This window comes from Nostoc sp. (assembly GCF_036917755.1).
Classification (GTDB): domain Bacteria; phylum Cyanobacteriota; class Cyanobacteriia; order Cyanobacteriales; family Nostocaceae; genus Nostoc.
Window position 1 is genome coordinate 1 of sequence record NZ_JBALFC010000056.1, and the last position, 57,671, is coordinate 57,671.

Annotated in this window: 48 protein-coding genes (1 of these 48 running past the window's edge); 20 read left to right on the forward strand and 28 right to left on the reverse strand. The window is 44.3% G+C overall.

The annotated features are described in order from the left end of the window. Positions 1 to 400: 400 nt before the first annotated feature. The 4 genes from V7L05_RS13770 to V7L05_RS13785 all read right to left on the reverse strand — a co-directional run bounded on the left by V7L05_RS13770 (position 401) and on the right by V7L05_RS13785 (position 3,572). Complete coding sequence (locus tag V7L05_RS13770) at positions 401 to 2,461, reverse strand: ribonuclease catalytic domain-containing protein (RefSeq protein WP_335164691.1); 2,061 nt, start codon at positions 2,459 to 2,461, stop codon at positions 401 to 403. 97 nt (positions 2,462 to 2,558) lie between these two features. Beyond that, a complete protein-coding gene (rpsR, locus tag V7L05_RS13775; RefSeq protein ID WP_012411240.1) occupies positions 2,559 to 2,774 on the reverse strand; it encodes a 30S ribosomal protein S18 in 216 nt (71 codons plus the stop codon). Between the two features lie 2 nt (positions 2,775 to 2,776). Beyond that, positions 2,777 to 2,971: a 50S ribosomal protein L33 gene (gene rpmG / locus V7L05_RS13780; RefSeq protein ID WP_196524501.1), complete on the reverse strand. Its 195-nt coding sequence runs from the start codon at positions 2,969 to 2,971 to the stop codon at positions 2,777 to 2,779. Between the two features lie 43 nt (positions 2,972 to 3,014). Then, positions 3,015 to 3,572: an RDD family protein gene (locus V7L05_RS13785; protein ID WP_335164692.1), complete on the reverse strand. Its 558-nt coding sequence runs from the start codon at positions 3,570 to 3,572 to the stop codon at positions 3,015 to 3,017. A gap of 503 nt (positions 3,573 to 4,075) precedes the next feature. Here V7L05_RS13785 and V7L05_RS13790 point away from each other — a divergent pair. From V7L05_RS13790 to tmk, 6 genes are all read left to right on the forward strand, one after another. Continuing rightward, positions 4,076 to 6,538 carry a diguanylate cyclase gene (locus V7L05_RS13790; protein WP_335164693.1) on the forward strand — a complete coding sequence of 821 codons (2,463 nt, stop codon included), beginning with the start codon at positions 4,076 to 4,078 and terminating at the stop codon, positions 6,536 to 6,538. 279 nt (positions 6,539 to 6,817) lie between these two features. Further along, positions 6,818 to 7,435, forward strand: a complete 618-nt coding sequence (locus V7L05_RS13795; protein WP_335164694.1) for a PEP-CTERM sorting domain-containing protein — start codon at positions 6,818 to 6,820, stop codon at positions 7,433 to 7,435. A 9-nt stretch (positions 7,436 to 7,444) separates the two neighbouring features. Continuing rightward, entirely contained in the window at positions 7,445 to 7,765 is a 321-nt protein-coding gene (locus V7L05_RS13800; RefSeq protein ID WP_335164695.1) for a hypothetical protein, read from the forward strand. A gap of 167 nt (positions 7,766 to 7,932) precedes the next feature. Further along, positions 7,933 to 9,210 (forward strand): molybdopterin molybdotransferase MoeA, encoded by a 1,278-nt coding sequence (locus V7L05_RS13805; RefSeq protein WP_335164696.1) that lies wholly within the window; start codon positions 7,933 to 7,935, stop codon positions 9,208 to 9,210. A 1,090-nt stretch (positions 9,211 to 10,300) separates the two neighbouring features. After that, the gene (locus V7L05_RS13810; protein WP_335164697.1) at positions 10,301 to 11,635 is read left to right on the forward strand and encodes a GTPase family protein; all 1,335 of its coding nucleotides are present in this window, start codon (positions 10,301 to 10,303) and stop codon (positions 11,633 to 11,635) included. 72 nt (positions 11,636 to 11,707) lie between these two features. Beyond that, positions 11,708 to 12,445: a dTMP kinase gene (gene tmk, locus V7L05_RS13815; RefSeq protein ID WP_335164698.1), complete on the forward strand. Its 738-nt coding sequence runs from the start codon at positions 11,708 to 11,710 to the stop codon at positions 12,443 to 12,445. Here the strand turns inward: tmk and V7L05_RS13820 are convergent. Beyond that, positions 12,374 to 12,799 carry a GxxExxY protein gene (locus V7L05_RS13820; RefSeq protein WP_335164699.1) on the reverse strand — a complete coding sequence of 142 codons (426 nt, stop codon included), beginning with the start codon at positions 12,797 to 12,799 and terminating at the stop codon, positions 12,374 to 12,376. The two genes, tmk and V7L05_RS13820, sit on opposite strands and share 72 nt — an antisense overlap. Before the next feature lie 58 nt (positions 12,800 to 12,857). On the opposite strand from V7L05_RS13820, the gene V7L05_RS13825 reads away from it, so the two are divergent. From V7L05_RS13825 to cysC, 3 genes are all read left to right on the forward strand, one after another. Next, positions 12,858 to 15,839, forward strand: a complete 2,982-nt coding sequence (locus V7L05_RS13825; protein ID WP_335164700.1) for a valine--tRNA ligase — start codon at positions 12,858 to 12,860, stop codon at positions 15,837 to 15,839. A 145-nt stretch (positions 15,840 to 15,984) separates the two neighbouring features. Next, positions 15,985 to 16,419 (forward strand): hypothetical protein, encoded by a 435-nt coding sequence (locus tag V7L05_RS13830; protein WP_334832148.1) that lies wholly within the window; start codon positions 15,985 to 15,987, stop codon positions 16,417 to 16,419. Between the two features lie 309 nt (positions 16,420 to 16,728). Continuing rightward, positions 16,729 to 17,289 (forward strand): adenylyl-sulfate kinase, encoded by a 561-nt coding sequence (gene cysC, locus V7L05_RS13835; RefSeq protein ID WP_335164701.1) that lies wholly within the window; start codon positions 16,729 to 16,731, stop codon positions 17,287 to 17,289. A gap of 563 nt (positions 17,290 to 17,852) precedes the next feature. Here cysC and V7L05_RS13840 read toward each other — a convergent pair. Further along, entirely contained in the window at positions 17,853 to 19,844 is a 1,992-nt protein-coding gene (locus tag V7L05_RS13840) for an ABC1 kinase family protein (protein WP_335164702.1), read from the reverse strand. Between the two features lie 57 nt (positions 19,845 to 19,901). Here V7L05_RS13840 and V7L05_RS13845 point away from each other — a divergent pair, with 57 nt between their 5' ends. Then, the gene (locus V7L05_RS13845) at positions 19,902 to 20,060 is read left to right on the forward strand and encodes a hypothetical protein (protein ID WP_335164703.1); all 159 of its coding nucleotides are present in this window, start codon (positions 19,902 to 19,904) and stop codon (positions 20,058 to 20,060) included. Positions 20,061 to 20,187: 127 nt separating this feature from the next. After that, on the forward strand, positions 20,188 to 21,936 hold the full coding sequence (recN, locus tag V7L05_RS13850; RefSeq protein ID WP_335164913.1) for a DNA repair protein RecN: 1,749 nt from the start codon (positions 20,188 to 20,190) through the stop codon (positions 21,934 to 21,936). A gap of 447 nt (positions 21,937 to 22,383) precedes the next feature. Here the strand turns inward: recN and V7L05_RS13855 are convergent, their stop codons facing one another. Further along, positions 22,384 to 23,058: a VOC family protein gene (locus tag V7L05_RS13855; RefSeq protein ID WP_335164704.1), complete on the reverse strand. Its 675-nt coding sequence runs from the start codon at positions 23,056 to 23,058 to the stop codon at positions 22,384 to 22,386. A gap of 205 nt (positions 23,059 to 23,263) precedes the next feature. On the opposite strand from V7L05_RS13855, the gene V7L05_RS13860 reads away from it, so the two are divergent. Continuing rightward, on the forward strand, positions 23,264 to 23,416 hold the full coding sequence (locus tag V7L05_RS13860) for a hypothetical protein (RefSeq protein WP_335164705.1): 153 nt from the start codon (positions 23,264 to 23,266) through the stop codon (positions 23,414 to 23,416). 1 nt (position 23,417) lies between these two features. On the opposite strand, the gene V7L05_RS13865 is transcribed toward V7L05_RS13860, so the two are convergent. From V7L05_RS13865 to V7L05_RS13895, 7 genes are all read right to left on the reverse strand, one after another. Then, the gene (locus V7L05_RS13865; protein WP_335164706.1) at positions 23,418 to 24,668 is read right to left on the reverse strand and encodes a family 3 adenylate cyclase; all 1,251 of its coding nucleotides are present in this window, start codon (positions 24,666 to 24,668) and stop codon (positions 23,418 to 23,420) included. Positions 24,669 to 24,721: 53 nt separating this feature from the next. Then, positions 24,722 to 25,981, reverse strand: a complete 1,260-nt coding sequence (gene efeB, locus V7L05_RS13870; RefSeq protein ID WP_335164707.1) for an iron uptake transporter deferrochelatase/peroxidase subunit — start codon at positions 25,979 to 25,981, stop codon at positions 24,722 to 24,724. Between the two features lie 29 nt (positions 25,982 to 26,010). Then, entirely contained in the window at positions 26,011 to 27,201 is a 1,191-nt protein-coding gene (gene efeO, locus V7L05_RS13875) for an iron uptake system protein EfeO (RefSeq protein WP_335164708.1), read from the reverse strand. Positions 27,202 to 27,232: 31 nt separating this feature from the next. After that, a complete protein-coding gene (efeU, locus tag V7L05_RS13880) occupies positions 27,233 to 28,066 on the reverse strand; it encodes an iron uptake transporter permease EfeU (RefSeq protein WP_335164709.1) in 834 nt (277 codons plus the stop codon). Between the two features lie 308 nt (positions 28,067 to 28,374). Continuing rightward, positions 28,375 to 28,566, reverse strand: a complete 192-nt coding sequence (locus V7L05_RS13885) for a hypothetical protein (RefSeq protein ID WP_335164711.1) — start codon at positions 28,564 to 28,566, stop codon at positions 28,375 to 28,377. A gap of 49 nt (positions 28,567 to 28,615) precedes the next feature. After that, positions 28,616 to 29,524: an alpha/beta fold hydrolase gene (locus V7L05_RS13890; protein ID WP_335164712.1), complete on the reverse strand. Its 909-nt coding sequence runs from the start codon at positions 29,522 to 29,524 to the stop codon at positions 28,616 to 28,618. A gap of 234 nt (positions 29,525 to 29,758) precedes the next feature. Further along, positions 29,759 to 30,268, reverse strand: coding sequence for a HugZ family pyridoxamine 5'-phosphate oxidase (locus V7L05_RS13895; RefSeq protein ID WP_334950050.1), 510 nt, complete (start codon positions 30,266 to 30,268; stop codon positions 29,759 to 29,761). Positions 30,269 to 30,518: 250 nt separating this feature from the next. Here V7L05_RS13895 and V7L05_RS13900 point away from each other — a divergent pair, with 250 nt between their 5' ends. Further along, on the forward strand, positions 30,519 to 32,003 hold the full coding sequence (locus tag V7L05_RS13900; protein ID WP_335164715.1) for a CIA30 family protein: 1,485 nt from the start codon (positions 30,519 to 30,521) through the stop codon (positions 32,001 to 32,003). Positions 32,004 to 32,197: 194 nt separating this feature from the next. Further along, complete coding sequence (locus tag V7L05_RS13905) at positions 32,198 to 32,545, forward strand: hypothetical protein (RefSeq protein ID WP_335164717.1); 348 nt, start codon at positions 32,198 to 32,200, stop codon at positions 32,543 to 32,545. A gap of 205 nt (positions 32,546 to 32,750) precedes the next feature. Here V7L05_RS13905 and V7L05_RS13910 read toward each other — a convergent pair whose 3' ends face one another. The 3 genes from V7L05_RS13910 to V7L05_RS13920 all read right to left on the reverse strand — a co-directional run bounded on the left by V7L05_RS13910 (position 32,751) and on the right by V7L05_RS13920 (position 38,772). Beyond that, positions 32,751 to 35,318, reverse strand: coding sequence for an S-layer family protein (locus V7L05_RS13910; RefSeq protein WP_335164719.1), 2,568 nt, complete (start codon positions 35,316 to 35,318; stop codon positions 32,751 to 32,753). Positions 35,319 to 35,402: 84 nt separating this feature from the next. After that, positions 35,403 to 38,024, reverse strand: a complete 2,622-nt coding sequence (locus V7L05_RS13915) for an S-layer family protein (protein WP_335164721.1) — start codon at positions 38,022 to 38,024, stop codon at positions 35,403 to 35,405. A 130-nt stretch (positions 38,025 to 38,154) separates the two neighbouring features. Continuing rightward, positions 38,155 to 38,772, reverse strand: coding sequence for a Uma2 family endonuclease (locus V7L05_RS13920; RefSeq protein ID WP_335164915.1), 618 nt, complete (start codon positions 38,770 to 38,772; stop codon positions 38,155 to 38,157). A gap of 332 nt (positions 38,773 to 39,104) precedes the next feature. Between V7L05_RS13920 and V7L05_RS13925 the strand changes: the two genes are divergently transcribed. The 5 genes from V7L05_RS13925 to V7L05_RS13945 all read left to right on the forward strand — a co-directional run bounded on the left by V7L05_RS13925 (position 39,105) and on the right by V7L05_RS13945 (position 47,557). Next, positions 39,105 to 41,657 carry a CHAT domain-containing protein gene (locus V7L05_RS13925; RefSeq protein ID WP_335164722.1) on the forward strand — a complete coding sequence of 851 codons (2,553 nt, stop codon included), beginning with the start codon at positions 39,105 to 39,107 and terminating at the stop codon, positions 41,655 to 41,657. 191 nt (positions 41,658 to 41,848) lie between these two features. Further along, complete coding sequence (locus V7L05_RS13930; protein ID WP_335164723.1) at positions 41,849 to 42,766, forward strand: DUF928 domain-containing protein; 918 nt, start codon at positions 41,849 to 41,851, stop codon at positions 42,764 to 42,766. 40 nt (positions 42,767 to 42,806) lie between these two features. After that, positions 42,807 to 45,662, forward strand: a complete 2,856-nt coding sequence (locus V7L05_RS13935; protein ID WP_335164725.1) for a CHASE2 domain-containing protein — start codon at positions 42,807 to 42,809, stop codon at positions 45,660 to 45,662. Beyond that, a complete protein-coding gene (locus tag V7L05_RS13940) occupies positions 45,659 to 46,960 on the forward strand; it encodes a hybrid sensor histidine kinase/response regulator (RefSeq protein WP_335164727.1) in 1,302 nt (433 codons plus the stop codon). Before V7L05_RS13935 ends, V7L05_RS13940 begins: the two co-directional genes overlap by 4 nt. Before the next feature lie 336 nt (positions 46,961 to 47,296). After that, positions 47,297 to 47,557: a MoaD/ThiS family protein gene (locus tag V7L05_RS13945; RefSeq protein WP_229483813.1), complete on the forward strand. Its 261-nt coding sequence runs from the start codon at positions 47,297 to 47,299 to the stop codon at positions 47,555 to 47,557. 66 nt (positions 47,558 to 47,623) lie between these two features. Here the strand turns inward: V7L05_RS13945 and V7L05_RS13950 are convergent, their stop codons facing one another. Beyond that, positions 47,624 to 48,472 carry a lysophospholipid acyltransferase family protein gene (locus V7L05_RS13950; RefSeq protein ID WP_335164729.1) on the reverse strand — a complete coding sequence of 283 codons (849 nt, stop codon included), beginning with the start codon at positions 48,470 to 48,472 and terminating at the stop codon, positions 47,624 to 47,626. Between the two features lie 76 nt (positions 48,473 to 48,548). Here V7L05_RS13950 and V7L05_RS13955 point away from each other — a divergent pair, with 76 nt between their 5' ends. Then, positions 48,549 to 48,788 carry a hypothetical protein gene (locus V7L05_RS13955; protein ID WP_335164730.1) on the forward strand — a complete coding sequence of 80 codons (240 nt, stop codon included), beginning with the start codon at positions 48,549 to 48,551 and terminating at the stop codon, positions 48,786 to 48,788. 108 nt (positions 48,789 to 48,896) lie between these two features. Here V7L05_RS13955 and V7L05_RS13960 read toward each other — a convergent pair whose 3' ends face one another. The 10 genes from V7L05_RS13960 to trxA form a co-directional block, all read right to left on the reverse strand. Continuing rightward, positions 48,897 to 50,093, reverse strand: coding sequence for an MFS transporter (locus tag V7L05_RS13960; protein ID WP_335164732.1), 1,197 nt, complete (start codon positions 50,091 to 50,093; stop codon positions 48,897 to 48,899). Positions 50,094 to 50,261: 168 nt separating this feature from the next. Then, on the reverse strand, positions 50,262 to 50,960 hold the full coding sequence (locus V7L05_RS13965) for a glutathione binding-like protein (RefSeq protein ID WP_335164734.1): 699 nt from the start codon (positions 50,958 to 50,960) through the stop codon (positions 50,262 to 50,264). Positions 50,961 to 51,030: 70 nt separating this feature from the next. Next, a complete protein-coding gene (locus V7L05_RS13970; RefSeq protein ID WP_335164736.1) occupies positions 51,031 to 51,807 on the reverse strand; it encodes a class I SAM-dependent methyltransferase in 777 nt (258 codons plus the stop codon). Between the two features lie 34 nt (positions 51,808 to 51,841). Then, a complete protein-coding gene (locus tag V7L05_RS13975; RefSeq protein ID WP_335164738.1) occupies positions 51,842 to 52,531 on the reverse strand; it encodes an SDR family NAD(P)-dependent oxidoreductase in 690 nt (229 codons plus the stop codon). A gap of 259 nt (positions 52,532 to 52,790) precedes the next feature. After that, positions 52,791 to 54,089 carry an MFS transporter gene (locus tag V7L05_RS13980; RefSeq protein ID WP_335164740.1) on the reverse strand — a complete coding sequence of 433 codons (1,299 nt, stop codon included), beginning with the start codon at positions 54,087 to 54,089 and terminating at the stop codon, positions 52,791 to 52,793. An 87-nt stretch (positions 54,090 to 54,176) separates the two neighbouring features. Beyond that, on the reverse strand, positions 54,177 to 54,500 hold the full coding sequence (locus tag V7L05_RS13985; protein WP_335164742.1) for a hypothetical protein: 324 nt from the start codon (positions 54,498 to 54,500) through the stop codon (positions 54,177 to 54,179). A gap of 52 nt (positions 54,501 to 54,552) precedes the next feature. After that, positions 54,553 to 55,218 carry a nitroreductase family protein gene (locus tag V7L05_RS13990; protein WP_335164744.1) on the reverse strand — a complete coding sequence of 222 codons (666 nt, stop codon included), beginning with the start codon at positions 55,216 to 55,218 and terminating at the stop codon, positions 54,553 to 54,555. Positions 55,219 to 55,274: 56 nt separating this feature from the next. After that, positions 55,275 to 56,387, reverse strand: a complete 1,113-nt coding sequence (locus V7L05_RS13995; RefSeq protein WP_335164917.1) for an alkene reductase — start codon at positions 56,385 to 56,387, stop codon at positions 55,275 to 55,277. A 326-nt stretch (positions 56,388 to 56,713) separates the two neighbouring features. After that, positions 56,714 to 57,508 (reverse strand): SDR family NAD(P)-dependent oxidoreductase, encoded by a 795-nt coding sequence (locus V7L05_RS14000; RefSeq protein WP_335164746.1) that lies wholly within the window; start codon positions 57,506 to 57,508, stop codon positions 56,714 to 56,716. A 118-nt stretch (positions 57,509 to 57,626) separates the two neighbouring features. Further along, a protein-coding gene (gene trxA / locus V7L05_RS14005) for a thioredoxin (protein ID WP_292829099.1) crosses the window boundary here: on the reverse strand, positions 57,627 to 57,671 show its end. 279 nt of this gene lie beyond the right edge of the window; only the last 45 of its 324 coding nucleotides appear in the window; its start codon lies off the right edge, out of view; it ends in the stop codon at positions 57,627 to 57,629.

The window sequence follows — 57,671 nt, forward strand, 5'->3', positions numbered from 1 at the left end:
CAGTATTTTTAACTAATTGAATTGATTACTATATTAAAGCTTTTCCCTAAAAGCGATCGCTAGCAACACAAAGATGAAGCACAAATAGTAGGTTAGTTCCCGGTGCGAAACTAAATTTCCAAAAAATAAGGATACGGATTTAAGATGTTTCCAGGAACTAAAACCTTGGTTTTTAGGCTTTATAGAATGAGCCTTCTGAGTTTCGCACCGGGAACTAGTCTATATGCTAACCGAAAGAGGTTGCTGACTTTTCAAGTCATCTGGAAAAGCCCATAAAAAACCTAACCCGTTTCCCGACACTCTCAGGGGGAAAATTCAAAAACTCTGACACCACATACTTCAACAGTTATCAGTTATCTAATCACAAATGACAAATTACGAATGACAAATGACAAATTAGTTAATTCGCCGCTGTTTGGGCTTCTTGATAAATTATTTCTTGAAACTGGATCATATCTTTTTGCGGATCGGCGTGGCTAACTTTCACCAATATCTGTTCGCCCAAGTTCACAGAACGTTTGAAAACCATTGGTAACTGCAAGCCCAAATCTTCTAACAAAATTAAGGCCAAGTTGCTGTCTTCCCGCAGCCACATCAATACTGTCACATCCCAAGTTTCCTCTGGATGACGGCGTAAATACTCTAGAGCATAATATCTATTAGTTTGTCGTTCCACCATTGTCACCTCTTGGGTGATGCTGGTGACAGTTATCATCACTTCTTTAAGTTGTTCTGCGGAAAATGGTAAAACTTCACCCCGCAAATGGGCTTTTAACTGGAAGTGAGTAAGCAAGTCACTGTAGCGGCGGATGGGAGAGGTTGCTTGGGTATAAGTATCCAAACCTAAACCAGCATGACGCAAAGGCGTAATACTCATTTCACTCTTGGGCATACAACGACGCATGGCGCAAGCGCGAACGAATCCAGCCGGAAGTAGGAGCAATTCTTCATCTGGAGGTAATTCCGGTTGTGGTTGACCGCGAAAGGGCAAAGGTATGTTATGAGCTTTACCATAACGAGCGGCAACTTCACCGGCAAGAATCATCATTTCTGCTACCACTTGCCGCGATGGGGAATCGTCCAAAATGTCAATGTTGATCTCATCATCTTTGACTTTGATCATCGCTTCGGGCATAGTGATGCTAATTGCCCCTTGATCATAACGCCAAGCTTTGCGCTTCTTTGCCCAAGTAGCGATCGCGGCAATTTCCGGTTCTGCTTGTACGCGTAATTGCAGCATTTCATCTACATCTTCGTAGGTGAGGCGATAAGTCGGCTTAATCAAGCTGGTATGAATACTGTAATCTTCTACTACCCCGGTTGTACCTAAAACAATCCCGAAACTGAGGGCGCAACAAACCCTTCCCTGGATCAGACTCATTGGCCCAGTTGCCAATACTTCTGGAAACATGGGAATCATCCCCGTAGGTAAATAGACTGTGCTACCCCGCTTTCTGGCTTCCAAATCTAACTCATCTTCCGGCACTAACCATCTAGTGGGATCGGCGATATGCACCCATAGGCGTTCCCGTCCATCGGCGAGTACTTCCCAACTTAGACCATCGTCGATCTCTGTGGTAGTTTCATCATCAATGGTGTAGACCTTCAGGTGAGTCAGATCCAGGCGGTTGGTATCTGAGTCAATCGGCGGGAAATCCAAACGCTGTTGCGCCACTTCTAATACCTTATGAGGAAATTGAATTGGAATTGAAGAACGACGCAGGAACAAGTTTTCATAAGGACTCCAGCAACCCAAATCCACCAACAGTTGAAAGGCTCCTTGGGGTGTTGTGGGTCGTCCCAGCATGGTCATAGTTTCTAATACTGGGGCGCTTGGCGGATAAGCGCGAGCCAAGGAGTCATAATTGACCCCTGTCCGCACGGTGTCAGCGATCAGCGCTGCGTATTTTTCTAGTCCTTCTAGGCGTTGGCGATCGTGGCGCCCCCACTCTATTACTTCACCTTTGAGCGCCTGCTCTACGCGAGTTAAAAATTCCTGCTGTCCCTTCGCTTTTAGTGCCTCTACATCGAGTTGGTGCTGGCGTTCTGCCACTTGAGCAGCAGTTCGCGGCTCGTAAGCGTCTCCTTTTTGCTTGAAATAGAGTTTGTCGTCTGACAACAAGCAATAGGCGGCGTAACAATGAGGCGCGGCTGATTCCGAAAATAGCAGATTCGCCATCTGGTCTGGGGTGACTGTTTCCCCATCTTCAACCAGTAATTCCCAAGCTACTTCCAAGCTAGATGGATCTAAATAAGGCTTGACCTGCTCCAAAAAGCTGGCAATCTCAGAGGGCTTGTAAGTCTGTCCGTTAACTGTATAAGTTATTTGTCTAGGCGCGAGGCTGTGGGATTGACCACGTTCGTCTACCACAAACCAGCGGGTTTTACCGTCTGGACGTTCTACGATGCCCAGACGGCGATCGCCTTGAACCCTAAATTCAACTAGCGTCCCCTTCTCCACAACTCTCGCACTTTAATTTGGTGAACAGTTTAAATTAGTTAGGAGTGAGGAGTGAGGAGTTAATTGATAACTCATAACTTCTAACTCATCACTATTTTTAGCCTTCCGCGTTGATGAATGGCAACAAAGCCACGATCCGCGAACGTTTAATTGCTAATGTCAACTCTCGCTGTTGCTGAGATGTCAGGCCAGTTATCCGACGTGGTAGTATCTTACCCCGCTCGGTGACAAACTTACGCAATAAATCAACATCTTTATAATCGATTGGTTCTCCGGGCTTGATCGGAGAAAGGCGACGACGGAAATAACTCATCTTTACTTAATTTCCTTGTGAACGGTATGTTTATTGCAGTGGGTGCAGAACTTTTTCAGTTCTAGCCGGTTAGTCGTGTTGCGGCGATTCTTGGTACTGGTATAACGTGAAACACCAGCAGAACGCTTATTTGAATTTGTCCGACACTCGGTACACTCTAGTGTCACAATTATGCGGGCACCTTTACTCTTAGCCATAATCTTACAAACAGTGAAGCCTGAAGAGAATTAACACAAATCACTATCTTCTCACATTCCGCCGCATATTTTCAACTAATCTTTTAATTTTTATATCGAGCGAGTAGCCACGACGTGAGGAAACGATGAAAGTTCCACAATAGCGATCGTGTAAAGCCTGCCGCATCTGGACATCAGAGAAGGCAGTCCCACAATCAATTGCTAGGGGAAGTATTAGCAGTATAGCAGTGGGATTGGCTGTAATATTGCTCAGGGCAATTGACACGAAAAGGGCACCCAAGCCGACGATCGCCTCTCGCTTCACCAGTGAGAGCAAATCTGGAATTCTGCCCATTACTTGCCCATCTTCGACTTCTAACACCTTTAAATCGAACGCCCAACGCCCTAAACTTTGCCCTTGATTGTTATATGGCACCAGCACCCGCAAAACTAGCCAAAGTATTACGAAAACTAAGATTTCAACAAATTGAATCCCGATATTGCTGCTTCCCAATAGGGAACTGACTAACCAGACACCAAGGAAATCAAGCCCCAATGCCATACCTCGCCGCCCAATCTCAGCCTTGGGATAGTGTTTTTGGGGAACTCTTTCGATAGTCATACAAAGTAGGTATTTTGATTTAGGGGTTGGGGAATAATGATTGCTCCTGTTTTTAATATTAAGGTGAAGATTGAGCTAACTTTTCAAGAGATGTGGAAAAGTAACCATCTGGCTTGTTGTGCATCAGCAAGAAAGATTAGTGGTGATAGTGGTTTTTCCAAAGCTGCCCTTTCGCTTTAGGACGGCGATAACTGTTGGTATTTAACGACTTTGGCATTTTGAGTATTGCGATCGCTACCAGTGATTTTGGTGGTATTTCCGAAAGCATTCCCAAATGTCATAAATTGAATGCTTCAAAATGCCTGAAATCTCTTTTTTCTATCTTTGTGAGCAATCGAGGAATACCACATGTTAAAGTTACTGCAAAGCTTCAAAAATTTAGTCATATTTAATTGAGTATTCGAGTATCTTGGAATTAATTAGTTAAATTGCTAATTTTAAATATTTTTTTTATTATAAAAAATTATTTAACTAGTATTGTTTGTTGAGATTCTCATACTGCCATGTCCTTCAATCGTCTATCGTGTGCTGAAATTAGTTTAGAGCAAATCCTTCATCAAATTAGAAAGCTGACTGTGCAAATTAATCAGTCATTTGAATTGATTGAAATTCTCCACATCATCGTCACAGAAGTCAGGAAAACTTTAGAGAGCGATCGGGCTGTTATTTATCGCTTCCTACCTAATGGAGATGGAGTAGTAGCTGAAGAATCTGTCAGCCCAGAATGGATGCCGATTCAGGGGCAATTAATTTACGATCCCTGCTTTAATGCCCAATGGTTAGAGCAATATCAACAGGGAAGAGTTGGTGTGATTGAAGATATTGATACTAAACTACTTGATCCCTGTTACAAAGAGCTATTAACTAAGTTGCAGATTCGAGCTAATTTAGTAGTACCAATTTTAGTAAATAATCATGAGATGTATGGAATTTCTAGTTCATCTCCTCAATTGTGGGGTTTACTAATTACTCACCAGTGCGATAGTCCCCGCCAATGGAGTTATTTAGAAATTGAGTTTCTACAACTGGTAGCAACACAACTTGGAATCGTTCTTCAGCAATCTGCTCTCAAAGAACGCCAGCGTGCGGAAGACGAGTTGCGCTGGCAACAAGCTTTGCTGCGCTCCATGACATACACTTCTTTGTTGGGATTCTATGTTGTTGACAACCGTACAGACAAAATTCTTTATTTTAATGATCGCTTCTGTGAAATTTGGGGTATTGAACACTTGAAAACCCAGATGCGAATTGGTGAACTGAAAAACAATGATATCATTCCTGATTGTCTACCATTAATTGCAGATTTAACAGCATTTGCTGAATCTTGTAAACCGTTGCAGTCTGAAGAGAATCGTTCCACAGTTGAGGATGAAATTCTATTTGTAGATGGGCGCACAATTCGGCGTTTCTCCAGCCAGATTCGGGATAGTCGAGATCAGTACTTTGGCAGGTTATATATTTTTGAAGACATCAGCAATCGCTTACGTACAGAAATTGCACTCAGAGAAAGCGAAGAACGTTATCGTTCTGTCATTACAGCAATGGCAGAAGGTATCGTACTGCAACAAGCTGATGGACGCATTACCGCCTGTAACGAAAGTGCAGAAAAAATTTTAGGGCTAAATACTGAGCAAATGATGGGGCGAACTTCCATCGATCCGCTATGGAAAGCCATTCATGAAGATGGTACTCCTTTTCCAGGAGAAACCCATCCCGCCATCGTCACTTTACGCACCGAACAACCAAAATTTAATGTCGTCATGGGGGTTTACAAACCTGATGGCAGCTTAACTTGGATTTCCATTAATTCTCAACCATTGTTTCGACTCAATGAATCAAAACCCTATGCAGTCGTTGCCTCATTTACAGATATCACAGCACGTAAACAGATAGAACTTGCACTCCAAAACCAGACAAAACGAGAATGTATGGTTTTTGCGATCGCTCAACACATCCGCCAGTCGTTAGATTTAGATGAAATTTTGAATACAACTGTTGCCGAGGTGCGACATTTTTTGCAAACCGATCGCGTGATTATTTACCGCATGAATGCCGATTGGAGTGGTATCGTTGTCACGGAGTCTGTGGCAGAAGGCTGGAAGACAATCCTGAATATGGAAATTACAGACACCTACTTTGTGGAGACGCAGGGACGACAATCTTATCAACAGGGTATGATCAAAGTTACTCCAGACATCTACACCGCCGGATTAACTGCTTGTCATCTAGAGTTATTGAAACAGTTGCAAGTGAGAGCCAAGCTGATTGTACCAATTTTACAAGGCGATGGTCTTTGGGGTTTGTTAATTGCACATCATTGCCGCACTCCTCGTGAGTGGCAACTTTGGGAAAGTGAACTACTTAAGCAATTAGCAACACAAGTGGCGATCGCTATCCAGCAATCACAACTTTGTGAACAGTTACAGCTTGCCAATCAGCAGTTGGAAAATCTTGCAATGGTTGATCAATTAACTCAGATTGGCAATCGACGAGTTTTCGATATCAATCTGAATCACATCTGGCACGATCTCCTACGGAAAAAATGTTTTCTCTCATTACTCCTATGTGATATTGATTATTTCAAACAATATAACGATACTTATGGTCATACTGCTGGAGATACTTGTTTAACTCTCGTTGCCCAAACTATCAAACGAACTGTTAAACGTTCGACAGATTTGGTTGCTCGTTACGGAGGAGAAGAATTTGCTGTTATCTTACCAGATACTGACAGGGATGGAGCTATTAATATTGCCCAACAAATTCATGAAGCTATCCAACAGATGAATATTTCGCATACTGCATCGACTGTAAAGCAATGTATCACGCTGAGTATAGGAATTGCGACAGTAATACCTGTTACTGATTTGGTTACTCTTGATCTAATCAAAGCAGCCGATCAAGCTCTCTACCAAGCAAAAGCACAAGGGCGTAATCGTTCATTTGTGAATAGCTTTTCCTTTTAAGATTTAAGATTGAGTGCCAAAGAAAGTTAATCTTTACTTGCTATTATTGAATGAATCATTTGTCAAGCTTTTATTAACATTTAGTTATATACTGAAAAATTTACTCGTCGACTTACTTAGTACAGTCCACCAGAAATGAGGTAAGGAATTCACTTTTTGAATGAAACGTGTCTAGATAGGATCGCAGTTTTTATTTTCGATCCTTTTTCGCGGTAACGTGTACTAAGAAAAGGTAAAACTTTTGTCTGGACTATTTTAATTAATTTGGAAGTTGTATCTATGACACATCTGTTTACGAAAACACCTATTAGTCTGGTAACGACTACTGCTTTAGCCTTGGCGATCGCTATAACCACCAACAACCTAGCTGATGCTGCGGAGTTCAACTTTAGCTGGAAAGGAAACACTGGTTATTCAGCTAAAGGTTCATTTAACTACGATACAACGACTGCTCCAAGCGTCATTTCTGAAACAGGTTTGGGAGCTACGAAGAACTTGCAGTCTCTCTCAATTTCCTTCTTTGATCCCTTGAGTAATCTCATCAATAGTTTTACTCCTGTACTTAGTGGGGTATCTAACTACAGCTTTTTCAGATTCAACTTTGATAGCACTAAAGAGCAAATTTTTGGCCCCTTTGATCTAGGCAAGGATGATGAGCTTCCTGCTGACACATGGCTTAATAATAATCTCGCACTCATAGATGAAGGTTTTAGTGACGAGGTTCTACCTAAAGAATTTGGTTTTAACAACAGAAATGTAGCAGGCACAAAGCAAATACTAGATTTAAGTAACAATTCAGTTCAGGTATCCAAAGTCCCCGAAGGAAGCATAATTATAGGTTTGCTAGCAGTATGTAGTTTGGGATTTACCCTCAAACAGAAAAAGTTTAACTCTTAAGAAGTTTCTATGAAAAAAATAATTCATCCTATTAAATACCGAATTATCGAACGTAAAATTACCCCCGAAAAATCTTATTGGCATTTTATTAGAGGTAAAACCTTTTATAACCCACTGAATCTGCCAAATGAGGGTGATATAGAATTCATGTTCGGTACAACTAAAAAGAAAGTTGTTGTTGAATTATTTCGGATTAATGGTGGGAAGATAGGATACTATTTGGTAAACTTACTAGAGAAAAAATACTACTACTGTGGTCAAGACTGGGCAAGTGTCAAAGCCAAGCTAAGAGAATTAGGTATTGGTAGAGATGATCCAAGTTACTCTTGACGTAAGCGTTTAGGGGGTATAAATAAGACAAAAAAACAACCTCCAAAATCAAGCAATAAAATTAAGCAGCTTTCAACAACTCAGAATCATTAGAACAAAATGCTCTCTTGATTGAGTGGTCAGTGTTACTTTACAGGAATAAATGTAAAAAGTCGGAGGCGATCGCTATGTTATCAGTCAGCGATGCAGAAGCAATTATTTTAAATTTGGTGCAGCCGTTGGATGATCAACGGGATACAGAAGTTGTCGATTTATTGGCAGCCGATAGTCGCATTTTGGCAACCTCTGTCACCAGTTCGCTAGATTTTCCCCATTGGGATAATTCGGCAATGGATGGTTACGCAGTTCGCTATCAAGATGTACAGCACTCTAGCACCGAACAACCAGCCGTTTTAGAAATTATTGAAGAAATTCCGGCTGGTTATCAGCCAAAGTCTACGATTCAGCCAGGACAAGCAGCAAGGATTTTCACAGGTGCGGTGATGCCAGCAGGTGCAGATACTATAGTTATGCAAGAGAAGACACATCGGCAAGAAAACCGCGTATTTATCCTGGATGCGCCAAAACCACAAGAATTTGTCAGACATAAAGCATCTTTTTATCAAGCTGGAACACAATTATTACCAGCAGGAATTAAGTTAAATGCCCCAGAAATTGCCGTATTGTCAGCAGCACAATGTCCGCAATTAAGTGTTTATCGTCATCCGCGTGTGGCAATTTTTTCTACTGGTGATGAGTTGGTATCAGTTGATCAACCGTTGCAATCAGGGCAAATTGTGGATTCTAATCAGTATGCGATCGCAGCTTTAGTAAGACAAAGTGGGGCAGAACCGTTAATTTTAGGTATTGTAAAGGATGATCCAGTTGCTCTAGAGAAAGTCATTACCCACGCCGTTGCGATCGCTGATATAGTTCTCTCTTCTGGTGGTGTCTCAGTGGGAGATTATGATTATGTTGACAAAATTTTAGAGTCATTAAGAGCAAAAATCCACATTCGTGCTGTACAGATAAAGCCAGGAAAACCCCTCACTGTCGCCACCTTCCCCACTCCCCACTCCCCACTCTACTTTGGTTTACCAGGAAACCCTGGTGCTGTTTTAGTAACTTTTTGGCGGTTTGTGCTACCAGCAATCAAGAAACTTTCGGGAATTACTGAAGGTTGGGAACCAGTATTTTTGAAAGTGCGATCGCATGATGAATTGCGATCGGACGGCAAGCATGAAACTTACCTTTGGGGTAAATTGCATTTAATTGATGGAGGTTACGAATTTCATAAAGCTGGTGGTAGTCACAGTTCCGGCAATTTAATTAATTTAGCTCAAACCAATGCCTTAGCTGTTCTCCCGATAGGTAAAACATTAATTTCCCCACAAGAAGAGGTGCAAGTTTTGCAGCTTGTTAACCAGACTTTTCACGTCATGTGGAAAAATCATCGAGTGACCTAACCCCCTAGCCCACTTCCCTGCTAGGGAAGGGGGAAAATTCCAGGGCAAACGCATCTAATTTTATTTGACAAATAACCAATTTTATGAGTTGTAATTTCCAGATGTATTTGCCGATTTATCAAACTGTAAAGTTGTGTATTTACGGCAACATCTTCATAAAAAAATTGTTTAGTCAACCTAAAACTACCATTTATAGCTAAATTTTTGACGTGAGAGAAGACTTAAATGGCTGCAATAACTTGAAGTAGGTAGTTGTTATCTAAACCTGCGCGATATCTTTTCATCGCAACACTTCCACGCACCGTTTTATCTCTATCTAAAAGATTCAAATATCTACCAATTGATGTTGTTTAGTACGCTCAATTCTGGGATCTTCTAGGTTACAAAAGTACTTGAGGATAGTATCGTCAAAGTTCGCACTCATAATTTATCGATGTTGCGATCGCTTGAAATAAGTAGATATGCACAAATCAACCTAATTATGTAACAAAATATAAAAAGCTCACAACCCTTGTAATTGCTTCACTTCACTTCTCTAGGAGACGCTACCACTACCGCTACCTTTGCAATGACATAGTTATAACTTTGATTTTATTGCTGGTGCGATTACCACTGCTGGCTCAGGCTTTGGAACAAAGACGATCATTCCAACAAAGGAAAGCACAAACGCGGACAGATAAACCTCAGAGCTTTTACGCCGAGTGCGTTTTTCTCCACGAAGCACCAGTTTTGGGTTAATTAGTCCAACCCCAAAGGGAATAAGCGAAGTGATCTTAATTAGGAAAAGCAAGCCGAACATAGGATAACATCTCACTCAAAGTTGGTGATCTGTGATAACAGATACTTCGGAGTCAGCGTGTGATTTAAAACATGGAGACATAGTGAGGAGCCAGTGTCTCCTTAAAGAAGCAAGACGGTAAAGGTAATTAAAAAACGCGATCGCCCAACTTTATAACACTACTAACGGTACTAGTTATCCCTTTGAGAATCGCTATAAGATGAGTAAAAGGGTTTTCTATGTCAACAATTTCAATCTTAAACACCATGAAGTGTCCTAAATTAAAGACAGCTATCTACCGTTTGGATGGAAATGACTGAGCAACGCGATGCTGACTCACCGTCAACTGATTCTCAGCAATTGAGTGAACCGACCGATGGAGCAACTACCAAGTCGGTCGATAATTCCTGGACAAACCGCATTGGTGGTGTCTGGAATAATGCAACAACACGTCTAACGCAACTCCTACCCGTAGAACAACTGGCACAGACAGTTGTTGAATGGTTTAGTGTGAGCGAGGCTCAGGTTGCAGACATTTTAGAGAAAATCCGAGCCGAACTACCAACTACAGAAGCGCTGCTAATTGGTAAACCCCAAGCCGGAAAAAGTTCTATTGTCAGGGGATTGACGGGAGTTTCTGCCGAAATTGTCGGTCAGGGATTTCGCCCCCACACGCAACATACCCAGCGCTATGCCTATCCTTCCAATGACCTGCCGTTACTGATTTTTACTGATACGGTGGGGCTGGGTGATGTTAAACAAGATACTTACGTCATCATTCAGGAATTAGCTGGCGATTTACAAAAAGAGACTCGTTCCGCCAGAATCCTGCTTCTGACAGTTAAAATCAATGATTTTGCAACTGAGACGCTACGACAAATTGCTAAACAGTTGCGTCAGCAATATCCAGACATTCCCTGTCTCTTGGTAGTTACCTGCTTGCATGAGGTTTATCCTGCCGATATCATCGATCATCCCGCCTATCCGCCAGATTATCAGGAAGTCAACCGCGCATTTGCCGCAATGCAACAAGCCTTCGTCGGCATAACTAACCACTCTGTACTCATTGACTTTACCTTAGAAGAAGATGGCTACACTCCGGTATTTTATGGCTTAGAAGCACTGCGAGATTCCTTAGCAGAACTACTCCCACAAGCAGAAGCGCAGGCGATTTATCAGCTTTTAGATCAAGAAGAAGCTGGGAAGAAAATTGGCAACCTTTACCGAGATGCTGCACGCCGTTATATTTTGCCATTTGCGATTATGTCTGCCACCCTCGCGGCTGTACCTCTGCCGTTTGCCACAATGCCGGTACTCACTGCTTTGCAAGTATCAATGGTGGGTCTGTTGGGTAAATTATATGGGCAGACAATTACGCCATCTCAGGCAGGAGGCGTTGTCAGTGCGATCGCAGGTGGTTTTTTAGCACAGGCTATTGCACGAGAGTTAATTAAATTTATACCAGGTTTTGGCAGTGCGATCGCAGCTTCTTGGGCAGCCGCCTATACTTGGGCACTAGGGGAAGCAGCCTGCGTTTACTTTGGTGATTTAATGGGAGGTAAGAAACCCGATCCCCAGAAAATTCAATTGGTAATGCAAGAAGCATTTCAAGTGGCACAAGAACGGTTTAAGGGAATCAAACATTAAAACTCAAGAATCTCGTACAGAATTCATTCTGACTCCTGACTCCTGAGTTCTGAATTCTTCTGATAAAAAAGCATGAGTGGCAAATTAATTGTATTTGAAGGGGTAGAAGGCTGTGGTAAAACCAGCCAAATGCAGCTTTGTGCTGAGTGGTTGGAAAGTCTGGGTGTTTCTGTGGTTGTAACTCGTGAACCAGGAGGAACAGAGTTAGGCTTACATCTTCGCCGCTTGCTACTAGAAAAGGCAGAAGATAAACCAGTTGCAGAAGTAACAGAACTTTTGTTGTATGCTGCTGACCGATCGCAACACGTTGAACAAGAACTCAAACCAAATCTTGCAGCCGGGAAATATATTTTATGCGATCGCTACACTGACTCTACCATTGCTTACCAAGGATATGGTCGGGGTCTTAACATGAGTTTAATCAATCAGCTTAACTATATTGCTACTGGTGGCTTAGAAAGTGACCTAACTATTTGGTTAGATGTTGATGTGGAAGTGGGACTTTCTCGCAAACTCTTAGGCAAAGTCGGACTAGACCGGATTGAACAGGAGACAATCGCTTTTCATCGGCGCGTTCAAGAAGGATATGCACATTTAGCAACATCCTATCCTTCACGAATTGTTCGGGTAGATGGCAGCTTAAGTAAAGAAGTTGTACAAGAGGTAATTCAAGGAATTTTGTGCGTACACCTGCATTTGGGGAACGAACCGCAGAGGCGCAGAGGACACAGAGAGGAGTTAAGAAGAGAAGATAATACGTTTGATGCCGTCTTTAAGGAAGGGGACGTTAAAGTTGATGAGCAGAGCTAGGGGGTAATGAGTCATTTTAAGATATGAGAGGACTTGAGCTTCGTGGATTGGGGCTAAATTTTGAACAGCTTTCAATTCCAAAATTAGACGATTGGCAACTAGAAAATCTAATCTACCTTTACCTACTTCATGTCCTTTGTAATTCACTGTTACCGACTTCTCAAACTCATGAGGTATCCCACGCCTTAAAAATTCTATAATCAGCGCTTCCTTATACACCTCCTCCAAAAACCCTGCCCCCAACACTCTATGCACCTCAATTGCCGCCCCAATCACCTCTCCCGTAAGCCGATTCATCTCCTCTCCCAACTCTCTTCGCTCCGCGTTCTCTGCGCCTCTGCGGTTCGTTTCCATCAATCCCTCTCCAACCCTGTGGCAAAATTTATTAAAGTCCTTCCTTAGTTTGCCCCGCATGACCGCAACCATTCCCAATCTCCCCAGTCTCTACGACCCCTTTTCCACTGAAGCCAAGTGGCAAAAATTCTGGGAAGACAACCAAGTTTACAAAGCTGACCCCAACAAAGGCGGCGAACCCTACTGCATCGTCATTCCACCGCCGAATGTCACCGGCAGCTTGCACATGGGTCACGCTTTTGAAAGTGCGTTGATTGATACCCTCGTGCGCTACCACCGGATGCAGGGGCGCAATACCCTGTGGCTACCCGGAACTGACCACGCCAGCATTGCTGTGCATACTATGCTGGAAAGGCAACTCAAAACAGAGGGTAAGACTCGCTACGAGTTGGGACGCGAACAATTCCTAGAACGCGCTTGGCAATGGAAGGCGGAGTCTGAGGGAACGATTCTGAATCAGCTACGACGCTTGGGTGTCTCGGTGGACTGGTCACGGGAAAGGTTTACCCTGGATGAGGGTTTATCTAAAGCTGTTGTCGAGGCGTTTACTCGTCTTTACGAGGAAGGGTTAATTTATCGTGGTGAATATTTAGTTAACTGGTGTCCAGCTTCGCAGTCGGCTGTGTCTGACGTGGAAGTAGAAAATCAAGAGGTGAATGGGAATCTCTGGCACTTCCGCTATCCCCTCACCGATGGTTCTGGTTTTGTAGAGGTGGCGACAACTAGACCAGAAACGATGCTGGGTGATACGGCAGTAGCAGTTAATCCCAATGACGATCGCTACAAACATCTCATTGGCAAAACTTTAACTCTGCCGATTCTACAACGAGAAATTCCGATCATTGGCGATGAATTTGTTGATCCCACTTTCGGTACGGGTTGCGTGAAAGTGACTCCCGCCCATGACCCGAACGATTTTGATATGGGTAAGCGTCACAATCTGCCGTTGATCAATATTATGAATAAAGACGGCACTCTCAACGCCAATGCCGGGGAGTTTCAAGGACAAGACCGCTTTGTTGCTAGAAAGAATGTGGTTTCTCGCCTGGAAACAGATGGCTTTCTGGTGAAGATAGAAGATTATAAGCATACCGTTCCCTACAGCGATCGCGGTAAAGTACCTATTGAACCCCTCCTCTCGACTCAGTGGTTTGTCAAAATTCGCCCCCTCGCTGACAACACTCTCGAATTCCTCGACCAGCAAACTTCCCCAGAGTTTGTCCCCCAACGCTGGACAAAGGTCTATCGTGATTGGCTAGTAAAACTCAAAGATTGGTGTATTTCTCGTCAATTATGGTGGGGACACCAAATTCCGGCTTGGTACGCTGTCAGTGAAACGGCTGGGCAAATTACCGATAACACGCCGTTTGTGGTGGCGAAATCGGAAACTGAAGCTTGGGAAAAAGCTAAAGCGCAATTTGGTGAAAATGTCAACTTAGAACAAGACCCAGATGTGTTAGATACCTGGTTTTCTTCTGGACTCTGGCCATTTTCGACTTTGGGCTGGCCAGAACAAACTCAGGATTTAGCAACTTATTACCCGACTACCACTTTGGTGACAGGCTTTGACATCATCTTTTTCTGGGTAGCCAGAATGACAATGATGGCTGGGCATTTGACGGGAGAAATGCCTTTCCAAACGGTTTACATCCACGGCTTGGTGCTGGATGAAAAAGGTCAGAAGATGTCTAAGACCAAAGGTAATGGTATTGACCCATTGTTATTAATTGACAAATATGGTACTGATGCTCTACGGTATACCCTAATTAGGGAAGTGGCTGGTGCGGGTCAAGATATCAGATTGGAATACGATCGCAAAAAGGATGAATCGGCATCTGTAGAAGCGTCTCGCAACTTTACTAATAAGTTGTGGAATGCTGCCCGGTTTGTGATGATGAATTTGGATGGACAAACGCCGCAACAATTGGGAAACCCAGTAGCTATAGAATTGAGCGATCGCTGGATTCTCTCGCGGTATCATCAAGTTGTCAAACAAACCACCAATTACATCGATAATTACGGTTTAGGGGAAGCAGCAAAAGGACTCTACGAGTTTATTTGGGGTGATTTCTGCGATCAGTATATTGAACTGGTGAAATCTCGCCTTCAGCCAGATGCAGATCCCGCATCGCGGCGGGTAGCACAGCAAACTCTTGGCTACGTGCTGGAAGGGATTTTGAAATTACTTCATCCCTTCATGCCGCATATTACCGAGGAAATTTGGCAGACTCTCACCCAACAACCAACGGTACCGCAAACTTTACCGTTACAAATCTATCCCCAGGTGGATGCAAACCTAATTGATTCAGCATTAGAAGAACAGTTTGAATTGTTGATTGCTACTATCCGCACAATTCGGAATTTGCGTGCAGAGGCGGATATTAAACCAGGGGTAAAAGTGACAGCGAATTTGCAAACTGAAAGCGAGAAGGAGCGAGAAATCCTCATTGCTGGACAGGGTTATATTAAAGATTTGGCGAAAGTTGAGACTTTAACTATTACTGACAAGCCAGAAAACCAAACTGTTGCTGCTAAAAAACCTCAAAGAGCTTTGAAGACAATTGGTTTAATTATTGTGGCGATTGTTTTTGGTAAATTGGGTTTAGCTGTGGGAAATGCCATTGATGAGACTCCCATTGTCGGAACTTTCTTTGAACTAGTTGGTTTTGGTTATACAGCTTGGTTTGTCAGCCAAAATTTACTAACTGCTCAATCTAGACAAAGGTTATGGAGCCGATTTTTCCCGCAGACAGAATTAGAACAACCACAAGAATCAGAAAATGCGATCGCTGGTGTGATTGGTACAATACAAGTGCTAATTCCTCTGAGCGGGGTAGTAGATACTGAAGTTGTGCGTGCCAAACTAGAGAAAAGCCTGAGTAAAGCTGATGCAGAAGTTCAATCCCTGAGTGCCAGATTAAACAATCCTAGTTTTGTGGATAGAGCTAGAGCCGACGTGGTGCAAGGGGCGCGGGATGCCTTAGCGGAAGCACAGAAGCAAACAGAAATTTTGCGCGATCGCCTGCGTGGTTTAGGATAACTGTAATGGGTAGTGGGAGTCTTAATAACTCCCAATTACCCATTACGAATTAACAAGATCCAAATATCAATTCTGGCACTTATTTTTTTATTAAATTTTTTTTAATTTTTAATTTTTAATTTTTAATTGGAGCGAAGCGACCCTCATGCGATATCTAGCTCAGGTGCGTAAAAACGATTTTTTAGACCAGCACCAGTTACGCTTGTTGGCGCGTCAAGAAGCTGATAACTTGTGGGCGATAATTCCCGAAGAAGCTTTTATTCTGTTGGGAAAGGGAAAGATTATGAGTGAGAACTTGCTTATTCTAGTGGAACTTTCCTCTACAGGCGACATTGAAAGAATAGAAGACGCCACCAACTGGGTACTCCATCTTGTACAAAGCTACCTCACCATTGGCATTACCCCAGAATTTTTGCAGCAGGAAGCTGAACGAGCCGAACATTGGCGACAATCCCTGACGTTGCAAAACCAAGACTTAGCGCGACGTTCCTTAGAATTGGAAGCTCGTCGTGAACAAATTCAAGCCTTAGAAGAAAGCCTCAAACGTGAGAAAAATGTTTATCCCCAAGAAGAAAGTTAAAAGTTTGCAATTGTGTTACCTATAAGACAATACGCTTGGGTTAAGGCTAAAACTCTTTGTCAAAGTCAATTTAACGAACCGCAAAGGACGCAAAGGAAGAAATGCTTAACTGAACTGTATTGGCCTATAAGAGACTTCCAATTAAAAAAATATCTAAATTGTAGTTAATACCATTTCTTTATAAGGCTGTGCCAAACCCTTTTAACTTCTTTCTTCGCGTCCTTTGCGGTTCGTTTTTCTTTCTGATACTTAACTACACCAGTTTTACTTTTTTTTGGTATGCCATTTGAAATCTACGGCGGAGATAGGATGAGACAACAAGAGTATGGTGTCACAGTATGGTTCACTGGTCTGAGTGGTGCAGGAAAAACTACCATCTGTCAATTTGTAGAGAAGGAACTGCGGATACAGGGATACAGAGTTGAAGTTCTGGATGGTGACGCAGTACGTCAAAACCTATGCAAAGGGTTGGGTTTCAGTAAAGACGATCGAGAAGAGAATATTCGGCGCATTGGCTTTGTGGCTCACCTTCTGACCAGAAATAATGTAATTGTATTGGTTTCGGCGATCTCACCGTACCGTGAAATTCGGGAACAAGTGCGCCAAAATATTCCATATTTCATTGAAGTTTACGTCAATGCATCATTAGAAGTTTGTGAACAGCGAGACGTAAAAGGGTTATATAAAAAAGCAAGAGCCGGGGAGATTAAGCACTTCACTGGTATTGATGATCCTTATGAAATACCACTCCGTCCTGAAGTCGAATGCAAAACTAATGAAGAAAGCGTTGTCCAAAGTGCTAGTAAGGTCTTAGAAAAGCTGGAAGAGTTGCAATACTGCTCGGTTAAAAATATTCGTAAGTTTGGTTGAGGCAATGCGTTACCCAACAAACCTCGCAAAATCTTGGGTTTCGTTCCTCAACCCAACCTACGATTTTCTAGACAAATACTACATCATATCATGTTCGGATCATTAGGAACTTCCAAATAAAAAAATATCCCAAAACTGACGCAAAAATCCTCTCTATTTCTCTTCTCTCTGTGTTGCGCCAGTTGCTTCAAGTCGGGGAACCCGCCCAACGCACTGGCTTCTCTGCGTCTGGAGTGGTTCGTTTTTTTCGATAATTTATTTCTTGGAAGTCCCTTAGTTATGATTTCCACTGAACATTGCACCCCACCCCTTAAACCAATTCGCAATTACGTTTTATAACGGGGATTTTACCCTGACACAAAACGTGCTGCCTCTACAGGCAGGAGAATTAAACTGAACATACTCTGTTAATCCCCTCTCGAAGAGCGGGGAGGGGAGACGAAGCGTAGCTTTGGCGGGGTGGGGTTCTTCGGATTTAAGTAAGTAATCAGACAAACACTATATCAACCGTCGAATTCATGTTAATTTATGAGTTAAAGAAAGTTTTTAACTCATAACTTTTACTACGATGCCAATAATTGTCGAATTAACCTGGCTACAGCCTTTTGCGTGAAGCGGTTAGCAATTTGTTGACCCAAACGTTGGACATCGGAATTTACCAATAACTGGGCAATTTGGGGTACAAGTTCCACTGGGTCAAAGCCTTTTGTTTCTCGTAGAATACCCAATATACGTTTGATATGCTCCAAGGTTTGTTGTTGCTCAACTGTCGCCGACGGAGTTTTATTAACTGCTGTCAAGCCTACTCGTTCCCGCAACAGGGAAGTGAAGTTATGCAAAACATTTTTACCTAAAGCATCGAGTCCGTTAACAGATTCATCTACTAACTTGTCACGAATGAAAGCACCGCGTTCAGATGACAGAAATTCTATCCCCTGATTCAGCACTAAATTAAAGTCGTAATCTTGACTATTACGCGCATTTCGTAATAAGTTTTCTAAACGGTTCCAGCGAAATCTGCCATCTTTAAATAGCAAATCTTGCAATGATGCTCTTAATTGCGGTGCTGGGTCTGTTAACAGGCGTTTAGAAACGTAAGGATAAGCTTCACTCAGAACTTTAAAGTTGGGATCTATAAATATTGCAATACCTTCGAGCGTCACGAGGGAGCGAATAATTAAGGCGTAGTAGGGCGGTACGCGGAAAGGATATTCATACATCAAAGCCGATAGTTCATCGGTGATGCTTTTAATATTAAGATCGGCAACACTGGCTCCTTCAGCATCAGCAAAGACTCTCGCAAAAGCTGGGATAATTGGTGTTAAATCGGTTTCTGGTGATAAGAAATCCAACTTAACGTAATCTTTTGCTAATCCTTCAAAGTCGCGGTTAACGACGTGGACGATCGCTTCAATTAAACCATAACGCTGTGCTGGCTGAATCTCACTCATCATCCCAAAGTCGAGATAAGCCAATTTACCATCTGGTGTTGCTAACAAATTACCAGGGTGCGGATCAGCGTGGAAAAATCCGTGTTCTAGCAATTGGCGCAGGGAACACTGTACACCCACTTCAATTAAGTAACGAGCATTTATGCCTTGGGCTTTAATTTCTTCTGTCTGGGTTAATTTGATGCCGTTAATCCACTCCATCGTCAAGACGCGACGATTGGTATATTCCCAGTAAATTTTTGGTACATAGATGTCTTGGATATGACCGTATAATTCAAAGAATCGTTCAGCATTTTCACCCTCATGGATGTAGTCCATTTCTTCAAAAATGCGATCGCCTAATTCATCGAGAATCCCAATTAAGTCACTTCTGACCCGTTTGACCTTTTTCTGCACCCAAGCAGCCAGCTTACGCAAAATATACAAGTCAATGGCAATCCGCTCTCTTAAGTCAGGGCGTTGGACTTTAACGGCGACTTCTTCACCAGTTTTTAGCTTACCTTTATAGACTTGCCCCAATGAAGCCGCAGCAATTGGCTGGGCGGAGAGTTCAGCGTAAACCTCTTCTGGAGGTGCGCCTAGTTCTTCTTTAATAAACTGGTAAGCAATTTCGTTGGGAAAAGGCGGTAATTGGTCTTGTAGCTTAGTTAATTCTTCTAAATATACGGGAGGAACCAGATCCGGTCTGGTGGACAAAGCTTGTCCAATTTTGATGTAAGCAGGCCCCAGTTGGGTCAGCAATATTCGTAGCTGAGTGGCTCGGCGGCGATCATTTTTGACGACAACTCCCCGTTTACCATCCGACCACAACCCAAAAGCAAAAGATAGAGTCGGCCTCAACACAGCGAAAATCCGCCCTACAACTTGCAGAGGTCTATTTTGGTAATGCGCCGCTATGCCCACGGGATCGTAAAGCGTCTCAGGTTGGGCAGTTGTCCTCACCTTTTGCGCGGCTAAGAGTCTTGGTGATTGCACAACCAAGTCTTGTGTACCATTTTTTTCTGGCACTATATCAATAACGTCCAGTTCACCTCGGCGATTTGTGCCGTTGGGACGGTCTTCCTGAATCGGTTGGGAACTAGGGGGAAGTGTCTTAACAATCATGAAGAAGGCCACCAGTCAGAACGATCACGTTAAGTATTGTAACAATATGTTGAGGGAGTGGGGAGTGGGGAGTGGGGAGTGGGGAGTGGGGAATGGGCATTGGGCATTGGGCATTGGTTATTCTCCTTGTCTCCTTCATCCCCCTCATCTCCCTCATCCCCCTCATCCCCCTCATCTCCCTCATCCCCCTCATCTCCCTCATCCCACTACCAATAGGTCTGCTAAACTTAAATGGGCATACTAGTTCAATAGTAGTTAAATATTGCTAGTTGCTGACAGATAATACTTATTGTCTAGTAAGTTGGAAGTATCCGGCATCTGCCCTCATGGAGAATTTGGCTTGATGTTGCTTTGCCTGCGAATTGAAAACTTTGCCCTAATTGACCAACTGGAATTGGAATTTGGCGCGGGACTAAATGTGTTAACAGGTGAAACCGGCGCTGGAAAATCGATTATCTTGGATGCCATTGATGCTGCTTTGGGTGGTAAAGTCTCTAGTCGAGTCATTCGCACGGGGACAAGTCGGGCGATGGTAGAAGCGACTTTCACTTCAAACGCTCCCCTAGCTGCTTGGTTGACCGAACAAGAAATAGATTTGCTTGATGAAAATTCCGTAGTAATTACCCGAGAAATCACAGCGACTACTAGTAATATCCGCAGCCGATCGCGAGTGAATGGCGTGTTGGTAAATCGGCAAATTATGGGAGGAATGCGCGATCGCTTGGTGGAAATCACAGCCCAAGGTCAAACGGTGCAGGTGGGACAATCTGCCCAAGTCCGCGACTGGTTAGATTTATATGGCGGCGACTCTCTAATGCAGCAGCGTCATCAGGTCGCTAAGAGCTTCAGTACTTACCAACAGGCACATCTAGCACTAGAAAAACGCCGGACATCAGAACGGGAACGGTTGCAACAATTCGATTTGCTCACCTATCAAGTGCAAGAATTGGGAGCAGCTAATCTGGGCGAAGCTAATGAATTGGAACAGTTGGGACAAGAACGGGAACGCCTGAATCATGTCGTCGATTTGCAACAAATGAGTTACAAAGTTTATCAAGCTTTGTATCAAAACGATAATGAAACTCCCGCCGCCGCAGATTTATTGGGAGACAGTGAAGTGACATTAAATCACATGGTGGAATATGATACGCAACTGCAACCCCTATTGGAATTGGTGCGGGACGCGCAAGCGGCGGTAATGGAAGTCGGAAGGCAGATTAATGCTTATGGTGATGGTTTGGAAGCCGATCCCCAGAGGTTGTTAGAGGTGGAAGAACGGATTCAGGAATTAAAGCAAATTTGCCGCAAGTATGGGCCGACACTAAAAGAAGCGATCGCTTATTACCAACGTATCCAAGAGGAATTAGCCCAACTTAACGACAGTGAACAATCTATCGAAAACTTGGAACAGCAAGAAAAGGCGTGTTTTGAAAAACTCACCCAAGCTACTAATCAGTTAACTCAACTGCGGAGTCAGGCGGCTGCTAATTTAGAATCACGTTTGATAGCTCAACTCAAGCCCCTAGCGATGGAAAAGGTAAAGTTTCTGGTTGAAATAGTGCCTACTTTCCCAACTGCGATGGGAGCAGATAAAATTACCTTTATGTTTAGTTCCAACCCTGGAGAACCACTACAACCTTTAACGGAAATTGCCTCTGGTGGGGAAATGAGCCGCTTTTTACTGGCGCTGAAAGCTTGTTTTTCTCAGGTTGATGTAGCTGGGACAATGGTTTTTGATGAAATTGATGTCGGGGTTTCGGGAAGAGTCGCCCAAGCGATCGCGGAAAAATTACATCAGCTAAGTCAACGCAATCAAGTATTATGTGTTACCCACCAGCCTTTAGTTGCGGCAATGGCCGATCGCCATTTTCGCGTGGATAAACAAACTATCAATCAAGGCAAAGGTAAAAAAGCCAACAATGACAACGCCGAGCAGCGTACCGTTGTCAGAGTTACTACCTTGGATAATTTAAGCACACGCCGGGAAGAATTAGCGCAGTTAGCTGGTGGTAAATCTGCAAGTGATGCGATCGCTTTTGCCGAATCTCTGTTATTACAAGCTGCTAACCACCGTCGCGGGGAGCAAACTTGACCAAATAATTACTAATTCACGCGATGTGAACTTATTCTTAAAACCCCGCTTCCATTTCTCTCCCCGTTGGCGTCAGCCTGCCGTTAGGCAAGGGTCGAGAGGCTTTGATTCTTGCTCCCCAACGCTAGTAGCGAAGGGGTTGGGGGTTTCATCCCCCGGCTTGAAGCCGGGGGGAAATCGAAGTCATTAGTCATTAGTCATTGGTCATTAGTACCAATGACCAATGATAGACGCGATTAATCGCGTCTCTAATGACTTTGGAGGCGAGCGGCTAATCCTCCCACCCCTCTTGTTGGGATGGGATTCCCGCCGATTTTCTTTGAGAGAAAGTTGCACACGGCGTTAATTCGTAATTCGTAATTAATGGTAGAGAGTAACTTGATTAATCAATGGAGATATAAAAGCGTGTAGCATCACTATTCTCAATTACGAATTATACTGACGAGTTTAGGCTGCCAATTCTGAAAGGCGTAAACCAGCGATGTTATCGCAGGAAAAAGTCTCTCTACCCATCCATCGGCGGCAGATTAGTTCTATAATTTGGCCTGCCCAGTTGCGAAAAAACCATTGGCACAAGGAGCCATCTTCTTGAGGAGTCATAGACAGAGGAATAAAGCCCTTGTTCTGCCATACTTCTGCTGCTGCATAGATATCATCAACAATAATTGCAACGTGATGGACAGTATTAAAACCTCGCTTCTGGAATAAGTTAGCGATCCGTTCATCTGGCGTATTAGGCGCAAGCAGTACCAAAATCATGCCTGACGGCATTAAGGCTGAGAGAAAGTACATGCTAGCATCTTCGGGCAATAGGTTTTGCTCTGGACAAAAATCATCAGGCCATTTTCCTGGCCCTTCCGTGATTTTGGCATCATAGTTGACCAGAGTATCAGCGTAGTTTGTAAGAGTTTCTGAATCAGGAAACAACAGTACATAGTGATCTACAACAACTAGTTCGCCAAATAGATGTATGCAAAAGGATGAGTTTAAGAATTCTGGAGTCTTACACTCTTCTTTATACAAGAGCAATCCGTCAGTTTCCCCAAAAGGCGACTCCTTATTCATCGAAGTCTCGGCTAAGTTAAAACCTTTTGCAGCGTCTGCTGGAAGGTTATTGCTCATAATGCTCACCTAGAAAAAGGATTTAGTCTTTAACATTGCGGCTCAGAAACTGGGCTTAAGTAAGTCGGTGCAATTAAAGCTAACTGGCTGGAGCTGTCCTTTGTCCTTTGTCATTGGTCAAGGTTTTAAGCCTATTTACGTTTCGTAACATAATTTGGTTTATTTCCAACGACTTACTTATATCTACCATTATACTAAGATTGCTTTGAGACAATCTCAAGCACCTGCGATCGCGGTAACTACTAAGCGGGAAGAACTAGCGCAGTTCACTGGTGGTAAATCTGCAAGTGATGCGATCGCTTTTGCGGAATCTCTGTTATTACAAGCTGCTAACCACCGTCGCGGGGAGCAGAGTTGAATTAACCTTCATATATAGTAAATTCGACACCAGAAACTGTATATTTAATTTCTGTAAATTGGCTCACATCCAAAAATTCTTTCAACGTGCTACTCAGATAAAACTTGCCAAACTGACCTTTATCTTGAGCCATTTTGGAAGCAACGTTGACTGGGTTCCCAGCAATGTCTCTACCACCAAGTGCTAAATCGAAAATTAAAACCGGGCCTGCATCAATGCCAATCCGAGTAGCAATACCTTTGGCTGCAAATTCTTGGCGTAATTCTTGGACAAAGTTGATCGCCACAGTAGCCTGATCAAAAGTATAAATTCCGATAGTACCTACTACCTTGATTTCTGTACCTTGGTTTTGCTCTAAAAGACGCAATCCTACATCTTTAATGACAGCAGAAAGCGATAGATTAGTAAATAAAGCAGTTTCATGAACTTCCGCCGCTTGACTTTCCCGCTCAATTAGAACAACAACTTTATTCTGCAAATACTTATCTGCTAACTCTTTACCAAAGTTAGTATCAGTCAGTCGGCTTTCATAAGCTACCAAGTCAGCATAAAAAGTTTCAGAATAGGGAATAGGATATTGGGTATTCAAAGGCGGCACATCAGGTAAACTTGGCCCATCTACCACGCGGAAAATATTGCCGATCTCTGTTGCTAATTCGCTTCTTTGAGTAATAGTAAAATTGTGGTTAGCTGGCAATAGGTCATAAAAGGCTTGGCTAATAACTATCTCACCACCTTCGGTTTCATTTTCAGCAACCTCTTCGATCGCATCTGCTTCTAATCCATACAATCCACCGTTAATGTAGTAAAATTCGCCATAATGTGCGCCCAATCCAATTTTAATTTGGCAACGTTTACTAATTTCCTGTTGAACCGTTAGCAGTGCAGACAAAATAGTTTCCGGCCTAACGGATGTCGGATAAAACATTTGAGTATTGTCAGCAGCCCAAATACCAACTCCCTTGCCACCAATGGTACTACCAAAGCTGTAGACAATTTCTTTGGGCTGGTTAATGATTGCCAATATTTCCAGCAAGCCCTTTTGCTTAGTTAACTTGGTCAGTCCAGCAGAGTCGGAAGATACGCTATAACCTGTGACTTTATACGGTTCCAGTAACTTCAAGGCTGCTTCTGGGGTTTGCTCACTCTCCAACCACTCTTTAATTAGTTTCAGTGGTAGTGTGCCGATGATATCTTGGGTAATATCAAATAAGCCTGGGGAGTATAGATTCGTGCTAAATTTGCTGGTCATATTGGGTGAATCAGACTTTTAACTCAAGTCTGAATAATTTACTGTTTATCATTCTACACTTCTAGTAATGACTGACCGAGATAACCTCCAACAGCTTTGACACCAGGTAAAGCGAAGAAATATCCACCACCAATGGGGCGAATATACTCTTCCAGTGGCTCCCCAATCAAGCGATTTTGCACCGTCACAAAGCCCTTTTCTAAATCAGCCTGAAAACAGACAAACAACAAACCCATATCTAAATGTCCAGATTTGTCAAACCCGCGTGAATAATTAAAACCACGCCGCAGAATCAAACTCGACTCTGATTTGCGTGGATTAGCAAGGCGGATATGAGCATCTAGGCGGATTTGTTGACCCTTTGGGTCTTGAGCATAATTGGGAATATCTTTCTCGTGCTTCATCCCCAAGGGTGCGCCAGAGTCCTTATTGCGCCCAATAATTGTCTCTTGCTCCTGTAGTGGTGTCCGATCCCAGTGTTCGACTAAGTTGCGGATCACCCGCACCACTTGATAGCTTCCCCCTACTGTCCAAGCTGGTTCGCTGCTGTTTGGCTGTACCCAGACAATCCGGTTCATCAATTTGTCGTCGCTAGCATCTAGATTTGCCGTCCCATCTTTAAAACCAAGCAGATTACGCACCGTAGTTTTGCCTTGTTTTTTGTGGGTATTCGGCGGCAGAAACCCCGCTATTTGCCAACGCAAAGTTATCAAGTCAGGCAAGTTCTTAATGATGTCGCGTAAAGCATGGAGATTCGATTCCTCAGTATTTGCACAGAATTGCAACAGTATATCCCCATGACATAAATCTGGGTCAAGCTGGTCATTGGGAAAATTGGCCATAGTGTCTAACCGCTTGGGTTTCAAGTTGCCGAGTCCAAAGCGGTTATCGAACAATGAGTTACCCACAGCTAGAGTGATTGTCAGGTTATTGGGAACCACTACAGGCCCAAGAATCCCCGAATCATTGGGTGGAAATTTGGGGTCGCGCGACTTGGGTGTTCCCCCTGCCATGAGAAACTGGATGCGCTCAGTTAAAGTTTTGAACAACCGCACTAAATCTGCTTTATTTGTAGCAGTTGTATCAAATGCGACCATCAGTCCAGAGGCAGGAGTCGGGGTAAGAATACCTGCTTGGTGAAGTCCAAAGAACGGCACGATCTCTTCAGATGGGTCAAGAGGTGTTCCCAGAAGAGTACGATAACCCAAACTGGTCAAAGCTGCTACTCCACCTGCTGCGGCCATACCAATGAGCAAGTCACGACGGCTGATGCGGGGAGTAATGCGTAAACTTGGTTGCTCCGAACTAGACATAGTTTACTCTTCTAGGAATGATTGATAAATTACTCAACTCCCAAAGTGCCGCGCAGCTGAGACAAATCTTCAGCAAGAGCAGCGATCGCTGTTTTCATCTCTTTTTTGTCTGTTTCACTCACCTTGTCATAGGTAGCAAAACCACCATCAGGGGTTTTGTATTTAGCAAGTTTTTGGTCAACTTTGGTGAAATTTGCATCCACACGCGTCAGTAGTTCTGGGTTGGCTTTTTGGATGACGGGGCGCAATAACTCGACAATCTTTTGGGAACCATCCACATTAGCGCTGAAGTCCCATAGGTCAGTATGGCTGTAACGGTCTTCTTCTCCAGAAATCTTGGTTTTACCCACTTCTTCAATCAAGTCAGCAGCACCGCCAACCATGTTTTTCGGTTCAATGGTCAAGGTGGCAATGCGCTTTTGTAAATCTAGTCCATCTTTCTGTAACTTTTCGGCAAAAGGTTTCATCCCTTTTGTAGTTTTGTCCTGGAATAAAGCTTTCTCTAGGCGATGGTATCCAGTGAATTGTGGGTCAGCCTCTTTTTTCGCAAAGTCGTCAGCACGGGAATCCATGCTTTTGTCGAGATCGGAGAACAATTCAGCTATCGGTTCGGCGCGTTCCCAGTGGACATGGGTAGAGGCATAGAGTTTCTGAGCTTTAGCAAGATCGCCAGCAATCACGGCATCTGTGAAAGTCTTGTTATCTGCCACTAGTTGGTCAGTTTCTTTAGTGACGTAGACTTTATATTCTGCGATCGCACCGACTAATTGACCCTGATTTACAGTCCCTTTGGCTTGAGAATCTCCAACTCCAGCTTTCACTGTGAGTTTCCCTTTGGGATTGCTGCGTAAACCGCAAGCCATATCATATTCACCCGGTTCTAGATTGGTTTTGAGTTTCTGAACGAAGCCAGGAGCAATATTTTCCTTTTCCTCAATGACTTTCACCCCAGACAAAATCTCCCACTCCAAAGGTTGGCTGCTTTTGTTGGTCAGTACAAAGTTGTTTTGTCCAGATGCTACTGTCAGCTGATTGGGTTCGCAACCTTTATCTGTCACAGCCAAAGCAGTTTCCGCAGAATTGTTAGCAGATGTATCACTGGCTACTTTAGCTTGTGGAGAATTACTCGCGGAAGTATCGCTTGATTTGTTGGATTCACAGGCAGCTACTGTCAAGGCAATTAGACAGATAATTGTTGAGTACTTTAAAACATTTTTCATTCTTGTATTTTCCTAAAAATTATGGAAGTAGCTAATAATGCCTTGCTGTAGTTTTCTGTCTGGCGTTATCCCCTAAGAAAAACAGCGACATCGTAGGAATTAGATAGCCAAAATAGGCGATCGCTTCGCTGACAGTCGGGGCATCGTTATAGCCAAAAAATCCTGCCAAAAGTGAACCGAGAAACCCGTTTTTGGGAAGTACCCCGCTAGCATCGAATACCACTGTTTGCAGTAAGTTCCACACTCCGGCTTCATGGAAAGCTCTCACCCCACTTGCTAAAAGTCCAGCAGCAACCAGGATAATGAAGGCTCCTGTCCATTTAAAAAATCGCTTCAAGTTGATGCGGATACCACCCTGATAAATGCCTACACCGACGGCTAGTGCAGCTGCATATCCAAACAATGCCCCCACGGGAGCTTGAATTCCCAAATTTTGCTGAAACGTGGCCAGCAGAAACACTACTGTTTCCAGACCTTCCCGCAGTACTGCAAAGAATGACATCCACACGAGTGCTGTACCCCATTTATCCCCCGACTGAATCGCAGTTTCAATTTGAGACTGTAACTCGCCTTTGAGAGAACGAGCCGCACGGCGCATCCAGAAAACCATCCAGGTGAGAACCCCAACTGCGACGATGGAAATTACCGCTTCAAATAGTTCCTGTTCTTTTTGCGGAAACTCCTGACTGGTTATTTGCAAAATAATCCCAGCACCTAGACAAATAAAAGTCGCTAGTGCGATGCCAATCCAAACTGACTTCATCAAATGGGTACGTCCAGTTTGCTTGAGATAACTGGCAATTATCCCCACGACGAGTGCAGCTTCAACGCCCTCTCGGAACATGATCAAGAAGGGAAAAAGCATGGATAACCTTATTAGTTATAATTACTATCAAATCATCATGAGAATAATAGCTTACTTGAGAACCTTTGTATATAAGTGCAAGTGAAAAAATCTCTAAAATCCTGGAAGAATAAATTTTAGGTTGAATTTAGGACTTACGACTGTACAAAATAACTATCCTGTGTATTAACGAAATTTGGTTGTTTCAGGCTGTTGGGACTACCTTGAGATGAGTAGCGTCACCGAACAGCCCACCGTAGGCATCGCAGCTTGATAGTGAAAACCCCGCTTGAAACGACTGCGAACCCGGAGGGTGAAAACCTTGATATTTACACCCTAGCCCACTTAGGAATAAGAATTACCTCACCCTCAATCCCTCTCCTTATAAAGGAGAGGGAAGCTAGATACAGGATGAACTTTTGCATTTTATTTAATCCATGTTCCTTAGAAGCTTCTGGCGATCGCATCACTAAAGCATTAAACGCACAGTTACTCTCTAAATAGAGATGGGCATTGGGCATTGGGCATTAATTATTCTCCCTCATCTCCCTCATCTCCCCCACTCCCCACTCACCCAAGATACCGTTGCAATAGCCCAATCAAAACTTCTGGTATTTCCAAATGAGGTAATATTCCGGCATCTGCGATCGCATAAAAATCTTGAATTACACTTGGATTTAAATTTGCCAATCGTCGTCCTAATTTAATGTTGGTAAATTGTGCCTTTTCTCCCCAAAAAATGACGGTGGGAATTGTCAGTTGTTGAATATATAAACTCACGTCAAAATAAAGATCGCCCCGCAAAAATGCTAAGGCGGCAAATTTGGCATTAGGCTGTTGTGCAGAGGTTAAATAAGCCTCCACCATCTCTTGGGATAGTCGTTGTGACTTAGCAAACAGAAAACTTTGTAAAAAATTTCGGACTGCAATTTCATTTTCAGCACCAAGGATGTAAATAAAACTGTCCAACAGAGGCGTATTGATCACCGAAAGCGGAAGTCTGCGTCCAGCACCCTCTCCAAAATCATCAAATCCAGAGGGACACACCAAAAACAATGCTTTGAATAAATTGGGTTGAACAATAGCTAGGCGGATAGCAAAAGCGGCTGTTAGAGACGAGGCTACCACCGTCACCGGCTGGCGACAAGTTTGGATGATAAACTCGGCGATCGTGCTGAGATAATCCCTAATTTTATAATCCCGGACTGGATGAGCCGATTCTCCCCAGCCGATTAAATCGGGGGCTAAAATATGGTAATTAGAGGCAAAAGCCGGGTAAACTTTAGACCATTCGTATGCAGACGCTCCACCACCAAAGTTATGGAGAAACAGTAGTGGGGGTAAATCTTCAGTATCAGCGATCGCTTTGCCCACCGCAGGCATCGCCCAAGGTGCATTCGTTTGGGTATAGTAAACCATTGCCCCCAAGGATGTATGGATGATTTTATGTCCAAAGCCAGGAGGTTGAAACTGAAGCATAAAATTAAAAAGTTTAGTTTAAGTTTAAATAAGAGTCTGAAACTCTTTTGAATTTTGAATTGTTAACAAAAACGGTTTAGTTTAAGTCCCCCGATTCTATAAATAAGCAAGTATGTAAGTCTTGTTCTATCTTACAAAGTTGCTCAAGAGGGGAGACCCCAAGACCGCAATGCAGCGCTAAATCCCTGTTACAAAACTGTACTTCCGACTTCCGACTTCCGACTTCCGACTTATTTAACCTTGCTTTTTGTCGGCATCTCCTGTGATCTGAACAAGTTGATAGAGGTTATCACCACTGATGTGATAGGCTGCCCCAAAACCAACTACAAAACGACCTTCACTCGGAGTTAACTGGAAAATCCGAAAGTCAGACAAGCCGCGCAAAACCTCGATAATTTGACCAAAACGCCCTTGAAATTGCTCAACAATTTGATTCCACTTGTCAGTTTCACGCTCGATCAAAGTTGTCGTACAATCAAAACTCAAACGACGACGGGCAAAAATTAGATTACTCTTAGCTTCATCCTCGATAAACAAGACACTAACATGAGGATTCGCATAGAGATTTTTGGTATGAGTCGAAAGACCACTGACGTAAATGTAGATATTCTTGGAATCATCCATTACAAAGGGAGCATAACTAGCATTGGGTATTGCTTGTGCGCTCACGGTGCTAATAATTACACTCTCAAATGCTTCAGGAAACTTTTCGTACTCAGCTTGAATGTTTTCAAGTTGACTCATAAGTAAATTACCATTTGATTAGGAACACCTAATTACAGCAGATTTCAAGGAAAGTGAAGTACACAAAGATTCGTCCCAAAGCGAGGTATAAACCCTGTTTTACTTCAGAATTCACCAATTCTGGATTCTGGATTCACCAATTCTGCTGTAAGTATCCTAACGTAATTGAGCATTATCCAAGTTATGAGTACCGGAGGATTTCGAGAAACAGACATTGGGCTAGACTTAAGAAAGTTATGAGGACGCAAATGTGAGTGACAAAAATCGTTCTCAATGGGATTTAGGCAGGTTTATCGAAACCCTGACTTACTTTGAGGTAATTCCTTTCCTTAACTGGGTACAGCAGTTAATCCAAGGTCGTCCTAAAGATAATCAAGATAGACCCAATGGAGGAAGAAACGTGGGTGTAATATTAGTAGCAGGTGCAACAGGTGGTGTAGGTAAACGAGTAGTGCAGCGATCGCTCGAACGGGGTTATAAAGTTCGCGCACTAGTTCGAGACATTGAGAAAGCGCGGTCAATTCTTGGTAATGATATAGACTTGGTGGTTGCGGATATCACTAAACCAGAAACTTTAACTCCTTTAGTTATGGCTGATATCCAAGCTGTAATTTGTTGTACAGCAGTGCGCGTGCAACCAGTTGAGGGAGACACAGCAGATAGAGCCAAATATTATCAAGGTGTTAAATTTTACCAGCCAGAAATTGTTGGCGACACCCCAGAAAATGTAGAGTATCAAGGTGTCAAAAACTTAGTCCAAGCAGCCGCAAAATATCTACCCCAAGCAAACGAAAAACCGATATTTGATTTCACAAAGCCATCAGCAGAATTAAAGGATAACTGGGGAGCGCTGGATGATGTTGTCATGGGTGGCGTGAGTGCCAGTAACATCCAATTAGGGGAAAATACAGCTTTATTTGCTGGTAATGTCTCCACCGCTAACTCTGGCGGATTTGCTTCTATCAGAACCAAGAATTTTGATCCACCATTTAACTTATCTGATTATGAAGGTGTGAAATTGCGCGTCAAAGGTGACGGCCAGCGTTATAAAATCTTCCTACGGACAGATCCAAAATGGGATGGCATTGGCTACAGCTATTCTTTCGATACCGTAGCTAATACCTGGATAGATGTTTATATTCCTTTTGCAGATTTGATTCCCGTCTTTCGGGCAAAAATTGTCAAAGATGCGCCGCCAATTGAGCAGAATAGAATTTGTTCATTCCAACTGATGTTGAGCAAATTTGAATATGATGGTGCTTTAAATCCCAAATTCTCTGCCGGTGGTTTTGCTTTGGAGTTGGAATCAATTAAAGCTTACGGCGGGACAACTTTACCACAATTTATCCTCGTCAGTTCAGCAGGTGTGACTCGTCCCGGACGTCCCGGCATTAATTTAGATGAAGAACCACCAGCAGTGAAATTAAATGACCAATTGGGAGGAATTTTAACTTGGAAATTAAAGGGAGAAGATAGTTTAAGAGAAAGCGGAATTCCTTATACGATTATTAGACCTTGTGCTTTAACTGAGGAAGCAGGGGGTAAGGAATTAATATTCGAGCAAGGCGACAATATTAAGGGCAAAATCAGCCGTGAGGATGTGGCAGAACTTTGCGTGCAAGCCCTAAAATTAGCGATCGCTAGTAATGTCACCTTTGAAGTAAAACAGGGAGATAATACTGTTGACTCTATCGATTGGCAGAAGCTATTTTCTAACTTAGAACAGGATAAATAAGTGAAGTGTCTACAGACTTATATGAGAGCATCTCAGTGAAAGCAAATATACCAGACGATAAACAAGATTCTTGCTCCCTCTCCTTACCAAGGAGAGGGTTGGGGTGAGGTTTTACAAGGCTTTTTACACTCATTGAGATGCTCCCGACTTATACTCTGTAGCCATAGGAATATATCTTGTCTAAATAGACTCTTATGAAAAAAATCCAAGTGCTAATACTTGCTGGGATTTTAGCAACAATTATCTGGGGCGGGTTATTTGCAAACACTGCTTCATCGCAGCAAGTGGAGTCCCGCATCAACAACCTGGAAGCGGACTTTAATCGTGTCGAGTCGCGGTTAAACCAGATAGAGTCTCAACTAGGTCAAAGTCGCCAGTCTCCATCCCGAAGAACAAGACTTACCCCACGACAGTCAACTGCTTCCAGAGGAAACTTATCACAGCAAGATCCGATGTTTGATCGGCTGGCAACTTTGGTGATTGAATTGAAGCAACAAGTCAATAAATTAGAGGAGCGAGTTTCTAAATTAGAAACTCGCTGAATATTTATAGCAGAATTCAGAATTCAGAATCCAGAATTCAGAAGTAAAACAGGGTTTATATCTGGCTTTGGGACGAATCGTTGTGTACTTCACTATTAAAATAATTCGTAATTCCTAATTCGTAATTAAGTTTTGTAATGGGGATTTTACCCCAACACAAAACTTACCGGTTATAGAACCGGGGGACTTAAACCCACGGAACTAGTTAAATTTTGCGAAGAGCAGCACAGGTTAATCGTTGCTGCACATAGCTAGGAGATTTATCTGCAACTAACTCAATTTTTCCTTGGGCGTTACGATGCCAGGAAGTAGCTTGGACAAGAACCTCTGGAGATTCAGGTATTTGGGCTGTAACTTCCCCGGTTTGGCGGTATGCAGAGATATCGCGGATGTCAGACCAGGTGCGTAGGCGTAGACCGTCATAGACATCGCTTGTCACTTGTTGAAGGGGATTTTGCGGTATTCCACCCCGTCCCGTTGCCACAAAACGGCTGCCTTCACTGCCCGCGCAACCTGTAGCTATTTGCTGCGATGGGTCGGTTACATTCTCTGGTAACTCTACTAAACCGGAATTGGGGTCAATTCCAAAATTGTTAATATCAACTGTACCGTTAATACCAAATTCGGAACTAGCGGTGATGTCATTTTCTGGGGTGAGGCGATCGCGGTACTTCAGCCCAAATAAGCCTTGAGTGCTAATGTTAATGTTACCGCCCTGACCAAGGACTGCATTGGCAATGATATCGCTGTTTTCTAACCCAACAATCACCGGAGCGTTAATTGACAAGTTACCACCATTACCGTTGCCCGCAGCAGTGGCGGAAATCAGGCTATCGTGACGCATTAGCAGAGAAGAAAGCAAGTTTAATCTGACATTACCCCCATTTCCAGAGGCAGTTGATGCGGTTATAACGCCTTGGTTGTCAAGGAAAATAGAGTTGGCGTTAAGGAGCAAATCTCCGGCTCTGCCTAGTCCATCATTTTTAACGGTGACATGTGCCCCATCTGTGATGTGTAACGAAGGTGTGTTAATGGTTAGGGAACCAGCGTTCCCGCTGGGAATGGCAGGAAGTCTATAGACAGCTTGATTGGCTGGATCGATAATCTCGGCGGTTGAAGCGATGCGGCTAGGTAGGATCGAGTCGGCACTTTTACCCTGGATATCTACGGACTTTGAAGCATTAATCGTCACGCTCCCGGCTGAAGCTGTGGCAAGGGTGCTAGACCCTAGCAAGCCACTGTCTCGAATCACTAATCTGGACGTGTTGACGAAGGTGTTATTGGCATTTCCAGAACTGAAACTCGATGTAGCCAAGGCACTCGGTGACAAGGTAATGGAGTTGATGCCAACGATTTCGATTAAGTCTTCTGCATGGACTCGTAACGTTCCAGCCTGTCCAGAGCCATCAGATATAGAGAAAAAACTACCACCATTCAGAAGTCTCAGGTTGCCGGTTGAGACCGTAATATTGCCACCGTTGCCGGAGTTAAATGTAATTGTTGTGAATGAGGACCCACTCCTTGGGTCGCCGGGGGCAAAGCCAGCGATATCGATCAAGCCTGCGACATTGACTGTAATATTGCTACTGTTTGCTTGGGTATATGTCGGATTAGTAATTTGTGCGCCATTTTGGAGGGATAGCTGCGCGGCGGCGATGGTAATATCGCCCGTCTGACCCGTTCCTAAGTTGTCGATTTTGATCAGGCTCCCCAGTCTACCATCGGGTGTATTCCCCGTGAGGTTAAGGGACTGGGTGGCATGGACTGTAATTCCCCCGGACGGTTGTGTACCAAAGTTTTGGATTAAGGCAACAGAACCCTCGGTGAAGTTGATATTCCGTCCTTGTAATTGGATGGAGTCTCTGCTGCCACTGGCATCTAGCAGAGATTGCTCCGCGAACTGGATATCTTTGAATTGCCGCACCTCTGAGTAATCTCCGACCCACCCCGTAAGAGTGGCATTGAGTCTGACTTGTCCCTCACTGACACTGCCTATTTCTAAATGCCCGCCACCATTAACGGCTGCAATGCCACCGGACAAGTTAACTTTACCGCCAATCAGCGCCAGGGTATTACCTGCCCCAACTTGTAACCCAATGGGATTATTGCTGCGATCTGTGGGGGTAAAAAGTCCGCCGGTCAGTCGATGTCCACTCCCTTGCAGGCTAATCCCCCCTGAGTTTTGACCCAACTGCAAGCCGATCGGCACACTTATCGTCAGTAACGGTGTAGTACCGGGATTAGTCGCACTAAATTCTGTCCCATCACTAAACTTAATACTATTCGCCGTGCTTCCCACAAACGAGCCGCCAATATTCAAGCGGGCATTTGCCCCAAACACAATCCCCGCAGGATTCATCAAAAACAAACTTACCGGGTTACTACTATTAAGCGTGCTAATTAACCCATCAATATTAGAAACATTTCCACCTGTAACCCGACTAAATATAGTTGTAATATTTGGTGTGTTAATTAAATCGAATCTCGCCCAAGCACCCGTAGGTACAGAGAAATTATTGAAGCTGTGAAATAAATTATTACCTTTTTCAATCCCGTTAAGAATTGTGAAATTATTACCATTTAGGTTGACAATGGTATTTGTAGTCCCGTCGGATGTCACCTGTGCGATCGCGCAGCGACTCCAAAACAGTATCGCTGGTAGTATCAGAGCGGAACTCAAGAACCCGGTTGTAAGTGTAGATAGAAAAGCGTAGGCGTAGCCCGCACTTCGACCCTTCGACGCAGGCTCAGGGCAGGCAAGCTCAGTGACCATCGTAGACATCGCTCTCATAACCAAAAACTTCCTTTAACTGATTTCAAGTTAGAGTTCCCTTTTAGGGCATGATTAATAACATCATTAACTTTTGCGAAGAGCAGCACAGGTTAATGGTTGCTGCACCTGAGCAGGAGATTTATCTGCAACTAACTCGATTTTTCCTTGGGCGTTGCGATGCCAAGAAGTAGCTTGGACAAGTACCTCTGGGGTTGGGGGTATTTGAGCTTGTACTTTCTGTGTTTCGCGGTATGTAGAGATATCGCGCACATCAGACCAAGTGCGTAGGCGTAGCCCGTCGTAGACATTGCTCGTCACTTGTTGAAGGGGATTTTGCGGTACACCACCCCGTCCCGTTGCCACAAAACGGCTGCCTTCACTGCCCGCGCAGCCTGTAGCTATTTGGTGCGATGGGTCGGTTACATTCTCTGGTAACTCTACTAAACCGGAATTGGGGTCAATTCCAAAATTGTTAATATCAACTGTACCGTTAATACCAAATTCGGAACTAGCGGTGATGTCATTTTCTGGGGTGAGGCGATCGCGGTACTTCAGCCCAAATAAGCCTTGAGTGCTAATGTTAATGTTACCGCCCTGACCAAGGACTGCATTGGCAATGATATCGCTGTTTTCTAACCCAACAATCACCGGAGCGTTAATTGACAAGTTACCACCATTACCGTTGCCCGCAGCAGTGGCGGAAATCAGGCTATTGTGACGCATCAGCAGAGAAGAAAGCAAGTTTAATCTGACATTACCGCCATTTCCAGAGGCAGTTGATGCGGTTATAACGCCTTGGTTGTCAAGGAAAATAGAGTTGGCGTTAAGGAGCAAATCTCCTGCTCTGCCTGGCCCATCATTTTTGACGGTCACAAGTCCCCCATCTGCGATCTGTAACGAAGGTGTGTTAATGGTTAGGGAACCAGCGTTACCGCTGGGAATGGCAGGAAGTTTAAAGGCAGCTTGAGTGGCTGGATCAACAATCTCGGCGGTTGAAGTGATGCGGCTAGGTAGGATCGATCCGGCACCTCTACCCTGGATATCTACGGATTTTGAAGCATTAATCGTCACGCTACCGGCTGAACCCGTGGCAACAGTGCCAGACCCTAGCGCTCCACCTTCTCGAATCACTAATCTGGACGTATTGACAAACACGTTATTGGCATTTCCAGAGTTGATAGTCGTTGAAGTCAAGCCACTCGGTGACAATGTAATGGGGTTTTGTCCAGCGATTTCGATTAAGTCTTCTGCATTAACTCGTAACGTTCCAGCCTGTCCAGAGCCTCCGGTTATAGATAACAAACTGCCACCATTCAGAATTCTCATGTTGCCGGTTGAGACAGTAATATTGCCTGCGTTGGCGGAGTTAGATGTGAATGTTGCAATCCTGGACGGATTGGCTGGGTTGGCGGGGGCAAAGCCATCGACATCGGTTGAGCCTGCAACATTGACTGTTATATTGCCACCAGGTGCTTGAGCAAACGTCAGATTACTGATTTCTCCACCATTTTGGACGGATAGCTGCGCGGCAGAGATGGTAATATCACCCGTCTGACTCGTTCCTAAGTTGTCGATTCGGATGAGGCTCCCCAGTTTTCCATCGGGTGTATTCCCCGTGAGGCTAAGGGACTGGGTGGCATTGACTGTAATCCCCCCAGACGGTTCGGCACCAAAGTTTTGGATCAAGGCAACAGAACCCTCGGTGAAGTTGATATTCCGTCCTTGTAATTGGATGGAGTCTCTGCTGCCACTGGCATCTAGCAGAGATTGCCGCGCGATCTGGATATCGTTGAATTGCCGCACCTCTGAGTAATCCCCGACCCACCCCGTAAGAGTGGCATTGAGTCTGACTTGCCCCTCGCTGACACTGCCTATTTCTAAATGCCCGCCACCATTAACGGCTGCAATGCCACCGGACAAGTTAACCTCACTCCCAATCAGCGCCAGGGTATTGCCTGCCCCGACTTGTAACCCGATGGGATTATTGCTGCGATCTGTGGGGGTAAAAATTCCGCCGATCAGTCGATGTCCACTCCCTTGTAATGTAATCCCCCCTGGATTTTGCCCCAACTGTAAGCCGATCGGCACACTTATCGTCAACAACGGTGTAGCACCAGGATTAGTCGCACTAAATTCTACACCATCGCTAAACTTAATACTATTCGCCGTGGTTCCCACAAACGAGCCGCCAATATCCAAGCGGGCATTTGCCCCAAATACAATCCCCGCAGGATTCATTAAAAACAAACTCACCGGATTACTACTATTAAGCGTGCTAATTAACCCATCAATATTGGAAACATTTCCACCTGTAACCCGACTGAATATAGTTGTAATATTTGGTGTGTTAATTAAATCGAATCTAGCTGAACCACCCGTAGGCACAGAGAAATTTTTGAAACTGTGAAATAAATTATTACCTTTTTCAATCCCATTAAGAATTGTGAAATTATTACCATTTGGGTTGACAATGGTATTTGTAGTACCATCGGATGTCACCTGTGCGATCGCGCAGCGACTCCAAAGGAGTATTACTGGTAACACTATCCCGTAACTCAAAAACCCGATTGTGAATGTATATAGAAAAGCGTAGACGCTTCGCGGTGAGGGGGTCGCAGCCTTGGCGCTTGCCGTCGATTGTGACCCCCCGAACCCATTGGCGCAGCCTCTGGTAGAGTTGGGCTTGTCGTTAGACATCGCTCTCATGGCATAAATACTCCCTTTTAACTGATAATCTTAGGATTCCCGAAATAGTCGTGTTGGTAACACCCGTTGGCTGGAATCAAAATAATTAGCAGCTATTAGAAGTTATCGGGAGTTTAAATAGAAAAAGGCTCTACAAAGCACCATTAAAAATCTGATTAGCAGTCAGTTTCAAATCTGGAAAAGTAGAGGATATAATAGATTCCGAATTCTTAAATTGAGCGAGTTGATATTCTTCATCAACTAGATGATAAATAGAAATAGTTGGTTGTTTGGGATTACCAATAAATTTTCTTGCCCCGAAAGCTGCATAATCAACGATCCAATATTCGGGAATCTTCATTGCTTCATAATTCCCTAATTTGGTGTAATAATCGTCTTCCCAGTTTGTACTTACAACCTCAATAACCAAAGGAATGGATTCACTTTGAGTCACGGTAGATTCCTTTTCCCAGAATTCCTCATTCTGCAAATTAGCATCGTTGATTAATACGACATCCGGCGAGTAACCCGATGATTTTCTTGGTGGTTTTACTAACACTGTTTTGGGGATAAAGTATGGCAGTTTCAAGCGCTTATACTCAACAGTAATTTCCCCTGCTAAAAATCCCGTAACTTTTTCATGTTTTCCACTCGGCTGAGGCATTTCAACAATTATTCCGTCATGTAATTCGTAACGCTTCCCGGTGTTTTCTGGCAGCCATTCGATAAATTCTTCAAAGGTAAATACTTTAAGTAAAGCTTGAGCCATATCAACACCTTTGCTTGTTTTGTTTATATTACCTCCATTACCATTACCGCCTGCTGTTGCATCAATGTGGATATTGCCACTCAGAGCCACTCCAACTGAGGTGTGCTGGGGTTAACAGAAGTTAATTTTTTGGGCTAACTATCTAACTCTCCAAAGCGATCGCAATACTGCTAGAGCAGCGCTTGCATATCCTGCAATTGTTGCTTTGCATTTTAATTTTACGCGATCGCCCGCGACGTGATAGATCCCATTATGAATTGGGCAATATAACTCTGTTGATATCTCAAATACTTTTACTGTGAGTGTTCAAAATAAAATCTTGGTAATTATTTATGGCTTTCCGAATTAAACAAACTCGTTGGTTATATGTCAGCCTCAGTATTTTAAGTTTGTATTTGGCATTTATAATTACACCTGTAGAAGCATCTCCACCAGTAATAACCCCAGTTCTCTCTTCTTCCCAACCGACCAACGGGCTAGAACAGGGACGGAACCTCTACCAATCAGGGCGCTTTGCAGAAGCAGTTATAGCTTGGCAAACGGCAGCACAACAGTATCATACTCAAGGCGATCGCCTTAACGAAGCTCTCAGCTTGAGTTACCTTTCACTGGCACAACAGGAACTTAATCAATGGGAAGTAGCCCAACAGTCTATTGAGCAAAGTCTGAAACTGTTGCAAACAAATAAACCCTCTGCTGATGCAATTCTTTGGGCGCAAGCATTCAATACTCAAGCAAATTTGCAACTGCACACTGGCAAAGCTGAAACCGCCATCGAAAGTTGGCAACAAGCGCAAAAGTTTTATGAACAAGCCGGCGACAAAATGGGCAGCCTGGGTAGTCAAATCAACCAGGCACAAGCTTTACAAACTTTAGGATTTTATCGCCGTTCTAAACAACAGTTGGAGGTGCTGACTCAAAAACTCCAAGGGATGCCGGATAATGAAATCAAAATTAGTGGACTGCGATCGCTTGCTTTAGCCTTGGAAATGATTGGCGATGGCAACAGTCAACAGCTTTTAGAGCAAAGTTTAGCGATCGCTAACAAAATTGCAGCCAAACCCCAATTAAGTTCTATCCTGATCAGTTTGGGCCAAACTGCCGTTGACTTGCAAGATCCAAATATGGCATTTGATTACTTTGAACAGGCTCAACTCTTAGCCACCAACCCAAGTGATCAGTTGCAAGCGCGTTTAGCTCAGTTTAAACTTTTCCTCGATTACGACAAACCTGAGTTGGCTACCCCACTTGCACCCCAACTACTCCAACAACTTCGGGAACTGCCCCCCAGTCATATCTCCCTCTACGCAGCGATCAATTTTGTTGGCATCCTCACCCTCAATCGCCAGTCAAATCCTGACCAAATCGTACCGCTCAAAGATTTGGCGCAACTGATGGCAGTTACAGTCAAGTCTGCACAGCAGATTGAAGATGCTCAGGCAGAAGCTTATGCACTACATCAGTGGGCAAAACTCTATCGTCGTACACAGCAAATATCTGAAGCACAGGAATTAGCTCAGAAATCTCTCGATATTGCCCGTAAACTCCAAGCTAACGATATCATTGCTCAATCTGCTTGGCAGGTGGCACAGTTGTATAAGCAACAAGGCGATCGCTCCAAAGCAATTACTACGTATACAGAAGCAGTCAATGCCTTAAAAGCACTGCGGGGGGATTTGGTGGCTATCAACCCTGATATCCAGTTCTCTTTTCGCAGCAGTGTGGAGCCTGTTTACCGGGAACTGGTTGATTTACTTCTAGAAAATCAACCGAGTCAAGCAGAACTGATGCAAGCTCGTGAATTGATTGAGGCGCTGCAAATTGCCGAACTCGATAACTTTTTTCGGGAAGCCTGTTTAGATAGAACTCAACAGATTGATCAAGTTGATCCCACTGCAACCGTCATTTATCCGATCATCCTGCCAGATCGTTTAACAGTAATCCTCTCGAAAGCAGGGCAACCACTCCGTTCCTATGTTACTCACAAATCTCAAGCTGAAATTGAGCAGACTTTAGACAACTTTTTGGTTGCTCTTAACCCTGTCTCGGATTCCAAAGACCGCGATCGATTCTCCCAACAGATTTATAATTGGTTGATTCGTCCAGCCCAAGCAGAGCAAGCATTTATTAATACCAAGACATTGGTATTTGTTTTGGATGGTCGATTGCGAAATATTCCGATGGCAGCTTTGTATGACGGCAAGCAATATCTGATCGAGAAATATGCTGTGGCGCTCTCACCAGGATTGCAACTAATGGCTACACGATCGCTTAATCAAAATCATCTGAGTGCGATCGTGGGTGGCATTAGCCAAGCTCGTGCTGGCTTTAGTGCTTTGCCCGCAGTGGAATCAGAAATCAAACAAATTTCCAAGGCGGTGTCTTCCTCTGTGTTGCTGAACCAGGAATTCACCAGTCAAGCCCTTGCTGAACGGGTGAAATCCAGTAGTGCTAGTATTGTCCACCTAGCAACCCACGGACAGTTTAGTTCTCGGCTCGAAGATACCTTCTTGCTCACTTGGGATGGACAAATGAACGTTAAGGAGTTATCTGAACTCCTGAAAAATCGGGGTAGCGATCCATCGAAAGCCATCGAGTTGCTGGTACTAAGTGCCTGCGATACAGCCGCAGGAGATGATCGCGCCGTCCTTGGACTGGCGGGCTTGGCTGTCAAATCCGGCGCTCGCTCAACTATCGCTACCCTATGGCCTGTCAAAGATCAGGCAGCCGCGATCCTGATGACTCGCTTCTATGACCAACTGCGACAACCCAAAATCACTAAAGCTGAAGCACTAAGACAAGCACAAATTAGCTTAATTCGCCAAAATGATTTTCACGATCCGTTCTTTTGGTCTGGCTTTGTTTTGATCGGCAACTGGACTTAACTACGTAAAAACACAGGATTGTTTGCAAATAAATTATGCTGTTTTTTTACAGTTGTGTCGCTAAATACCTCCTATAATACTAGTATAAGTTCCCTGATTTGACTGTTGCTTGGACTTATTCTCTGAGCTTCTGTCCAGAGTCAAAGGAAACTTCTTTTGTATCAGATTTCAATTAGATTAGGTTAGACATCATGAAACGCCGATATTTAGCTGCTACATTTAGCGTCATCGCTCTGATCACTAGCAGTGCCTGGAGTGCCGATGCAGTTACATTTACTCCACCCACCAACGGCGGCTCTCCTAGTCAAGCAACGGGAGGAGCTTCTCGCGGTAGTATGTTTACGCCTACTGCCGGAAAAGGTACGCCCAGACAAGCAACGGGAGGAGCTTCTCGCGGTAGTATGTTTACTCCTACTGCTGGGAAGGGTACGCCCAGACAAGCAACGGGAGGAGCTTCTCGCGGCGACCTCTTTACACCTGCTGCTGGGAAGGGTACGTCTCAACAAGCAAGTGGGGGAGCTTCTCGTGTGGGTACTTACTACTTGAATCCATCGACTTTAAGTACAACAGAACCAGCAGCACTAATCGCCCTCTTGCCCCAAAACTTCTATGGCACAACCGTGTCTGAACGTCCCACAATTCTGGTGTATCTCCCGGCTTCCAATGCCCAAGAAGCCGTGTTCAGCCTCAAGGATGAAGCTGGCAATATGCAGCATCAGATGAAAATCCCAGTTGCGGGGAAAACTGGGGTAATCGCGATCAAGTTACCAGCCAATACACCCGCTTTAGCAGTTGGCAAAAACTATCAATGGTTCCTAGCACTCAAAGTAGATGGAGAACTCAGCCCAAGTACGCCTTACGTCGATGGTTGGGTTAAGCGTATCCAGCCCAGCCCTGAGTTAGCAACAGCAATGCAAGAGCAAGATGCGCTGAAGCGGGCTACTGCTTTGGGTAAAAACGGTGTTTGGTATGACTGTGTGGCAACACTTGCAACGGTATATATCGCCCAACCTAGCAATCTCACCCTCCGCAAACAATGGGAAGAACTTCTGTCCTCAGTGAGTTTGAAGGAGATTGTAACAGCGAACTTATTAGCATCTACTAACTAATGTCAGGTTAATCCTAGTCAACCTTGACCGAGATAACTGTATGGCAAAAATATGTGGGTGGCGGAGATTCCAGACTTTTATCCAACGCACTCGTAGCGTTTTGATTATTACTCCTAGCGTTGCCTTGACGGTTATCGTTGGGCAATCGTTGGGACTTTTCAATTTACCGGAATGGAAAATTCGTGACGAATGGGTTCGTCAGCGATCGCCAGGGGCGATCGCTGACGAGATTGTGATTGTCACAATCGATGAGCGCGATATCCAATCGGTGCGTAAATGGCCAATTCCAGACTCGGCGTTGGCACAATTACTAGAAAAAATCCGGGCGCAGCAGCCTAGAGCCATCGGATTGGATCTTTATCGAGATTTACCCGAAGGAAGCGGACATGAGCAACTTGTTCAAGTCTTCCGTAACACTCCTAATTTAATCGGAGTTGAGAAAATTACCGGTGAACGCGTCAATCCCCCACCGGAATTGAAAAAAAAGGATCAGGTAGGATTAGCAGATTTAGTGTTGGATAGCGATCGCTTTGTGCGTCGTGCGCTCCTAACAGCTGAAGATCCTAAAGAGCAAAACACCATTAAAGCTGGACTGGCAACCCTTGTAGCTCTTAAGTACCTCGAAACTGAAGGAATTAGCTTAGAAAGCATTGACCCCCAAAAGCAAAAGTTCCGGTTGGGTAAGGAAATTTACCTGCCTCTGCAAAATCAAGAAGCAGGTTATACCGATGCCGATTTAGGAGGCTATCAAATTCTGCTCAACTGGTATGGAACGGATGCTGCATTTCGGACAGTTGCTATGCGCGATGTCTTAGCAGGCAGAATTCCGGCAAATATGATGCGCGATCGCATGGTATTTATTGGCTCAGTCGCCTCCAGTACCAATGATTTCTTCAGCACACCCTTCTCTTCTTGGGTATCTGCTGAAAAACCGACTCCAGGTGTCGTTGTTCATGCGAATATTGCTCATCAATTAGTACAAGGGGCAAAAACCGGAAAAGCCAGCCTGCACGGTATTTCTGGCATTTCTCTATCACTGTTGATTGTTTTTTGGTCTGTCATCGGTTCTACGGGCAGTTGGTTATTATCCAGTAACAAGCTGCGGATTCCCGGCGGCAAAATTCTTTGGGCAACTGTAGGCATCAGTGGAGCCTGCATCGGCGGTGGCTATGGGATGTTTTTGCATGGTGTTTTAATACCGATAACACCCGCCTTAGCAGCGTTTATCGGTAGTGTGATTGCAACAACGAATGCCTATAAACAGCAGAAGTTAGAAGAAACAAATTGCCAACTGGAAGTTGCCAATAATCAACTATTAGATTATTCCAAAACCCTGGAGACAAAAGTCGAAGAACGAACTCATGAATTGGTTGAGGCAAAGCAAGCTGCCGATGCTGCCAATCAAGCCAAGAGTGAATTTCTTGCCAATATGAGCCACGAATTACGCACACCTCTGAATGGCATCCTTGGTTTTGCCCAGGTACTAGAACGATCGCCAAACATGACAGCTAAAAACCTGGAAGGAGTCGGCATTATCTACCAATGCGGATCACACCTGTTGATGCTGATCAATGACATTCTCGATCTCTCGAAGATAGAAGCGAGAAAATTGGATTTGGTTGTCACCAGTGTGCATCTGCCCAATTTCTTACATGGTGTGACTGAGATTTGTGGTATTCGGGCTGAACAGAAAGGGGTTGCATTTAATATCTTAATTAGCGATCGCCTACCACTTGTGATTGAAGTCGATGAAAAACGGCTACGGCAAGTCTTGATTAACTTGCTGGGCAACGCGATCAAATTTACAGATAGCGGTAGCGTAACGTTCAAAGTAGAAGTCATTAGTGATTCGTCATTGGTCATTGGTCAAGAGTCTAAACAAATGACGCCACGTGCTTCACTTGGGGAGACCCCAAGACCGCAGTGGCTCACAAATGACAATGGACAAATGACAGATCAGAAGATTCGTTTTCAGATTGAAGATACAGGTATTGGGATGTCACCAGACCAACTTGAGAAAATCTTTTTGCCCTTTGAGCAAGTGGGTGAAGCAAGACAGCGATCTGAAGGTACTGGCTTGGGATTGGCGATTAGCCATAGAATTGCGGCATTGATGGAAAGCCAAATTCAGGTGCAGAGTCACCTGGGCGAAGGAAGTCTGTTTTGGCTAGATTTGACAGTAGCAGTCCCACTTGTTCATGATTGGCATGGAGGAGGAATCGCCCCAACTCCCCAGAAAATTACCGGGATTCGGGGTAGTGCGCCTCAGATTCTCATTGTCGATGACGATCGCAACCACCGTTTCATATTGACCAGTCTGCTGGAAGAAATTGGCTGTCGAACCCTGGAAGCGATCGATGGCAAACATGGGCTACAGGTGGCAACTGAACACAATCCCGATGTGATTGTCCTCGATTTAGCCATGCCGAATATGGATGGTTTTGAGCTAATAGGTCACTTGCAAGGGAATCCGCAAACCCTTTCTATTCCCATTATCGTCTCTAGTGCCAACGTCTCTGAGTCAAATCGCCAGCGAAGTTTAGAGGCAGGGGCAACAGCATTCCTGCCCAAACCTCTCCAGATCGAGGAACTACTTAATAAACTGCGATCGCTCTTGAGAGTGGAGTGGATCTATGCCGAATCTTCGTCTCCCAAAGGTGAGCAGGTAACTAGTAGTGAATGGGTTCTACCATCCCAGGATGTTTTGCAACAACTCTATCATCTGGCAATGATGGGGGATATCTCGGCGATCGAGGGAATGTTAGGAGAGCTAATTGAGCAAAACAGTCAGCTAGCTCCCTTCGGGGCAGAGTTGAGCAAACTCACTGCCAGTTTCCAAACCGGAAAAATCCGTAAGTTCCTCAAATCATTTGTCACAACGGAGTTAAACCCATGATCACTGTTCCTCTCTCGAAACCCATATATATTTTGTTGGTGGATGACAATCCTAATAATCTCAAGCTGCTATATGAAGCGATTCAGGGGTGTGGCTGGAAAGCGCTCATGGCAACAGATGGAGAGTCAGCGATCGAACAAACAGAATATGCCCGTCCTGATCTGATTCTCTTGGATGTGATGATGGCAGGTATTGATGGATTTGAAACTTGTCGCCGGCTGAAAGCTAATCCCATCACTCAGAATATTCCGGTAATTTTCATGACTGCCCTCTCCGATTCTACAGACAAGGTGGCGGGACTGGAAATAGGTGCAGTTGACTACATTACCAAACCTTTCCAACAGGAAGAAGTCATTGCCCGTTTAAAGTTACACCTGAAAATTTCCCTTCTCACCCGCACATTAGAAGAACGTGTGCAAGAGCGCACCGCAGAATTAACTCAATCTTTACAGCAGTTACAACAAACCCAATTACAACTGATCCAGAGTGAGAAAATGTCAACTATCGGGCAGATGGTTGCAGGTATTGGTCATGAGATTAATAATCCGGTTGGTTTTGTTGGCGGGAATTTATCCTATATTCAAGAATATATAAATGATTTGCTTCGCCTAGTCAGCCTCCAACAGCAGAAACTACCGCAGCCAGACGCGGAAATTCAAGAGCTTCTTGAAGAAATCGACTTGGAGTATTTGGTAGAGGATCTGCCGAAACTAATGGCATCAATGCACCAGGGAATTACCCGTCTTAAAGATATCAGCCTCTCTCTGAGAACTTTTGCTCGCACAGATATTACATCTCAGGTGGAGTTTCAGATTCACGAAGGCATCGATAGCACTATAATGCTGTTGAGACATCGACTCAAAGACAATGGCGATCGCCCTAAAATCGAGGTTGTAACACAATATGGTGATTTACCTGCAATCAGTTGCTATCCCGGACAACTGAACCAGGTATTCATGAATATCATCGCCAATGCCATTGATGCATTTGATGAACTTAATCAAAACCACTCTGATCAAAAGATTGCTGTTTACCCGAATATCATCACCATTACTACATCGGTTGAACCTCAGCAAAAAACCGTCACAATTTGCATCCAAGATAACGGACTCGGTATGCCTGCTGAGGTGCAAGCCCGAATTTTTGAGCCATCTTTCACAACCAAGTCCGTGGGTAAAGGAACCGGGCTGGGATTAGCTATCAGCTACCAAATTATTGTGGATAAACACAATGGACAACTCAACTGCTTTTCAATGCTTGGTGAGGGAACAAAGTTTATTATTACTCTCCCCATGTGACTATTTGGATTGGCGATACTAGCCCCGGTATAAGACAATACAGTTCAGTTAAGCATTTCTTCCTTCTCTTTCTTCTCTTCCTTTGCGTCCTTTGCGTCCTTTGCGGTTCGTTAAAAAAATTGACTTTGACAAAGAGTTAAGCCTTAACTGAACCGTATTGCGGTATAAGAGAGGAAATACGCGATCGCCTATTCGACCCCTTCTTTACGACAAAACCCGTAGGTAAAGGCACGGGTTCACCTATGAACTTGTGAAATGATCTACATAGTTAAGCCCAATAGTTCAGGGTGCTTATCAAGTATTAAACTACTTGCTAGTACTGCCAAAGCATCTTGTATGTCTAAATCTGCAATCACCGTTACCGTTAAACTGTTCGCTGCTTATCAAGAAGCCTTTAGGGTTTCGGAACTGGTGCTGGAATTTCCCAATAGTATGCCAGTCAAAGCAGTATGCGATCGCCTCATAGCTGAACACCCCGAACTCTCCCAATGGCGTGACATCACCCGTTTTGGAATTAATTTAATATTTGTCGAACCAGATACTCTACTACAAGATGGGGATGAAGTCGTGCTGATTCCACCAGTCAGTGGCGGTTAGCAAAACAGTTAGGAGTTTGGAGTTAGGAGTTAGGAGTTTGGAGTTTGGAATTAAAGATTTATAGCTTTAGGACTTAGCAGTTAGCTTTACTAGGTAATCTAACTCTTGCTGCATCTGACTAACAACTAATTCATAACATTCATTGACATAGTGGCGATCGCTGGCTGCTTCTCGACCGTAGCGTTGAAATACAATTGGCGGACAAACCCGTGTGTACATGGGCACAGGTAATGGAATGTTGGGCAATGGGCCAATTGCTAATCCCCAAGGTAGTCCAAGATAGATCGGAAAAACTTCTGGATCAATCCCAAACAACCAAGGCATTCCCCACTCGTGGAGTTGCTGCACAATTTTGTAGCAGTCAGCGATCACAATCAGCGTATCGTGAGCGCCGCAGGAAATCACAGGCACAATCGGCACATTTTCCCGCAACGCTAACTTGATAAATCCTTGCCGCCCTGCAAAGTGGATTTTGTTACGTAAATAATGCGGTCGGAAGACATCTTCCGCTCCCCCTGGATAAACTAGCACACTAGCTCCAGAGCGCAAGGCAGTGTAAGCCATTTTCGGATGAGCGATGATTGCTCCAGCCTTGACGACCAGTTGCGCTAGTGGTGGGCTAACCTGCCAAGCCTTGGGATGCATCAAACCATAAACGGGTTGCTCTACACCAAATCGTCGGAACCAATCGTACATCATCATTGTCATATCGGGAGCCGCGAGTCCCCCGTTATGCGAACCGACAAAGAGGACTTTTTCTTGGGGTGGAATATTATCCCAGCCACTAGTTTGAACTCGAAAATAGTAGTGATAGAGAAAGTCCAACACAGGCATCAGAGATTCTATGAACTTTGGATCTCGCTCATCCAAAGACCAACCGGATTTTTTGTTTAAGAGATGTTGCTTTTTTGACATCGATGCATTTTAACAGGATTGGCAAAGGTCAAACAATCCTTCTTAGTACAGTTTTGCGTAAAACGCAGCGTTTTTAATGCAGGGTAACACATTAAGATTCCAAGGGAATGCATTGGCATTGCAAGCCGATGCATTGACAATGCAAGCCGACGCATTAACAATGCAAGCCGACGCATTAACAATGCAAGCCGAAGCATTAACAATGCAAGCCGACGCATTAACAATGCAAGCCGACGCATTAGCATTGCAGGGTATTGCCAAATTTAATTTGCTACAAATTAATGAAATGCTGTACTTAGGAATAAAAATTAAATAACATACAATTAATGTCCTTGGCTTACCTCACCCTCAATCCCTCTCCGATATATTGGAGAGGGAAGCTAGATACAGGATAAACTTTTGCATTTTATTTAATCCACGTTCCTTAGCTTTCATTGCTGTTTTGCTTCTGCTTGACTAGCCAAACAGAAAGCAGAGCGATCGCTACACCAGCCAGAATAAAACAATAAATGTAGCCGAAGTTATCTACAATTCTACCAAATACTGCTGCGCCGATTCCCTGTCCCACAAACAGGTTGAAGGCGAACAGCGAAACAGCAGTACCTCGTGCTTCCGGGGAAAGCTCAGTGGCTTGAGTCTGAAGGGTGCTGTGCATCATATAAAAGCCCAATCCCATTAAAATACTCAAGGGGATAAAAAGTATCCAGTTTTGGAACAATGCGATCGCTAAGAAGCTGATAGACATTAAGCCTCCTCCCACGCCTATTAAACCAATTTCACCCAGTCGCCTGACTAACCATTTAACTGAGCGACTGTAAATCAGTCCACCCAATCCAAAAGCACTGAGCATAAACCCGATCGCAACATAACTTAGAGTATAGCGATCGCGCAGAAATGCGCCGACGTAAGCAAATGCCCCAAATAGGCAAAAGCCTTCAATAAATACCCCTATAATCACAGTCCGAGCGATCGGTTGGGTCAATAGTTGATAATAAGGTCGAAATGTGATGCTACCTACGCGACTTTGGGGACGTTGACTATCGCTAAGGTGGCGCGTCCCCCGCCATAAAAGTCCAGCAATGGTAAGGGAGACGATGCCAAATACCAGAAAGATATTACGCCAGCTGAGATATTCTCCAAAGATGCCGCCCAAACTACCGCCGAGAATTTGACCCAACACTAGCGCACTTAAATACTTGCCGATGGCAGCTTGGCGTTCTTCATAAGGAAAATTGTCACCAATGTAAGCGAGGGTGACGGGGATGATCCCAGCAGCAGCCATCCCTGTGAGAAACCGCAGCAAGGTAAGTAAGATGATATTTGACACAAAGGCACAAACAGCCGTACCGACAGCAAATGCAGCCAGTGCTACTGTAATTACCTTAAGTTTGCCGATGCGATCGCCTAGTGGGCCATAGACTAACTGAAATAGTCCGTAGGGAATCGTGTATGCGGAGATAATCACTGCAGCACTACCAACGCCGACTTTGAACTCATCGGCAATAATGTGCAGTAGGGGGTCAATCACCCGTGCATCCGCAACTACCATAAAGGCAGCAGCGCCCAATAGTCCTAATGAGACAGGTGTCTTGCCTGCTATATTCGTTGCTAACCTACCCACGCAATTCTCCTATTTGTGAACCACTGTACCGCAAGGCGGAATTCAAAATTCAAAATTCAAAATTCAAACAGGTATACAGAGTAAGCGTTTCATTGATTTTGAATGGGTGGTTTATTTACGCCGTGCTGTACTAGCGATCGCCACAGTGACAAGACAATTTCATTAGGCTCAAGGTTGAATAGTCTTCGCCGACTGGTTAAATAATAAATCTCGTAACTTATCTTGATCAAGCGCTTGAGTTTTGAATGCTTCTGCTTTCTCGTAGGCGCGAATTGTTGCCGGACGAGCTTTAATTGTCTCAAACCAGCGCTTGAGGTGAGGAAAATCCTCTAGATTCTGACTTTGGAGTTCATGGGACACAATCCAGGGATAAGCTGCAATATCGGCGATGGAATAATCGCCAGCCACAAATTCTTTATCTGCTAGTTGCTTATTCAGCACTGCATATAAGCGTCCCGTCTCATTCACGTAGCGGTTAATCGCATATTCAATCTTTTCGGGAGCATAGGTGCTAAAGTGATGATTTTGTCCCGCCATTGGTCCGAGTCCTGCCACTTGCCAGAACAACCATTCTAAAACTTGAGTGCGATTACGTAAATCTTGGGGGATTAATTTCCCGGTTTTTTCTGCTAAATATAGCAAGATTGCACCAGACTCAAAGACCGAAACCGGCGTACCTCCATCTGCTGGTTCGTGGTCAACGATCGCAGGCATCCGATTGTTAGGAGAAATCTTTAGAAATTCGGGCTTAAATTGATCCCCAGCCCCAATATTCACCGGAATTATCGTATATGGTAAGCCGACTTCTTCCAAGAAAATCGTAATTTTATGACCGTTTGGAGTTGCCCAATAGTAAAGTTCAATCATGATTATTTCTCCTGATATTGAGAGTTGAAATTTAAACGCAAAGGTTTGGCTACGAATTACGAATTATGAATTACGAATTAGATTGCGGTGATTTGGCGATCGCTGCCCAAACTCTGTGGTGAACTTGAAGAATTGGTGTGGGATATTTTGCTTCGAGTAATGTCGCCAATTCCTGGTCAAATACTTCTACCTTTTCTGGTGTCAAACTGGCTCCCACGCCAGCACTAGCACGAATTCGCCCCCGCCAATCTTCGTGTGTATAAGGCACAAATACATCGTAAGAAAATGTGCGGATTTCTCGGAATCCTCCTTCGCCAATGTCTTGTAACCACAGGGGATGCAATCCATTACCGCCGTCTAGATTCCACGCTGGATTATGAGCCTTGATCAGTTGTTCTGTTGCTTCAACGACATTACCTTTTAAGGGTATCCAATCAAAATGTGCGATCGCAAGCAAGCCATTTCGTCTCAATATCCGAGTAATTTCCTCGACGACACGCGGGCGGTCAAACCAATGCCAACACTGTCCAGCTGTCACCACATCGGTACTTGCATCTGGTAACTCAGTATTCTCCGCAGTTGCGACTCGATAATCTACTTTCAGTTGAGCTAATTCACTTAAGTGTCTCGCTTGTTCTAAAAGTGATGCTGATGGGTCGATGCCAATTACATAAGCACCTCTATCCGCAAAGCCCCGCGCTAGTGTTCCTGTTCCTGTTCCCAGGTCAACAATATTTTGCCCTGGTAAACCTATACCATATTCAGACAGTTTGTTAAATAATGAACTGGGAAAGCCAGCGCGGTGTTTTGCATAATCAGTAGCAGTTGCACCAAAATCAATTTTCATACCTTCAAAAGTATTTTTGTAACAATTGTCTAGGCTAGAAGTTCTCTACCCACGGACGTAGTTCTACTTCCCATGTCCAAGCACTGCGGGGTTGGCTGAGAATGCTGAGATAAGTTTGAGCGATCGCATCCGGGTCAAGGGTACTATCAGGATTATCTGCTGGATCTTGGCGATCTGTGGAGCGGATTGCACCATCAATCACGAAATGTGCCACATGGATATTCTTTGGTGCTAATTCTCTAGCAATACTCTGAGCCAAACCGCGCAGTGCAAATTTACCCATTGCAAAAGGAGCAGACAGAGGATAACCCTTAACACTCGCTGAGGCTCCAGTAAAAAATATAGCACCGCCGCCAAGTTGCAAAAACCTTTTAGTAGCAGCTTGGGCTACGAGAAAGCCACCATAGGCAGTTATATCTAGGGTTTTTGCCACTTCACCAGGGTCTAGATCAACAAGTGACCCCCGCACCCGAAAACTGGGATTGTAAACGACAATATTCGGGGAAGCGAGTTTATTTTCAACATCAATAAATAACTGTTCTACTTCATTTGGCTTGGAGACATCAGCAGCGAAACTAACCGCGCCAATTTCACTGCTCAATTGAGTGAGTTTTTCAATTTGACGAGCTGCCAAAGCTACCGTGAATCCTTCTTTAGCAAATAGACGGGCTAAAGAAGCGCTCAATCCACTACCTGCACCGACAATTAAAGCTGTTGTTGACATAAATTTAATTCTCCTTCTTAGGATAAACAGTTAAGGCATTTACTTTGACCTCTCTCCAAACCTCTCTCCTAACAGGAGAGAGGCTTTGAATCTTACTCCCCTTCTCTTGCTTTTAAGGCAATACAAGCATTTATTTCTTCTCTCAGTGCCCTCTGCGCCTCTGTGGTTCGTTAAAAAAATTGACTTTGGTAAAAGGTTTTAGCCTTAACTCAACTGTATTGGCTTTTAAGGGGCTGTTCTTGTTAGGTCTGTAAATACATTAAGAATTGAGCGTAACTGAAGATAGCTGTGAATTCCCCTTAGTGGGACTTTGACCAATTTGCAGTACACAAACTGCGGCAATCAGACAGAGAATACCTGATAAAATAAACGCTTGTAAATAACTACCCGTCCAAGTTCTCAACACTCCGGCTCCGAATGCTGCTGTGGCTGCACCAATCTGGTGTCCTGCGACAATCCAACCAAACATCACACCGACATTTTCTTTACCGAAGATGTTAGCAACAAGACGTACTGTTGGTGGTACGGTGGCAATCCAATCAAGTCCATAGAAGACGGCGAATATGGAAAGTCCATAGAAGGAAAAGTTGAAACTGAAGGGCAAGAAAATCAAAGATAAACCCCGCAGTCCGTAGTACCAAAATAATAAGTAGCGATTGTTCCAACGGTCAGATAACCAACCAGACATAGTAGTTCCAAAAAAATCGAATAGTCCCATGATTGCCAAAAGACCCGCAGCTTTGACTTCAGGGATGCCGTGGTCAATACAAGCGGGAATCAGATGAGTTCCAATTAACCCATTTGTGCTGGCACCACAGATAAAAAAGCTACCAAATAACAGCCAGAAGTCGCGGTTACGCATTCCCAGCCAGAGGGCGTTGAGGGTGGAGGCGATGGAATTCGCTTTCGGCTGTGATACTTCCACGGTTTCGCTGTTGTCGCCAAAGGGTCGCAAACCGACATCCGCCGGGCGATCGCGCATAAAGACTGCGATCGCTGGAATAATTAGAAGTGCTGCACCACTCAAAGCCAGAGCCGCAGTTCGCCACCCAAAGCGATCGGTTACTGAGGCCAGCATGGGCAGAAACACTAGTTGCCCCGTGGCTGTACTGGCGGTTAAGATGCCCAGAACTAGACCCCGCTTTTCCAAAAACCAGCGATTGACAACAATAGCACCCAAAACCAGGGCGATAACTCCGCTACCACAACCGACAACTACACCCCACAGCAAGACTAGCTGCCAGGAAGCTGTCATCAAAGTGGTTAAACCGACACCGAGAGCAATGATCGCAAGTGAGAATACCATCATCCGGCGAATACCGATCCGCTCCATAACTGTGGCAGCAAAAGGGCCAATCAGTCCGTAGAGTACTAAGTTAATCGAGATTGCCAAAGATATAGTCGCTCTACTCCAGCCGAACTCCTGTTCTAGAGGCACAATGAGTACTCCGGGAGCCGAGCGAATTCCGGCTGCTACCAGCAAGGCTAGGAATGTTAAACCCGCGACGAGCCAGGCATAGTGGAACGAGCGACGCGCTAGGAAGGAGGGTAGGGACATGATGAATGGGGAGTGGGGAGTGGGGAATGGGGAGTGGGGAGTGGGGAATGGCTGATTAGGGGCTGCTGCCTCCAGTTAAATATTGAGTCAGAGACTCAATGAATGCATTCCCATACGGAGTATGGGAACGAGGAATTCATTCACGAGTCTTTGAACTTCGCCGATGAACCTCAGAGCTTCGTCAATGAACCTCAGAGCTTTGTCAATGAACCTCAGAGCTTTATCAATGAACCTCAGAGCTTTATCAATGAACCTCAGAGCTTTGTCAATGAACCTCAGAGCTTCGTCAATGAACCTCAGAGCTTCGTCAATGAACCTCAGAGCTTTGTCAATGAACCTCAGAGCTTTGTCAATGAGTCTTTGAACTCCATTAACGAGGCTCAGAACTCCACTTTTTACCTCTTGCTTCATGCCCAATGCCCAATGCCCAATGCCCAATGCCCCATTCCCAATTTAGAGAGAACTAACCCGCATAAGGATTACCAATTCTGTCTACAGAGACATTGGAGGAGAATGGTAAACGACCTGGATTTAAGCGTGGTTCTGCTGCATAGCCAACAGGAACTAAAACAGCGATCGCTAAATCTGGATTATCCCCAGCACCAATCACTTCCTTTACCTGATCCTCAATCCAACCGTTCATAAAACAAGTGGATAATCCCAAACTTTCTGCCGCTAACACCAAATGGGTAGCGGCAATGATGGCATCTTTGATGGCATATTCGCGTCGCTTGTTGCCCAGCCCAGCTTGAAATTGCGGGACGGCGGTTTTAAAGTAGTTGATTGTGCCTTCATTCCATGCTCCAGTTTCGAGTCCCTGCTCTAGAATTGGGGTGAAGTTTTGTTCGCCGGCATTCGGATCGGCAGCAAAGACAAAGGTTACAGGTGCTTGGACAATTTGCTGTTGATTAAAAGATGCTGCTGATAGTGCGGCCTTTTGCGCCTCATCTTGCACAAGAATAATTTGCCAGTCTTGGAGATTATAACTGCTGGGTGCAGCCACAGTTAACTCTACCAATTGCTTGAGCAGTTCTGGGGCGATGGGGTCTGTTTTAAAAGTTTTGATTGAACGGCGTTTAGCGATCGCACTGGGTACATCTAAAGGTTGAGTTTGGGTGATGGAACTCATGAGATTCTCCTGATAGTTGAGTTATGACCAAATAATTACGAATTACGAATTACGAATTACGCCTTAGCTACCGGCTCGTTAGCAGCCGACCAAAATGGATAGTCTGTATATCCCTTTTCACCGCCACCATAAAAGCTTGCTTGGTTTGGCGGATTCAGTGGTGCATTTAAAGCCAAGCGTCGGGGTAAATCGGGATTTGAGATAAATAATGTGCCAAAGGCAACTAAATCTGCTGCTTTGTTTGCCAGTACCGCATCGCCTTTTTCACGGGTATAACCACCATTGACGATGAGTGTACCTGTAAAGTGATCGCGTATATGACTAGTGGGTACAATTATTCCACCATGTCTAATGTCTGCCTCTGTTGCCTCATAAATATGCAGATATGCCAAATTAAACTGGTTCAATGCTTGAGCCGCATAACCGAATGTCTCCAGGGGATTGGAGTCACCTATATCGTTAAAAGTCCCACTGGGAGAAAAACGTACTCCAACTCGGTTAGAATCCCACACACCAGTTATCGCCTCTGTCACCTTTAACAGGAATCGGGCGCGATTTTCAATGTCGCCGCCATATTTATCTGTACGTTGATTGGTGCGATCGCGGAGAAACTGATCTATTAAATAACCATTAGCTGCGTGAATTTCCACCCCATCAAACCCAGCTAAGAGGGCATTTGCCGCTCCTTGACGGTACTGTTCGACTATCTGCGGTATTTCTGAAGTTTCTAAAGCACGGGGAATTACAAAGGGTTTTGGCCCCTCATAAGTTGAAGCTTCACCTTTAGGAGCAATAGCAGAAGGTGCCACAGGTAAAACTCCATTCGGTTGTAAGTCGGGGTGAGAAATCCTGCCTACGTGCCATAGTTGCAGAAAAATTCTCCCTCCCTGCTGATGCACAGCATCGGTTACTAACTTCCATCCCTCCACCTGTTCTGGTGAATGAATTCCTGGTGTAGCGGGATAGCCCTGTCCTTCAGGAGTTACCTGTGTTGCTTCGGAAATAATCAGTCCGGCGGAAGCTCGTTGGGCGTAGTAGGTAGCATTAAGTTGATATGGGACGTTTCCCTCACTTGCCCTGTTTCGGGTTAAGGGTGCCATTACTATCCGATTAGGTAATTCCAGATTCCCTAATTGGTAAGGAGAGAATAAGTTGATATCAGTAGTCATGTTGCTTCGCTCCAATTCCAAATTCAAAACCCCACATCTGGGATTAAATAGACCACGCGGTAGGGGTACAGCATTGCTCATTGGTGTTCAACTTAAGGTAAAACCCTTTTCAAACCTCGTTTCCAGCCAGAGGCTGGAAATGCAAATCAAAAGCGGCTCTGCCGCGAGTTACGGAGGCAGAGCCTCAAGGACGGGTATTCCCAGTCTGAGACTGGGAACGAGATCAGATATAAAAAATAAAAACTTGTTCTAGACTGGCTTTCACCTTAAGTTGTACACGCATGAGCATTGGTGTGCCCCTACAACAGATGTGTGTGGTTCAAATACTAAACAATCGACCGAATAACGCCACCATCTACCCGCAAAGCTGCACCATTAGTTGCTGATGCTACGGGACTAGAAAGATAAATTACGATCGCTGCTACTTCTTCATTGGTTGCAAAGCGTTTAATTAGGGAAGTTGGACGTACATTTTGAAAAAACTCAGCCTCAACTTCATCTGAACTAATACCACGTTCTTGCGCCAACTTGGTGATAAAGTCTTCAACTCCTTCTGAGCGGGTTGGCCCTGGTAGGACGGAGTTTACTGTGACTCCAGTCCCGACTGTGATTTCTGCTAGACCTCGTGCAATGGCTAGTTGCGCTGTCTTAGTTGTGCCGTAGTGAATCATTTCCACTGGGATCTGAATAGCAGATTCGCTGGAGATAAAAATTATCCGTCCCCAATTTTGCTCTAGCTGCTTTTGCAGATATTGCCGACTCAAACGGACTCCACTGAAGACGTTAACCTCAAATATCTTTAACCAGTCTTCATCAGTAATATCAAAGAAGGTTTTTGGCTCATAAATACCTACATTGTTGATCAGAATATCAACATGAGGAACTTTTTGAACGAGTTGCTCTGCCCCTGATGCAGTGCCGGTGTCAGCAACAACACCAGAAACTTTCGCGTCGGGTGTACTTTGCTTAATTTTAGCGATCGCATCTGCTACTCGTTCTTCAGACCGACCGTTGACAATCACTGATGCACCCTCTTGAGCTAGCCCTTGGGCGATCGCCAAACCAATACCTGCGGTTGAGCCACTCACCAGCGCGGATTTACCATGCAATTTCAAGTCCATTTCGCTCTTTCCCCATTACTTGAAACAGAATGCTCTGGGACTGGGGGAGAAGGGGGACAAAGAAGAATTATTGAAAAAGTCTTTCCCCACTCCCCACTCCCCACTCCCTTCACTTAAATTAAAGATGCTGTGCTAAGGTCTTATTCAAAGTGGTTTTTGGGAC

Bases quoted from the DNA above. Each gene is read 5' to 3' on its own strand.
- V7L05_RS13885 (WP_335164711.1), bottom strand. From the start codon at position 28,566: ATGCCCAATGCCCATCTCTATTTAGAGAGTAACTGTGCGTTTAATGCT.
- V7L05_RS13920 (WP_335164915.1), bottom strand. From the start codon at position 38,772: ATGGCTCAAGCTTTACTTAAAGTATTTACCTTTGAAGAATTTATCGAA.
- V7L05_RS13865 (WP_335164706.1), bottom strand. From the start codon at position 24,668: ATGACCAGCAAATTTAGCACGAATCTATACTCCCCAGGCTTATTTGAT.
- V7L05_RS13975 (WP_335164738.1), bottom strand. From the start codon at position 52,531: ATGTCAACAACAGCTTTAATTGTCGGTGCAGGTAGTGGATTGAGCGCT.
- V7L05_RS13820 (WP_335164699.1), bottom strand. From the start codon at position 12,799: ATGGAAACGAACCGCAGAGGCGCAGAGAACGCGGAGCGAAGAGAGTTG.
- tmk (WP_335164698.1), top strand. From the start codon at position 11,708: ATGAGTGGCAAATTAATTGTATTTGAAGGGGTAGAAGGCTGTGGTAAA.
- V7L05_RS13855 (WP_335164704.1), bottom strand. From the start codon at position 23,058: ATGAGCAATAACCTTCCAGCAGACGCTGCAAAAGGTTTTAACTTAGCC.
- V7L05_RS13805 (WP_335164696.1), top strand. From the start codon at position 7,933: ATGTTATCAGTCAGCGATGCAGAAGCAATTATTTTAAATTTGGTGCAG.
- V7L05_RS13895 (WP_334950050.1), bottom strand. From the start codon at position 30,268: ATGAGTCAACTTGAAAACATTCAAGCTGAGTACGAAAAGTTTCCTGAA.
- V7L05_RS13910 (WP_335164719.1), bottom strand. From the start codon at position 35,318: ATGGTCACTGAGCTTGCCTGCCCTGAGCCTGCGTCGAAGGGTCGAAGT.
- V7L05_RS13890 (WP_335164712.1), bottom strand. From the start codon at position 29,524: ATGCTTCAGTTTCAACCTCCTGGCTTTGGACATAAAATCATCCATACA.
- V7L05_RS13915 (WP_335164721.1), bottom strand. From the start codon at position 38,024: ATGAGAGCGATGTCTAACGACAAGCCCAACTCTACCAGAGGCTGCGCC.
- V7L05_RS13950 (WP_335164729.1), bottom strand. From the start codon at position 48,472: ATGTCAAAAAAGCAACATCTCTTAAACAAAAAATCCGGTTGGTCTTTG.
- V7L05_RS13840 (WP_335164702.1), bottom strand. From the start codon at position 19,844: ATGATTGTTAAGACACTTCCCCCTAGTTCCCAACCGATTCAGGAAGAC.
- V7L05_RS13970 (WP_335164736.1), bottom strand. From the start codon at position 51,807: ATGAAAATTGATTTTGGTGCAACTGCTACTGATTATGCAAAACACCGC.
- rpsR (WP_012411240.1), bottom strand. From the start codon at position 2,774: ATGAGTTATTTCCGTCGTCGCCTTTCTCCGATCAAGCCCGGAGAACCA.
- V7L05_RS13810 (WP_335164697.1), top strand. From the start codon at position 10,301: ATGACTGAGCAACGCGATGCTGACTCACCGTCAACTGATTCTCAGCAA.
- V7L05_RS13955 (WP_335164730.1), top strand. From the start codon at position 48,549: ATGCAGGGTAACACATTAAGATTCCAAGGGAATGCATTGGCATTGCAA.
- V7L05_RS13980 (WP_335164740.1), bottom strand. From the start codon at position 54,089: ATGTCCCTACCCTCCTTCCTAGCGCGTCGCTCGTTCCACTATGCCTGG.
- V7L05_RS13940 (WP_335164727.1), top strand. From the start codon at position 45,659: ATGATCACTGTTCCTCTCTCGAAACCCATATATATTTTGTTGGTGGAT.
- V7L05_RS13985 (WP_335164742.1), bottom strand. From the start codon at position 54,500: ATGAAGCAAGAGGTAAAAAGTGGAGTTCTGAGCCTCGTTAATGGAGTT.
- V7L05_RS13930 (WP_335164723.1), top strand. From the start codon at position 41,849: ATGAAACGCCGATATTTAGCTGCTACATTTAGCGTCATCGCTCTGATC.
- V7L05_RS13995 (WP_335164917.1), bottom strand. From the start codon at position 56,387: ATGACTACTGATATCAACTTATTCTCTCCTTACCAATTAGGGAATCTG.
- V7L05_RS13945 (WP_229483813.1), top strand. From the start codon at position 47,297: ATGTCTAAATCTGCAATCACCGTTACCGTTAAACTGTTCGCTGCTTAT.
- efeU (WP_335164709.1), bottom strand. From the start codon at position 28,066: ATGCTTTTTCCCTTCTTGATCATGTTCCGAGAGGGCGTTGAAGCTGCA.
- rpmG (WP_196524501.1), bottom strand. From the start codon at position 2,971: ATGGCTAAGAGTAAAGGTGCCCGCATAATTGTGACACTAGAGTGTACC.
- cysC (WP_335164701.1), top strand. From the start codon at position 16,729: ATGAGACAACAAGAGTATGGTGTCACAGTATGGTTCACTGGTCTGAGT.
- V7L05_RS13825 (WP_335164700.1), top strand. From the start codon at position 12,858: ATGACCGCAACCATTCCCAATCTCCCCAGTCTCTACGACCCCTTTTCC.
- V7L05_RS14000 (WP_335164746.1), bottom strand. From the start codon at position 57,508: ATGGACTTGAAATTGCATGGTAAATCCGCGCTGGTGAGTGGCTCAACC.
- efeB (WP_335164707.1), bottom strand. From the start codon at position 25,981: ATGTCTAGTTCGGAGCAACCAAGTTTACGCATTACTCCCCGCATCAGC.
- V7L05_RS13990 (WP_335164744.1), bottom strand. From the start codon at position 55,218: ATGAGTTCCATCACCCAAACTCAACCTTTAGATGTACCCAGTGCGATC.
- V7L05_RS13935 (WP_335164725.1), top strand. From the start codon at position 42,807: ATGGCAAAAATATGTGGGTGGCGGAGATTCCAGACTTTTATCCAACGC.
- V7L05_RS13830 (WP_334832148.1), top strand. From the start codon at position 15,985: ATGCGATATCTAGCTCAGGTGCGTAAAAACGATTTTTTAGACCAGCAC.
- V7L05_RS13785 (WP_335164692.1), bottom strand. From the start codon at position 3,572: ATGACTATCGAAAGAGTTCCCCAAAAACACTATCCCAAGGCTGAGATT.
- efeO (WP_335164708.1), bottom strand. From the start codon at position 27,201: ATGAAAAATGTTTTAAAGTACTCAACAATTATCTGTCTAATTGCCTTG.
- V7L05_RS13905 (WP_335164717.1), top strand. From the start codon at position 32,198: ATGAAAAAAATCCAAGTGCTAATACTTGCTGGGATTTTAGCAACAATT.
- recN (WP_335164913.1), top strand. From the start codon at position 20,188: ATGTTGCTTTGCCTGCGAATTGAAAACTTTGCCCTAATTGACCAACTG.
- V7L05_RS13965 (WP_335164734.1), bottom strand. From the start codon at position 50,960: ATGATTGAACTTTACTATTGGGCAACTCCAAACGGTCATAAAATTACG.
- V7L05_RS13795 (WP_335164694.1), top strand. From the start codon at position 6,818: ATGACACATCTGTTTACGAAAACACCTATTAGTCTGGTAACGACTACT.
- V7L05_RS13925 (WP_335164722.1), top strand. From the start codon at position 39,105: ATGGCTTTCCGAATTAAACAAACTCGTTGGTTATATGTCAGCCTCAGT.
- V7L05_RS13800 (WP_335164695.1), top strand. From the start codon at position 7,445: ATGAAAAAAATAATTCATCCTATTAAATACCGAATTATCGAACGTAAA.
- V7L05_RS13790 (WP_335164693.1), top strand. From the start codon at position 4,076: ATGTCCTTCAATCGTCTATCGTGTGCTGAAATTAGTTTAGAGCAAATC.